At 64.3% G+C, this 41,069-nt stretch carries 33 protein-coding genes and 1 pseudogene (1 of these 34 cut by a window edge); 11 read left to right on the forward strand and 23 right to left on the reverse strand.

Going from position 1 to position 41,069, the window contains the following annotated elements; all coding sequences use genetic code 11:
* The 3 genes in view from BUA54_RS07640 to BUA54_RS07650 are tightly spaced (at most 17 nt apart) and all read right to left on the reverse strand, a layout consistent with a single transcriptional unit that may run on beyond the window.
* Positions 1–957, reverse strand: partial view of a glycosyltransferase family 2 protein gene (locus BUA54_RS07640; protein WP_072856621.1) — the 5' portion only. 24 nt of this gene lie to the left of the window's left edge; 957 of the gene's 981 nt are visible here — the first part of the coding sequence; it begins with the start codon at positions 955–957; its stop codon lies off the left edge, out of view.
* Between the two features lie 17 nt (positions 958–974).
* Positions 975–1,895, reverse strand: a complete 921-nt coding sequence (locus tag BUA54_RS07645) for a glycosyltransferase family 2 protein (RefSeq protein WP_072856622.1) — start codon at positions 1,893–1,895, stop codon at positions 975–977.
* 3 nt (positions 1,896–1,898) lie between these two features.
* Positions 1,899–3,134, reverse strand: a complete 1,236-nt coding sequence (locus tag BUA54_RS07650; RefSeq protein WP_072856623.1) for an oligosaccharide flippase family protein — start codon at positions 3,132–3,134, stop codon at positions 1,899–1,901.
* A 240-nt stretch (positions 3,135–3,374) separates the two neighbouring features.
* Here BUA54_RS07650 and BUA54_RS07655 point away from each other — a divergent pair, with 240 nt between their 5' ends.
* On the forward strand, positions 3,375–4,562 hold the full coding sequence (locus BUA54_RS07655; protein WP_072856691.1) for a polysaccharide biosynthesis/export family protein: 1,188 nt from the start codon (positions 3,375–3,377) through the stop codon (positions 4,560–4,562).
* Here the strand turns inward: BUA54_RS07655 and BUA54_RS07660 are convergent.
* The 4 genes from BUA54_RS07660 to BUA54_RS07675 all read right to left on the reverse strand — a co-directional run bounded on the left by BUA54_RS07660 (position 4,555) and on the right by BUA54_RS07675 (position 9,999).
* A complete protein-coding gene (locus BUA54_RS07660; protein WP_245810593.1) occupies positions 4,555–7,077 on the reverse strand; it encodes a hybrid sensor histidine kinase/response regulator in 2,523 nt (840 codons plus the stop codon). The genes BUA54_RS07655 and BUA54_RS07660 overlap by 8 nt on opposite strands.
* Positions 7,078–7,097: 20 nt before the next feature.
* Positions 7,098–7,607: a putative pterin-binding protein gene (locus BUA54_RS07665; RefSeq protein ID WP_072856624.1), complete on the reverse strand. Its 510-nt coding sequence runs from the start codon at positions 7,605–7,607 to the stop codon at positions 7,098–7,100.
* Positions 7,608–7,710: 103 nt separating this feature from the next.
* A complete protein-coding gene (locus tag BUA54_RS07670) occupies positions 7,711–8,598 on the reverse strand; it encodes a UTP--glucose-1-phosphate uridylyltransferase (protein WP_072856625.1) in 888 nt (295 codons plus the stop codon).
* Positions 8,599–8,619: 21 nt separating this feature from the next.
* A complete protein-coding gene (locus tag BUA54_RS07675; protein ID WP_072856626.1) occupies positions 8,620–9,999 on the reverse strand; it encodes a WecB/TagA/CpsF family glycosyltransferase in 1,380 nt (459 codons plus the stop codon).
* 247 nt (positions 10,000–10,246) lie between these two features.
* Between BUA54_RS07675 and BUA54_RS07680 the strand changes: the two genes are divergently transcribed.
* The 3 genes from BUA54_RS07680 to BUA54_RS07690 all read left to right on the forward strand — a co-directional run bounded on the left by BUA54_RS07680 (position 10,247) and on the right by BUA54_RS07690 (position 13,676).
* Positions 10,247–10,861 (forward strand): response regulator transcription factor, encoded by a 615-nt coding sequence (locus BUA54_RS07680; protein WP_072856627.1) that lies wholly within the window; start codon positions 10,247–10,249, stop codon positions 10,859–10,861.
* Positions 10,862–10,971: 110 nt separating this feature from the next.
* Positions 10,972–12,417 carry a GumC domain-containing protein gene (locus BUA54_RS07685; RefSeq protein ID WP_072856628.1) on the forward strand — a complete coding sequence of 482 codons (1,446 nt, stop codon included), beginning with the start codon at positions 10,972–10,974 and terminating at the stop codon, positions 12,415–12,417.
* Positions 12,414–13,676, forward strand: a complete 1,263-nt coding sequence (locus tag BUA54_RS07690; RefSeq protein ID WP_072856629.1) for a capsular biosynthesis protein — start codon at positions 12,414–12,416, stop codon at positions 13,674–13,676. Before BUA54_RS07685 ends, BUA54_RS07690 begins: the two co-directional genes overlap by 4 nt.
* 123 nt (positions 13,677–13,799) lie before the next feature.
* Here the strand turns inward: BUA54_RS07690 and BUA54_RS07695 are convergent, their stop codons facing one another.
* On the reverse strand, positions 13,800–15,446 hold the full coding sequence (locus BUA54_RS07695) for an aromatic amino acid ammonia-lyase (protein ID WP_178352722.1): 1,647 nt from the start codon (positions 15,444–15,446) through the stop codon (positions 13,800–13,802).
* A gap of 120 nt (positions 15,447–15,566) precedes the next feature.
* Between BUA54_RS07695 and BUA54_RS07700 the strand changes: the two genes are divergently transcribed.
* Genes BUA54_RS07700 through BUA54_RS07720 form a run of 5 tightly spaced genes read left to right on the forward strand, consistent with a single transcriptional unit; the run spans position 15,567 to position 20,594 of the window.
* Positions 15,567–16,574 carry a TRAP transporter substrate-binding protein gene (locus tag BUA54_RS07700; protein WP_072856631.1) on the forward strand — a complete coding sequence of 336 codons (1,008 nt, stop codon included), beginning with the start codon at positions 15,567–15,569 and terminating at the stop codon, positions 16,572–16,574.
* 42 nt (positions 16,575–16,616) lie between these two features.
* A complete protein-coding gene (locus BUA54_RS07705; RefSeq protein ID WP_072856632.1) occupies positions 16,617–17,141 on the forward strand; it encodes a TRAP transporter small permease in 525 nt (174 codons plus the stop codon).
* The gene (locus BUA54_RS07710; protein WP_072856633.1) at positions 17,138–18,430 is read left to right on the forward strand and encodes a TRAP transporter large permease; all 1,293 of its coding nucleotides are present in this window, start codon (positions 17,138–17,140) and stop codon (positions 18,428–18,430) included. The genes BUA54_RS07705 and BUA54_RS07710 overlap by 4 nt, the downstream gene beginning before the upstream one ends.
* On the forward strand, positions 18,427–20,124 hold the full coding sequence (locus BUA54_RS07715; protein ID WP_072856634.1) for a dihydroxy-acid dehydratase: 1,698 nt from the start codon (positions 18,427–18,429) through the stop codon (positions 20,122–20,124). Before BUA54_RS07710 ends, BUA54_RS07715 begins: the two co-directional genes overlap by 4 nt.
* A complete protein-coding gene (locus BUA54_RS07720; protein WP_072856635.1) occupies positions 20,124–20,594 on the forward strand; it encodes a nuclear transport factor 2 family protein in 471 nt (156 codons plus the stop codon). The genes BUA54_RS07715 and BUA54_RS07720 overlap by 1 nt, the downstream gene beginning before the upstream one ends.
* Here the strand turns inward: BUA54_RS07720 and BUA54_RS07725 are convergent.
* The 12 genes from BUA54_RS07725 to BUA54_RS07775 form a co-directional block, all read right to left on the reverse strand.
* Positions 20,561–21,028 carry a DUF3237 domain-containing protein gene (locus BUA54_RS07725; protein WP_072856636.1) on the reverse strand — a complete coding sequence of 156 codons (468 nt, stop codon included), beginning with the start codon at positions 21,026–21,028 and terminating at the stop codon, positions 20,561–20,563. The genes BUA54_RS07720 and BUA54_RS07725 overlap by 34 nt on opposite strands.
* A 158-nt stretch (positions 21,029–21,186) precedes the next feature.
* Entirely contained in the window at positions 21,187–22,374 is a 1,188-nt protein-coding gene (locus BUA54_RS07730; protein ID WP_072856637.1) for a hybrid sensor histidine kinase/response regulator, read from the reverse strand.
* Complete coding sequence (locus BUA54_RS07735) at positions 22,371–22,943, reverse strand: chemotaxis protein CheB (protein WP_072856638.1); 573 nt, start codon at positions 22,941–22,943, stop codon at positions 22,371–22,373. Before BUA54_RS07735 ends, BUA54_RS07730 begins: the two co-directional genes overlap by 4 nt.
* Entirely contained in the window at positions 22,940–23,773 is an 834-nt protein-coding gene (locus tag BUA54_RS07740) for a CheR family methyltransferase (RefSeq protein WP_072856639.1), read from the reverse strand. Before BUA54_RS07740 ends, BUA54_RS07735 begins: the two co-directional genes overlap by 4 nt.
* The gene (locus BUA54_RS07745) at positions 23,770–27,216 is read right to left on the reverse strand and encodes a response regulator (protein WP_084114206.1); all 3,447 of its coding nucleotides are present in this window, start codon (positions 27,214–27,216) and stop codon (positions 23,770–23,772) included. The genes BUA54_RS07740 and BUA54_RS07745 overlap by 4 nt, the downstream gene beginning before the upstream one ends.
* A gap of 190 nt (positions 27,217–27,406) precedes the next feature.
* Positions 27,407–28,447 carry a Hint domain-containing protein gene (locus tag BUA54_RS07750; protein WP_072856640.1) on the reverse strand — a complete coding sequence of 347 codons (1,041 nt, stop codon included), beginning with the start codon at positions 28,445–28,447 and terminating at the stop codon, positions 27,407–27,409.
* A gap of 647 nt (positions 28,448–29,094) precedes the next feature.
* The gene (locus tag BUA54_RS07755) at positions 29,095–29,559 is read right to left on the reverse strand and encodes a nuclear transport factor 2 family protein (protein WP_072856641.1); all 465 of its coding nucleotides are present in this window, start codon (positions 29,557–29,559) and stop codon (positions 29,095–29,097) included.
* Positions 29,560–29,583: 24 nt separating this feature from the next.
* Entirely contained in the window at positions 29,584–30,051 is a 468-nt protein-coding gene (gene cynS, locus BUA54_RS07760; RefSeq protein WP_245810594.1) for a cyanase, read from the reverse strand.
* Positions 30,052–30,071: 20 nt separating this feature from the next.
* The gene (locus BUA54_RS07765; RefSeq protein WP_281250635.1) at positions 30,072–30,728 is read right to left on the reverse strand and encodes an ABC transporter ATP-binding protein; all 657 of its coding nucleotides are present in this window, start codon (positions 30,726–30,728) and stop codon (positions 30,072–30,074) included.
* Positions 30,686–30,973, reverse strand: coding sequence for an ATP-binding cassette domain-containing protein (locus BUA54_RS21745; RefSeq protein ID WP_281250636.1), 288 nt, complete (start codon positions 30,971–30,973; stop codon positions 30,686–30,688). Before BUA54_RS21745 ends, BUA54_RS07765 begins: the two co-directional genes overlap by 43 nt.
* A gap of 11 nt (positions 30,974–30,984) precedes the next feature.
* A complete protein-coding gene (ntrB, locus tag BUA54_RS07770) occupies positions 30,985–31,818 on the reverse strand; it encodes a nitrate ABC transporter permease (RefSeq protein ID WP_143155368.1) in 834 nt (277 codons plus the stop codon).
* A 3-nt stretch (positions 31,819–31,821) separates the two neighbouring features.
* A complete protein-coding gene (locus BUA54_RS07775; RefSeq protein WP_072856695.1) occupies positions 31,822–33,204 on the reverse strand; it encodes a CmpA/NrtA family ABC transporter substrate-binding protein in 1,383 nt (460 codons plus the stop codon).
* 204 nt (positions 33,205–33,408) lie between these two features.
* On the opposite strand from BUA54_RS07775, the gene BUA54_RS07780 reads away from it, so the two are divergent.
* Positions 33,409–35,262: a sigma-54 interaction domain-containing protein gene (locus tag BUA54_RS07780; protein WP_072856642.1), complete on the forward strand. Its 1,854-nt coding sequence runs from the start codon at positions 33,409–33,411 to the stop codon at positions 35,260–35,262.
* A 237-nt stretch (positions 35,263–35,499) separates the two neighbouring features.
* On the opposite strand, the gene BUA54_RS07785 is transcribed toward BUA54_RS07780, so the two are convergent.
* The 3 genes and pseudogenes from BUA54_RS07785 to BUA54_RS07790 form a co-directional block, all read right to left on the reverse strand.
* Entirely contained in the window at positions 35,500–36,513 is a 1,014-nt protein-coding gene (locus BUA54_RS07785; RefSeq protein ID WP_072856643.1) for a zinc-binding alcohol dehydrogenase family protein, read from the reverse strand.
* 282 nt (positions 36,514–36,795) lie between these two features.
* Positions 36,796–37,028, reverse strand: a pseudogene (locus BUA54_RS20540) (Mu transposase domain-containing protein); the annotation flags it as partial.
* Between the two features lie 504 nt (positions 37,029–37,532).
* Positions 37,533–38,423: a hydrogen peroxide-inducible genes activator gene (locus BUA54_RS07790; protein WP_072856644.1), complete on the reverse strand. Its 891-nt coding sequence runs from the start codon at positions 38,421–38,423 to the stop codon at positions 37,533–37,535.
* 96 nt (positions 38,424–38,519) lie between these two features.
* Here BUA54_RS07790 and katG point away from each other — a divergent pair, with 96 nt between their 5' ends.
* Positions 38,520–40,697: a catalase/peroxidase HPI gene (katG, locus tag BUA54_RS07795; protein WP_072856645.1), complete on the forward strand. Its 2,178-nt coding sequence runs from the start codon at positions 38,520–38,522 to the stop codon at positions 40,695–40,697.
* The last annotated feature ends 372 nt before the right edge of the window (positions 40,698–41,069 follow it).

The raw sequence follows: 41,069 nt of genomic DNA on the forward strand, positions 1-41,069 counted from the left end.
CAAAAAGGTCGCCATGACCGCCCGGCCGCCCAGCCGCAGCACAAGGGCGGCGATGACCGTGGTGACGGTCCTGACCGGCTCTTCGATCAGCGGCAGGCGGGACTGGCCCAGCGCCCGGACAGTCAACCGCCACGCGCGGTCGCCGTCGCAATCGCTGACCGCGCGGCGGGACAGGTAGCGCAACTGATAGGCACGGGCGACCGGGGTCAGGCGGGTCATCATCGCCGGGTCGAGGGGCGTCAGCTTGGCGATCATCGCCTCCCACGCGGCCAGCTGCCGGTCGGTTGCGGCGGACAGGCCACCGGCGCTAATGCGGTAGCGCGTCAGCAGGCCGGGCACGCCTTCGAACTGCCAGTTGGTCGTCAGGGCGATCCGCATCCAGCACTCGATGTCCTCCGACTGGCGGAAGGTCTCGTCGAAATACCAGTCGCGCACGGTCTCGAACGCCGGGCGATAGGCGATGGCGTCAAGCACCGCGCGGCGGATCACCGCCGCCGACCCGTTGCCGATCGGGTTGCGCTTGAGGATATGCGCGGCGTCGATGCCGGTCAGGCGCGGGCACTGCGCCTGCTTCAGCAGGGTGCCGGTATCGTCGATCAAGGCCGACCCGGCGTAGCTGATGCCCACGTGCGGCGCCGCATCCAGATGGCGGACATGAGCCTGCAGCTTCCATGGCTCCCACAGGTCGTCGGCATCGCAGAATCCGATCAGCTCCCCCGCGGCGGCGGCGATGCCGCTGTTGCGCGCCCCGGCAAGGCCCCTGTTGCGTTGCCGGACAAGGCGCACACGCGGGTCGCTCTGGAACGAGGCCGCGATGGCGGCGGTGGTGTCGCTGGACCCGTCGTCGACGACGACGATCTCGAAATCTTTGAAGGTCTGGGCAAGCAGGCTGGACAGGGTCTCTGCCAGGGTCCGGGCGCAATTGAAGGCGGGGACGACGATGGTGGCGCGGGGCATGGATGGTTTCCTTTTTGTCAGCGAGAGAAGAGGCGGCCCGTCAGGGCGGGTGGCATCAACAGCGCCGTGCAGGCCCCGATCAACGTCAGCAGCCCCCGGCGAGGGGTGGAAAAGAAGGCGGCCGGGCAAAAGATCAGGCCACGGGCCGCATAGCGAAGGGGATCGATCCGGCTTTGCCCAAGGCGCAGGGACCGGCGGGCGAGGTAGCGCTGATGCACCGCCTCTGCCGCCCGGTCCGGCGCATGGCCGAAACGCGCAGCGGTCTGCAGCGCGGTCCGGCGCCCCTGCGCCATGGCCTGCAGATCGGATGACAACCCGCCGGCGCTGGTGCGATACCACGTCTGGCACAGGTCGATGCCGACGATCCGGGCACCCCCGCCGACAAGGCGGATCAGCCATTCCAGATCCTCGTTGTGCACGATCCGGGCGTCGAACCCGCCGGAGGCGACGAAAAGCTCCCGCCGGACGGCGATGTTCGACATGGTGCAGACCGGGTTCTCTCCCAGCAGCCGGGGGATGGTCAGGGCTCCCTCCGGCACGGTGGAAAACGTGACCGCGTCCTCCGGCACATCGCGGAAGAAGGCGATCTGACCATAGACGGCATCCACCCCGGAATCGGTGAAGATCGTCGTCAGCTCGGCCAGCTTCGTCGGCGACCAGAGGTCGTCGGCATCGCAGAACGCGATGATCGTGCCGTGCGCAACAGTGGCGCCGTGATTGCGCGCGTCCGACGGCCCCTTGCCCGGATTGCGCACCAGCCGGATACGCGGATCGCACGCGGCATGTGCGCGGACGATGGCCACGGTGTCATCCGTCGACCCGTCGTCGACGCAGATCACCTCCCACGCCGGATGGGTCTGGCAGGTGATGCTGGCCAGCGTATCCCGGATGGTCGCGGCGGCATTGTAGCAGGGGATGACGACAGAGTATTGCGGCATGGATCAAACCTCGGCCAGACGGGGAAAGAAGGCGGTACGGATCGCGGGAAGCGAAGCGACGACGAAGATGATCGTCGTGACAATGGCATAGCCGGTGGCGACGGCGGTCAGGCCAAGGGGGGCCAGCAGCACCGTGTTCGCGACGACCCCCGCGGCGAGGGCCACTGTCACGGCCAGTTCCACCTGCGGCCGGTCGTTGGCCCGCAGCCAGCCGGCGGCGGCGGTCCACAGCGTGGTGGGAATCGCCACGAGGCAGAGGATCGAGACGATATCGCCGATCCCCGCCCAGTCGTCGCCCAGCAGGACGGGCACGTAATAGGGTGCGGCCAGCGCCTGCAGGATCACCACCGGACCGATCAGGCCGATCCCGGTCAGGATGCTGCCGCGCAGGGCCGCGCTGCGGTCGGCGGTCTGGGTCAGGTGCGGAAACAGCACCGTGGCGAAGGCGACGGTAAAGGCGTTCGACAGGCTCAACCCCGCATTGAAGGCCATGAAATAAAGGCCCAGCGCCTGCGACCCCATCAGCAGACCGACGATCAGCTTGTCCGCCTGCAGGCGCAGCGCCTTGACCAGCTCCACACCCAGCACCGCCCAGCCGTAGCTGACGAAGGGGCGCAGTGGGGCGAAGCCCGCGGCGGGCTGTCGAACCCACGGATGCAGGCGACGCACGGCGACCAGCCAGATCGGCGCGGACAACAGGCGCGGCAGGATTAGCGCCAGCGCCGAAGGCCAGAAGAGGACCAGCAGCACCGACATCAGGTTTGCGCCGACGACCTGCGCCCCGGCAATCGACGCGGTGCGGCGCAGCTTGCCCGCACGCATCGCCAGCGCGACCTGCACCAGTCCCGCCGGCATGAAAAGATACTCGGCCCCCAGCAGCAGGATCAGCAGGGACAGCGTAACGCTGCCGCCCGTCAGCCAGAACCCGGCAGCGACAAGGGTCTGGATCGCGAACAGCCCGATACTCCACCCCCAAAAGATGCGGTGCGCCGTGGCGCAAACGGCCTCCAGCGTCTCGTCGGTGGCGGCGATGATGCGCTGACCGACGCCGGTTTCCGTCAGCGACTTCAGGATGTCACCGGCGGCGATCGCTGTCGCAGCGACGCCGATCTGGTGCAGGTCCAGCGTTCGCGCCACCGCCATCACGACGATCAGGCGCGACGCCTTGGACGCCACTTCGGACGCACCGTAGGCCATGAGGTTGCCGATCAGGGCCTTCGATCGTGATGTCGTCTGCATGGCTGGGCCGTCCCCTTCGTTAAGGTCAACGAACCATTAAGGCGCCGCCCGCCACCTGTCGCGGGCGCCTCCGGTCACCGGGATCGCACAAATGCGCAACAACCTACCCGTCAGGATAGACCGGTATCCCGCTGGCCCTTGGACCGCGTCGCGGGATTCGCATAAGGTCGCTGCAACGACAGGTAGGCGAGGTGAGCGTTGGCCCATTCAATTCCATTGTGCTGCGCGTTGTCGCTCCTGATGCTGACGCCCGCCTGCACGGCCTACGACACGCCCGACAACATCGAGCCCGTGGCCACAGGAGACGCCTATCAGGCGCAGTACCGCGACCCCAGTGTGACCCGCGCGAATGCGATGTTCCTCCGGTCAGAGGCGCTGAACGCGCAGAAATGCCTTCCCTACGGCGGGCTGGACGCGAATGGCGCCGGGCTCGGCAAGGGCAGCGCGATGGCCGATGCGATCCTGCAGGGCGAGCGGCTGACCCGGAACGACCTCCTTGACGTGCGCGTCGGCGACGACCCGACCTTCAGCGGGTCCTATGTCGTGTCGCGCGACGGCACGCTCAAGCTGCCCTTTCTCGACCCGATCCAGGCCCAGGGCCGGTCCACGACAGAGGTCGAGGCCGACATATTGCGCGGCCTGCAGGCCAAGGATTTTTACGCGGATGCGCCGCAGCTGTCGGTGCGCGTCACGGATTTCGCCTCCGTCACCGTCGGCGTATCCGGCGCCGTCTTCGAACCCCATGCGGTCGAAATCGGCGGCGTGCCGGGCGATGGCCTCGACGTGCTGCGTCAGGCGGCGCTGGGCGCCTCGACCGAAGGGCGCAACCTCTCGGCAGCCCTGCGCGCGGTCGGCGGCGTGCGGCCCGACGCCGACATCTCGGCGGTCGAGGTGCGGCGCGGCGGCGTGCTCTACCGCCTCGACATGCGCGGCGTGTTCGAGGGGCAGAATGCCGTCGACATCATGCTGCTGACCGGGGACGAGGTCCGCGTCCCCAGCCGCCAGTGCTTTCAGGAAGACCTGATGCGCCCCAGCCCCATCAGCCCGCCGGGTGTCAGCCTGTTCCTGTCCAATCTGACGCAGCCCGCCAGCAACAACGCCGCGGCGGCCATCGGCCAGACGGTGCGAGAGGTGCCGTATGGCACGCGCTACCTGCAGGCGGTGATCGACGCGAACTGCGTCGGCGGGCCGCGCAGCACCAGCGCCGACCGGTCGTCTGTGCTCTTCACCCGCAACCCGGTGACCGGCGTGTCCGCCGTGATCGAACGGGATATCGAAGATCTTCTGCGGCGTGCCGACCGTGACGACTACGATCCCTACCTGCTGCCGGGCGATGCGCTGGCCTGCTACGACAGCACGGTCACGAACATTGCCGAAGTCGGGCGCATCTTCGGCATCCTCGGGGCCGCGACGCTCATCGCTAGATAAGGGCGTCGCGGGTGCGGTCCCAGACGGCGGCAAGGTCCGCGATCGCCGCTGTCACGGTCGCCGGGTCGCCCGCCTTGGCCGCCGTCTCGATCCGCTTCAGCTGATCCCGAAAGGCGGTGGCGCCGAAGACCCCGGCGCTGCCGGCGATCTTGTGCGACCGGGCCGCGACCTCTGCCAGATCGGTGTCGGCCACGTCCTGCAGCCAGACCAGCAGATCATCCGCTTCCTGTACGAAACGCCCCGCAAGCCGGGCGTAGCCCGCGGGCCCGAGCACCTCTCGCGTTTCGGCGGCGTGATCGCGGTCGATCACGCCGGCAGCAACGCCGGGCGCCGGTCCTTGATGGGCAGCCAGCACCTCGGCCAGCGCCGCCTTCGACAGCGGCTTCATCAGGATGCCGTCCATGCCGTCCGTCATGAAGGCATCCTGTTCGTCGCGCATCGCGTTGGCCGTCAGCGCGACAATGGGCGATTGCGCCGACGGGCCGTCGCCCTTCCGGATGGCACGGGTCGCGGTGCGCCCGTCCATCACGGGCATGCTGATATCCATCAGGATCAGGTCGAACCGTCGTGCCTGCGCCGCGGCGACGCCCAACTGCCCATCCGCGGCCTCGGTCACCCGATGCCCGCCAGCTTCAAGCATGTCGCGCACCACGGTCCGGTTGATCTCGTTATCCTCGACCACCAGCACATGCAGCGGGCGCTGCGGCGCCTGCGCCGGCGCGGCGACCTCGACGATCTCTGCCGGTTCGGCGACGGCGACCGGCAGCCTGACCCAAAAGGTGCTGCCCCGCCCCGGCGCACTGTCGACGCCGATGTCCCCGTCAAGCGCCTGCACGAACCGCCGCGCGATGCTAAGGCCAAGGCCGGTCCCGCCGACCTCTCGGTCATAGGCGGAATTGCCGGTCACGAAGTCGTCGAAGACGCGCGCCGCCAGATCGGCATCCAGCCCGGGGCCGGTATCCGTCACGGCAAAGGTCAGCCCGATCCTGTCGCCGTCGGGCTCTGCGGCGACCGTCACCGTGATCTTTCCGGCCTTCGTGAACTTCACCGCATTGCCGACGAGGTTCATCAGAATGTGCTGCAGGCGGTCGTGATCGGACATGATCCAGTTGTGCGGTGCCCCGTTCCAGCCCCATTCCAGCGCCGTGCCGTTCGCCGCGGCCATGCTGGTCTGGCTGTCGACGATGTCCTGCAGCAGGACGGACAGATTCATCGGCTCCGCCCGCACGCTCATCTTGCCGGCGTCATAGCGCGTGATGTCCAGCACGTCAGAGATGTGCCGCATCAGCAGCCGGCCAGAGGTTTCCATGTTGCGCACGAAGCGGGCCTGCTGCGGGTTCAGCTGTGTATCCTGCAACAGGTCCATGTTGCCAAGCAGACCGTTCAGCGGCGTCCGGATCTCGTGGCTCATCGTGGCCAGGAATTCCGTCTTCAGCTTTTCGTTGGCGAGGGCCGTGTCGCGCGCGGCCATCAGCTCTGCCTCGTCCGCCACCCGGCGCGAGATGTCGCGCACGAAGGCGATGAAGATCTCGCCGGCCTCCGTCACCGACGACTGGATCGACAGCTCGATCGGAAAGACCTCTCCGCTGGCGCGCATCCCCTCCAGCCGGACGCGGCCTTGGCCCACGACCCGCTTGGGTCCGCCGTTCCGCATCCGTTCCATCCCCGCGTCATGGGCGGCACGCAGATGCGGCGGCACGATGACGCCGCCCAGATCGCGCCCAACGACATCCTCGGCGAAATGACCGAAGATCGCCTCGGCCGCGGGGCTGAAGGTCATGATCCGGCCCGCAGCATCGCTGACGATGACGCCGTCGAGCGATGTCGCGATGATCGCGTTCATCCGGGTGACGGTCTGGGCCTGCAGGTCCGCCCGCCGCGTATTCGCGGCAATCAGCCGGTTCAGGTAAAGCACGGCGACCGCCAGCGTGCCGATCAGGATCGCAAGGGCGATCGCCAGTTCCGTCAGGGTCCGGGCAACGGCGCGGCGCTGCACGTCGGATGCGACGGCGAAAAGGTCCAGCCCCGCGGTGGACAGATCGCGCACGACGGGGCGGACGGCGTCTGCTCGGTCGCGCAGGGCCGGAAGGCTGGCCCTCAAAGCCAGATCGTCAGAATCAATGACGGGGATGCTGTCTTCAAGGAAGGTCTGAATCTGGGCAAGCTCCGTGCGGAACCCAGCATCCGCGCGCAGGTCAGCAAAGACCCTCGCCTCGCGGATGGTGCCGATCCGGCTGTAGAAGATGTCGAACTTGCGACGCACGTCACCCAGATCGACCGGGGTCATCGTCATCCGTTTGGTGAACTCAAGAAACTCCACCTCGGTCTGGGACAGCGACCACTGGACGTTGTCCGAACTGGCGGACCCCAGCAGGCGGATTTCTCGCGAGACATTGAGGGTCAGGAACAGGATCGCCGCAAACGCGACAAGGCCGGACACCACCGCCATGGTGCGCCCGGCCCGCTTGCGTCTGTGCGGCATCATCGCCAGATCCGTCACTCCCCCGTCGGACATGGGCTGTCCGCCCGACCGGGTTAGCGGTCCACCTCGATCCTGTCGAGTTGCCAGATGCTCCGCGAATAGACGACCTCCGACCGGAAGGCGGCGCTGCTGTCGTAGGGGTAGATGATCCAGAGCGGGCCCTTGTCGCGCACCGGCATCTCTGCGTCGTCCATCAGATAGGCGATGATCGGTCCGCCCGCGACGGCGTCAGAGACAGGGATCTCGACCGTGTAATCATTGATTGCCGTGGCCAGCAGCGTGCCGTCCTCCACCCCCAGCTGATCCATCAGATCGGCCAGCGACACGCCGGTGAAGGTATGCGTGCCTTCCGTCCAGATCGTGCTGGTCTCGATCGTGGTGACAGGCAGGGCCATCAGTGCCGCACGATCAAAGGTCAGCGCCGCCTCGGGCGCATCGACCTCGCCGGATATGGTCAGCAGCACCTCCGGCGTGGCAGTGGGCGCATCCTGCGCCGCGACGCCCGTGGCACAGGTCATCGTCATCAGCGCCAGACCGGCGGTCTTTTGGATTCGTGCAAACATGACAGGCTCCCTTGTCGATTTCCCTCTTGTCGCGCAAATCGCGGCAGAATGCATGCGGCCTTCGGGATAGCGACCTATCCGGACGGATAGGTCGCGCGCCGCGTCACGCGGCGATACGGCCTGCCGGACGGTCCCCGTCGACGATGCACCGCACGCCCGCCGCCAGATCTCCCCGCGCCAGGGCAAAGGCGACGGTGGCCTGCACGAAGCCCGCCACCGACCCGCAGTCGAAGCGTTCGCCGGCAAAGCGATAGCCGGTCACGCCGGTGTCGACGACATCCGCGTTGATCGCGTCGGTCAGTTGCAGCTCTCCGCCGGCACCCGGTGTCAGATCGGCCAGCCTATCAAAGATCGAGGGCTGCAGGATATAGCGCCCGACGACCGCCAGTGTGGACGGCGCCCGCGCCGGATCCGGCTTCTCGACCAGACCGCGTGCCTGGGCCAGCCTGCCGTCCTGTCGGGCGACGTCCAGCACGCCGTAGGACGCCGTCTCGGCCCGCGCGACGTCCATCGTCGCCACCATGTGGCCGCCGGTCAGGCGATGCGCCGCCACCATCTGCGACAAGGCACCTGTTTCTCCCGCGATCACGTCGTCGGGCAGCAGGACGGCAAAGGGTTCGTCACCGATCAGCCGCCGGGCCTGCCGCACCGCGTGGCCCAGACCCAGCGGCTGCGCCTGCCGCAGGATCGTCAGCGCGCCCTCGGGCATCCGCGTCCGGTCCAGCGCCGCCAGCGCATCCGTCTTGCCCTTCGCGCGCAGGCGCTCTTCCAGCAGGGCGGCTGTGTCGAAGTAATCCTCCAGCGCGCACTTTCCGGCGGCAGAGACGAAGATGAACTCCTCGATCCCCGCCGCGCGCGCCTCGTCCACGGCATACTGGATCAGCGGGCGGTCGATCAGCGTCAGCATCTCTTTCGGGATGGACTTGGTGGCGGGCAGGAAACGGGTGCCCATGCCGGCGACGGGAAAGACGGCCTTGCGGATATGGGTCATGGTCTTAATCCTTTCTGGGTGTCAGTGGGCGCCGCGACCGGACACGACGGCGCGGAATGTCAGGGCGATCAACATCAGGTCAAGCAGGATGGTCCGCGACCGGGCATAGGTCAGGTCCATGTCGATCATCTGGTCGAAGGCGATGTCGGCACGGCCCGACACCTGCCAGAGGCCGGTGATCCCCGGCTTTACCGCCAGACGCCCCATGGCGCGGGCCGGATAGGCCGCGACTTCATCCGGCAGCGCCGGGCGCGGACCGACGATCGCCATCTCGCCGCGCAGCACGTTCAGGATCTGCGGCAGCTCGTCGATGGACAGACGACGGATCACCTTGCCGACCTTCGTGATGCGCGGATCGGATTTCGACTTGAAGCAGACGCCTTCCCGATCCGACGTCGCCAGCAACGCCGCCCGCCGCGCCTCGGCATCCTGCGCCATGGACCGGAACTTGTAGATCGTGAAGGGCCGGCCGTTCTGGCCGATCCGGGTCTGCCGGAACAGCACCGGCCCCTGCGAATCCGCCTTGATCGCCAGCGCCGTCAGCGCAAGGACCGGTGCCAGTGCCACGCAGGCAAAGCCCGCCACCGTGATATCGAGCGCCCGGCGCGCCACGCTGGCACCAGAAACGCGACGCAGCACCGTCGCCCCCGCGCGCGCCATGAAGGTGAAGTTACCGGCCAGATAGCGACGTGCCAGACGGCGCGGCTCCTGGGCCAGACGCCAGATCCACTCGGACCGCGCCCGCCGCAGCCAGAGGGGGGCGCGGCTGACGTTGCCAGCCAGAAAATCCAGCGCCGCCCCGACACCGGTGACCAGCTGCGCGTCGATCCTGTGGGCGTTGCGGTGGATCCAGATCTCCTGCAGCGGCACACCAAGGGCGACCAGCACGATATCGGCGCCGCTGGCGTTGATATCGGCGATGACGGCATCCGTATCCTGCGCGCCGTCGAACCCGTCGCGGGTGCCGACGACCCGCAGGTGCGGAATGCGCCGGATCAGCGTGGCGGCCGCCGCATCCGCTGTGCCGGGCGTGCCGCCGAACAGATAGACCGCCTTGCCGGTCTTCGCCGCCCGCGCCAGAAGCGCCGGGATCAGGTCCGTACCATTGAGGTTGCCCGCAAGGCGCTGGCCCGTCATCCGGCCCGCCAGGGCGATACCGATCCCGTCTGGCAGCAGCACGTCGGCGCAGCGCACCGCCGTCATGTAGGTGCGGTCCCGATGCATCACGTTGCAGCAATGGGCATTGATGAAGAAGGCAGTGCGCTTTCCGGGTGACAGAAGCAGGTCGACAGCCCTTTCGGCCGTGCTGTCCAACAGCGTCAGGTCGAGTGCGGGCAAGTAGCTCTGTGCGTCCTCAAAGGCATCCGGAGTGGTCAGGAAATCGAAGGTTGCGTGTTTCATCTGGGGTGTCCCGTTTGCAGATCATCTGCATTCAGATCAATGAAAACAGGGGTTTGGCGCAACGAAGCGACGGGACAGGTGCAGGGGTCAGACGGGCCGCGGGACAGCCGGGCGGTGACCCGCCCCCCTGCCGTGGGTTGGTGAACATATCCTTAATGGTTAAGAGACTCGCCGAATGTGCATCACATTCAGCCTTTGATTGGCCACACTCCCGGATTAAGAACATCGTAACCATGAGGGACACGTCATGAGAGTATTGATCGCAGACGACCATGATCTTCTGAGGGACACGCTGGTCATGTATCTGGAGGGTCAGGGCGGGATCGAGACCGCCTCGGTCGGCAACTTCGCCGATGCCTGTGCCCGGATCGCGGCGGACGATCCCTACGACCTCGTCCTGCTGGACTACAACATGCCCGGCATGAACGGCCTTGCCGGCCTGCGTACGGCCATCGCCATGGGCACCGGCCAGCGCGTCGCCCTTATCTCCGGCGAGGCGACGCGCCGGATCGCAGAGGATGCGCTGGAAGCCGGTGCAGCCGGTTTCGTGCCGAAGTCGCTGCCCGCCAAGTCGCTGATCAATGCCGTCCGCTTCATGGCCATGGGCGAGCAATACGCGCCGATCGACTTCATGACGGCGGTCGAGGAAAAGGTGACGAACCCGCTGGCCGACAAGCTGACCGCGCGCGAACTACAGGTCCTGCAGGGCCTGACCGAAGGCAAGTCCAACAAGGAAATCGCCCGCGATCTGGATATCCAGGAGCCGACGGTCAAGCTGCACGTCAAGACGCTCTACCGCAAGGTCGGTGCCGCGAACCGCACGCAGGCCGCGATGATCGCCCGAGAGGCCGGACTTTACTGACCTATCCGGGCGGATAGGTCGCCGCCTCCGATGCGACCGCCGCATCCCCGTCCGCGCGCGTGCTGCCCTTGCTTCAAATTGTTAGGACATTGGTTAAGGAGACTTGAACCATGTCCTACGCCCCAGCCGACACCACGCTGATCGCCCCGCGTCCCAAACCCGCCAAAGGCCGTATCAGGCGCGCCATCGTCGGTGGCCGCCTCGGCGATCTGGGACGTCTGCCACGCTACGCGGCCTTCGCGCTGCTGGGCGGTGCGATGATCTGGGCCCCGATCACCGGCTACCTGCGCACCGCGCCGCTGAAATACAAATCCTCCACCTCGCTGATCTTGCCCGGCTCCGGCGCCTCCGCCTCCTTGAACCTGAACGGCATCGGGCAGGCTTCGTCCTCCGCGAACTCCGCTTTTTCCAGCAATGCGGTCAGCCCGACCGAGACCTACAAGCGCCTGCTGGCCGCCGACCGGATTCTCGCCGCCGCGGCACGATCGCTCGACATCAGCCAGGGAGAGCTTGGCCAGCCCCGCGTCGAACTGGTCGACCAGACCAGCCTGATCCATTTCGAGATGACCGGCGGCAGCCCCGAGGATGCGCAGGCCCGCGGCGAGGCAATTCTGACCGCCTTCTTCCGCGAACTCGACGCGCTCCGCGCCGACGAGGTGAACACCCGCGAGGACAGCAGCCTGCAGGCGATCGCCGACTACCGCGACTCCGTCGGCGGCACACGGGCCGAGATCTCGCGTCTGCAGGATGAAACCGGCCTGCTGTCGGTGAAGCAATACGACGTGCTGCTCGACCGCAACCTGGCGCTCGAAACCGAAATCCGCAGCCGTGCCGCGGCACTTGCGGACGCCGATGCAGCGGTCGCGGCGATGTCGCGGCAGCTGGGCCTCGATCCCCTGACCGCGGCAAGGACGCTGAAGCTTTACGCAGACGGGTCCTACCTCGCCCTGCTGGACGACATCGCCCGGTTCGAGGCGGCCCATGCCGAAGCCTCCGCCCATTATGGCCCCGCGCATCCCAAGGTAGTCGCCGCCCGGGACGGACGCGACAAGGCCCGCACCGCCGCACTGCAACTGGCCTCTGCCACGACAGGACTGGACATCGCCACGCTTGCGACCCTCGACCTCGCCCCGCAGGGCGCGCGCGCAGAGCTGCTGTCGGACCTCGTCCGCAAGGATGTCGACCGGGCCGGCCTGAAGCAGGAACTGACGACGCTCAAGGCGCAGCACGCCGAAGGTCAGGCCGACCTGAACCGCAAGGCCGCCGCAGCCGCGCAACTTCAGGATCTGGAACGGGACTTTTCCGTTGCCGAGGCGGTCTTCGCCTCCGCCATCGCCCGCGCGCAGTCCAGCAAGTCCGACGTCTATGCTTCCTACCCGCTGGTGCAGGTGCTGGAAAACCCCTCGCTGGCCGACCGCCCCTCGTCGCCCAACCGCAAGCTTGCCATCGCCGCTGGCATCGCGGCCACGCTGATGATGCTGATGGCCCTCGCAATGGGCTGGGTCCGGCTGGCCCTGATCAGCCGCCTGCTTTCCAAGACACCGGTCGCCGCATGACCGACCTCAACCCGGTCGAGCGTATGGTCTATCGCACGCTGGTCTGGACATGGCCCTTCTATGCCATCGGCGCCCTTTACGTCGTGGGGCCTGTGCTGGCGTGGTCGCTGGGTGGCCTTGCCGTTCTGATCCTCTACCTCGGCGACGCCGTGCGCGACGACCTGCGGGCCACGGGGCCGGTGCCCGTCGTGGTCTGGCTCTGGATCATCGGCATGGCCGTCATGCTGATTGCCTTGTGGGTGGGTCACCTGAACTGGTCGCTCGGCCTCAAGCAGACCATCAAGTCCTCCATCGGCTGGGCCAAGGGCTGGGCGCTGCTGGCGCTCTTTCCCTTCGCCGGTGCGGTGCTGCCGATCCGGCGCGGCGTTCTGGTCCGCGGTCAGTGCGTCGTGGGCCTTGGGACCCTGATCCTTGCCCCCCTGATGCTGGCCGCACCGCACATCGGCCTGCCGGAACGGATCTTCACCTCGCCGCTCAAGGCGATCGGTGGACCGGGGCCTGAATATTTCTCGGTCTTCATGTTCACCTGGGACCCGGCCAGCTGGACGCCGCGCTGGCAGTTCTACGCCCCGTGGTCGCCCTTCGCAGCTCTTCTGGGCGTGGTTCAGGTGCTCTTCGCGCTGGAAGACCCGGACCGCCGCTGGCGTCGCATCGGGATCGCCGCGGGTCTTCTGATGATCTTCGCCTCCAAGTCGCGCATGGGCCTCGTCGGCCTCGCCGCCTGCACCGTCGCCCCGCGGATGATGCCCCTGATCCTGCGGGGCTGGGCGTGGCGCGTCCTGTCGGGCCTCACCGCCTCCCTCGCCATCTCCGGCGCGGCGCTGGCCGCGGCGGCCAAGGATGCGGTCTCCGCCTTCAAGGGGGCCCGCGCCGACAGCACCCGCGTCCGCGAGACGTTGCAACGCATCGCCACCGAACGCTGGCGGGCCGAGGCGGTCTGGTTCGGCCACGGCACCGTGCAGCCGGGGTCCCACGCGGTCGAATACATGCCCATCGGCAGCCATCACACGTGGTATGGCCTGCTCTTCGTCAAGGGTCTGGTGGGTTTCGGCGCCCTGCTGGTGCCGCTCGTCTGGCAGACCCTCCTGACCCTGCGCGACGCCACCTGCAGCCCCCGCGGTCGCCTGCCCATGGGCCTGATGATGACCATCATCCTGCTGACCTTCGGCGAGAACCTCGAGATCGAAGCCTACCTCCTGTGGCCCGCCCTCCTCCTGCTGGGCATTCATGCGCAAGAGATGCAGAGCAGCGAGATCTGAGGCCTGCGGGGCTTGGACATCGGCCAATCCATGACGGTTGCCGGAGAAGCGTTTGCAGGGCCCCGACGGCCACTACCGCATGGCTCTCGCGGCTGCCGACAACCGAACCCGACTGCCAGACGATCAGGCGCGGAAGGTGTCGAGCGAACTCCGAAGCGCTTGCAACGCTGCGTGAACATTGCCGCGCGACCCGATATCGGCCAGCAGCCCCTCGACCTTGGGCTGCAGGAATCCGTCCATGTCGTCCCACACGATGGTCCGCGCCTTGTCCGGTCGCCCCGCGGCGGCCACACGCGCTGCCTCGTACAGGGGCACCGTCGCCGGCGACAGGATGTCGCGCGCATCGCAGGACCCCGTCTCGACCCGTGACCGCACCTCGACCGCCTGCACGCCGGTCAGAAGGGCGGCGGCAAGGAAATGCTCGGTCACGTCCATCTGGTCGCGGGCAAGGTTGGCCGCATTCATCGCCTGGCTGTTGATGTTCTGATTGTACATCTCGGCATGGGTCGGAAAGCGGTCGGCCACGCTCTGCCCCAGATAGGAAATCTGCGTGGACATCTGGTTCATCCCGATATGCAGCGATTTCAGCCCCACGTTCACGCCGGTGTCCATGTTGCCGACCAGCGCAGGCGTCAGGCCGTTCGAGAAGGCTGGCGTGATCATCAGCGCGATCTGGCTGTCGATATGCTTGCACATCAGGCCGATCAGATAGCGCGTGCTGTCCATCGCGATCGCCGTGTATTGCGCGAGGAAGTTGCCGGTATGAAAGGTCTCGCCCGTCGCGGGGTTGATCAGCGGGTTGTCGTTGGCGGTATTGGCCTCTGTCTCGATCTGCCGGGCGGCCGTCGACAGGCCATCCACGATGGGGCCAAAGAACTGCGGCAGACAGCGGATGCCGTAGCGATCTTGGATCAGGTCGCCCTTGCGCCGCGCCCGATCACCGCCGGCTTCCGAGCGGATGGTCCTGCCGCCCGTCAGAAGCTCTGCCATGCGGGCGGCGGACCAGACCTGGCCGGGGTGCGGCTTCTGGGCGTGGATATAGGGATCGAAGCTCTGGTCGGTCGCAAGAAGGGCCTGCGCAAAGAGGGCGTGGACGCCCAGCGCCATCGTCGCGGCATCCAGCGCCCGGGCCATCACGTTGGCGGCGACCCCCGTGCAGGCCCCGGTGCCGTTGTTCAGCGCCAGCCCCTCCTTCGGATCGGGGTCCATGGGCGTAAAGCCGAGCTTGGCCAGCACGGTATGGCAGTCGAGCGTCTCTCCATCCAGATCGACGAGGAATTCGGGCGAGAGGCCGAGGATCGACGCGCCGATGTACGTCAGCGGCACCAGATCGCCGGAGGCCCCGATGGACCCGCGCTGGTACACCTGCGGCGATGCGCCAGCGTTGAGGAACGCGACCAGGCGTTCGATCAGCGCGATCCGCACGCCCGAGGCGCCCCGCATCAACGAATTTGCCCGCAGCAGCATCGCGGCGCGCACATCCGCATCCGGCAGCCTTGGCCCGGTGGTCGACTTGTGCTGCCACAGCGCAATCTTCTGCACGTCGATCAGCTGATCGCGCGTGACGTGCACATCCGCCATGCCACCGAAAAGCGTGGTCACGCCATAGATCTCCTCACCGCGTTCGACGGCGCGGGCGATCACGTCGCGCGACCCGTGCACCCGTGCAAGAACGTCGGCATCGCCGGTGATGGCGACCTTCGCCCCTCCGCGCGCAACCGCATCGATATCGGCAAGCGTCAGGCTTGCGCCATCCAGCGTGATCGTCATGGCATCCCCTCCCAAATTGTCCGACTCGTGCGGCGGACTTGCTGAATGAAAATGCATAAGCCATTGTCAAACTGCAATCCGACCGGTTCGAGTCGGGCGCGCAAAACCGGGAGGAAGACCATGAAGATCATCAGGATGATGGCCTGCGCTACGCTTGCCGCCATCACGACAGGAGCGGTCACAGCGCAGGAGGTGACGCTGAGGCTTTCCCATTGGGTGCCGCCGACGCACCCGATCCAGACCATGGGCATCGAGCCTTGGGTCAAGTCGCTGTCAGAGGCATCGGACGGCCGCATCGCCGTGACGATCTTTCCGGCCCAGCAGCTGGGCGCCGCGCCCGACCACTACGACATGGCCCGCGACGGCATCGCCGACATCACCTATACCAACCCGGGCTATCAGGCCGGGCGCTTTCCGATCTACAGCCTGATCGAAATTCCGTTTCTGGCCGACGATGCCATCGGCGGCGCGCAGGCGATGCACGAATGGTACGCCCCGATTGCGGAAACCGAGATGCCGGACGTCAAGTTCTGCCTTGCCAACCCCCACGATCCGGGAACCTTCCATTCCAAGAACCCGATCAAGGTCCCGGCCGACATCGACGGCCTGAACGTCCGCCCCGCACATGCGACCATGTCGCGCTTCATCAGCTCTCTCGGCGGCGGCCCGGTTCAGGTGCCGGCCCCCGAAGCCCGCGAAGCCATCGCCAACGGCACGGCGGACGCCATCACTTTTCCCTGGAACTCCGTCTACATCTTCGGCGTCGACAGCGAGACGAAGTACCATCTCGACATGCCGTTCTACATCTCGGCGCAGCTTCTGCTGATCAACAAGGATACCTACAATGGGATGCCCGAGGATCTGAGGCAGATCCTCGACGATCACTGCACGCCGGAATGGTCCCGGAAATTCTCGGAAGGCTGGGCCAAGGACGAAGCCTCCGGTCGCCAGAAGATGATCGACAGCGGCGAACACACGCTCTACGCGCCCACCGACGAAGAGGTGCAGTTGTGGCGTGACGCCGCCGCACCCCTGATCGAGGAGTGGAAGACCGAGGTGGGGGCCGACGCACAGGGCTACTACGACGGCTACATCGAGGCGCTCGAGCGCCACGACGCCCGCTACTGATCACGTGAACGGGCGGCCCCGGTGCCGCCCGCCGCATCACACATGAAAAATCTGGAAAAATCACTCGCGCGGATGTCGCACGGCATCGAGGTCGTGGCCGGCCTGATCATGGGTCTGGTCACCCTGCTGGTCGTGGCCTCCGCGGTGGGGCGGTATCTCTTCGCATACCCGCTTCCCGACGCCTTCGACATGTCGCGCCTCCTGCTCGGGGCGGCGATCATGTGGGGCTTTGCCAGCGTCGGCTACCGCGGGTCCCACATCAAGGTCGATATCCTCGCCGAACGCTTGCCGCCGGGCCCGCGCCGCTGGATCGATACCTTCGCCTGGACCGTGCTGCTGATCTTTGCCGTCCTTCTGGCGTGGAAGCTGTTCGGCCGCGTCTCGAGCGCCGCCGCCAGCAACGAATCCACCATGGACCTGCGCCTGCCCGCCTGGCCGATGATGGGACTGATCTGGCTGGGCGTGCTGGTCAGCGTGCCCGCGATCCTCGCACGGCTGATCCTGATCGTGACGGGCCGGGGCACGCTGGATCCCTATGAAAGCATCGACGTGAAGGACGAGGCATGAGCGGCGACCTGATCGCGATCTCGGGGTTCGTCGCGCTGTTCGCCATGATGATCCTGCGGGTGCCCATCGGCGTGGCGATGGGTCTCGTCGGCGTCGGCGGATTTGCCGCCGTGGCGGGCTGGAAGCCCGCGCTGAACCTTCTGGCGCAATCGCCGATCCGCACGGTCACCGACTTCAACCTCACCCTCATTCCCTTCTTCGTCCTCATGGGTGTGCTGGCAACCAATTCCGGCATGTCGCGCGAGTTGTTCCGGACCGGTCGCCACTGGTTCGGCTTCATGCGGGGCGGCATGGCCATGTCGACCATCGGCGCATGTGCCGGGTTCGCCGCGATCTGCGGGTCGTCCGTCGCGACCGCGGCGACCATGACGAAGATCGCTCTGCCCGAAATGAAGCAGGCCGGCTACCCGGACGAGGTCTCGACCGGGGTCATCGCGGCGGGCGGCACGCTCGGCATCCTGATCCCGCCCTCCGTGGTGCTGGCGGTCTATGGCTACATCACCGAACAGGACGTGGGCGTGCTGTTCATCGCGGGCATCGTGCCCGGCATCATCGCCATCGGCATGTACATGCTCGCCGTCCGCCTCGCCTACGGCAGCCGTCTGCCGGCAGGAGAGACGTTCGACCTGCGGCAGGCCGTCGCGTCGCTGGCAGGCGTCTGGGCGGTCATGCTGCTCTTCATCCTCATCATCGGCTCGATATACTTCGGCTTCACCACGGCGACGGAGGCGGCCGCCGTGGGATCGTTCCTGACTGCGCTGATCGGCATCCTGCGGCGGCGGCTCTCGGCCCGCCTCCTCCTCGACAGCCTTGTCGAGGCGCTGCGGACCTCGGTCGCGATCTACACGATCCTGATCGGCGCGATCCTCTTCGGATACTTCCTCGCCGTCACGCAGAGCCCGCAGAAGATCACCGCCTGGCTCGTGGCGCTGGATCTGGGGGCCTACGGCACGCTCGCGCTGATCCTGCTTTTCTTCGTCATCATGGGCTGCATCCTCGATGCGATGGCGATGATCATCCTGCTGGTGCCCATCGTGTTTCCGATCGTCACCAAGCTCGGGTTCGACCCGATCTGGTTCGGCGTCATCATCGTGATGACCGTGGAACTGGGCCTGATCACGCCGCCGGTGGGGATGAACGTCTTCGTCATCAATTCCATCGCACGGGACGTCTCCCTGACGCAGATCTTCCGGGGTGTGCTGCCCTTCGTCGCCGCCGACATCATCCGCCTCGTCCTGCTGGTGGCGTTCCCGGTCCTCGTCCTCTGGCTGCCGACGACCATGCAATGAGGCGGTTCCCCACCATCTACTCCACCCTGATGCGCGAGAACGCGAAGGCGTTCCTCTACGGCATGGGCATGACCGACGCGGACATCGCCAAGCCCCAGATCGCCATCGCCCACACGGGCGGCGGCATGAGCCCCTGCAACATGAACCTCGGCGCGCAGGCGGCCATGGCCGCCGAAGGGGTGCGCCGCGCGGCGGGCTATCCGCACGAGACGCCCGTCGTGTCGGTCTCGGACGGTCTGACCATGGCGCATGCGGGCATGCGCTTCTCGCTCATCTCGCGCGAACTGATCGCCGACAGTATCGAGGCGACGATGCGCGCCCATTGCTGGGACGGCCTGATCGCCATCGGGGCCTGCGACAAGAACCTGCCGGGCATGATGATGGCTATAGTGCGGGTCAATGCCCCCGGCGTGTTCCTGCACGGCGGCGCGACCCTCCCCGGCATCGTGCGCGGGCGCGAGGTCTCTGCCCTCGATGCCTTCGAGACTGTGGGGCGGATGATCGCCGGTGACGCGGATCGCGCGGAGCTCGACGACTACCAGCGCCACGCCATCCCCGGCCCGGGGGCCTGCGCCGGGCAGTTCACCGCAAACACGATGGGCATGGTGTCGGAGGCGCTGGGCCTGTCGCCCGTGGGCGTATCGATGGTGCCCGCCGCGGACCCGACGCGGGAAGCGCTGCTGCATCGGGCCGCCCGTGCCCTTGTCGCGGCCATCGACGGCGACGGGCCGCTGCCCCGCGACATCGTCACCCGCGCCGCCATTGAAAACGCCTGCGCCATCGTCGCGGCGACCGGTGGCTCGACCAATGCTGCGCTGCACATCCCGGCCATCGCGCACGAGGCCGGCATCGACTTCGGCATCGCCGATGCCGCCCGCATCTTCCAGCGCACGCCGCTGATCGGAAACCTCAGCCCCGGGGGCCAATACCTCGCCACCCACGTCAACGCCATCGGCGGCACACCCGTCATCCTGAAAGAACTGATCGCCGGCGGCTATGTCGACGGCACGACACTGACCGTCACCGGTCAGACGCTGGCCGAGGCCGTCGCGGATGCCCTGCCACCGGACGGCGAGGTGATCCGCCCCCTGTCGAACCCCATCGCGCCGACCGGCGGCGTCGTGGTCCTGACCGGCAACCTCTGCCCGAAGGGTGCGCTTCTGAAGGTCGCGGGCCTGCCCTCCCTGACCTTTCGCGGCCCTGCCCGCGTCTTCGACGGCGAAGCCGCCGCGCAGAAGGCGGTCGAGACCCGCGCCTATGGTGAAGGCGAGGTCCTGGTGGTGCGCGGCGAAGGCCCGAAGGGCGCGCCGGGCATGAAGGAGATGCTGGGGATCACCGCGCTGCTTTACGGGCAGGGCATGGGTGCCAGAACGGCGCTGCTGACCGACGGCCGCTTCTCCGGCGCCTCGCGGGGCATGTGCATCGGCTACGCCTCGCCCGAGGCGGCGGTGGGCGGCCCGATCGCGCTGGTCGAGGACGGCGACATCATCGCCATCGATGCCCGCTCCGATGTCTCCAGCATCACGCTGGAGGTCGACGAGGCCACGCTGGAACGGCGCCGCGCCGCCCGGGGCACACCCGCCCTGCCCCGTCACGGCGGTTTGCTGGAGAAATATGCCGCCTCGGTGCAGGGGGCCGAGCGCGGCGCGGTCACCCATTCCGGGGCCGTGGACACGCGTGGAGATCTCGACTGATGGAACCCAATCCCTATGACCCGCGCCTGCGGGACGATCTGACCGACAACGAGAAGACCATCCTGCGCTTCATGGACGAGGTGATGCACGGCAACGACCTCTCGCTCCTCGATGAGCTGGTGGCGGAGGATTACATCCAGCACACCCCCGGCATCGGACAGGGCCGCAAGGGCGTGCGCAAATATATCGAGGAGGTCGGCCACCGGCGGCCGGGACGGCACGACTGGCGACCGGTGCAGATCTTCTCGCAAGGCGACATGGTGATCCTGCACAAGATCAGCGGCACCCATGTCTTCGCCGACTTCGTCCGCTTCAACGACAGGGGCCAGATGGTCGAACATTGGGACGTCGTGCAGCCGCACCCAGAACCCGGCTACGACCCGATGCGACCCTCGACGGAAAACCTCGACCGCTTCAGGACATTGTTCGATCTGGATCAGTCCAGTGCGAACAGCGACACGATCACCTGACCCTTCAGCCGCGCGCCGCTGCCGACGAACAGCGTCCGGTTGACCCAGGCATAGCGCGGATCGCCGGTTTCCAGCCGCGCGTGGGTGCGCATGTAGTAGGTGGCCGGATCGACGTCCTCCCCCCGGGCAACGGCGGCGATCACATCGGCGGGGCCGTGGCGAAAGCCGTAGTTCCTGATCTCGATCGTCGCTCCGTCCTCGGTCTCGAACCCGTAGCGTGTGTCAAGTTCCGCTAAGCCATCGGCAAAGATGGTCTGCCAGTCGGCGCCGAGGTTCAGGATCGTGCCATTGAGGCGCGGCCCCGAAACCCGCCCCCCCACGATGGGAACGATCCGTCGTCGCCCTGCACGCCCCGCCCCCATCTCGCGCAGCGGCCCAAGCGAGACCTCCAGATCGCAGACATGAGTGAGACCGGGAGGTGCAATTCTAGACATAGGTTCGTCCGCCGTCAGGTTCTGGTGACCCGATCCTACCCTGCCGGTCCATCGCAGACCAGCCGACCTAACAGGATGCCGCTTTGCCTAGACCGGCGCTTTGGCGTCTCCGGTTACGGCCCATAATGCTTGAATATAGTGCCGGTGGCTCATCTGGATCAGAAGACTCGGTCCGGTCCAGCCTGATCCAATCTCACCGAACTGGCAGCCCCGAGAAGCGCCGTGCGGGGAATTTCGAGGGTAAACGCACTCCCCAGTCCGGTTCCTGCGCTCGTGGCGAAGACCCTGCCACCGTGGAGTTGCATGAGTTGTTTGACCAGCGCCAGACCGATCCCCAGCCCTCCCTGCGCACTGTCGCGGTAACCGTCCACCTGCTCGAACAGATCGAAGATCGACTTCAGGGCATGCGCGGGCAACCCGAAACCGTTGTCGGTGACCGTAACGCGATACACCGCCGGTTCCTCGACCACCGACAGACCGATGCGACCGCTGTTGTCGGTATACTTGGCAGCGTTGATCAGCAGATTGATGATGCACTGTGTGATCCGCACCTGATCGGCCGTGACCGGCAGCGGCGTGTCGGGCAGGTCCAGCGTCAACACATGGCTCTTTTCTGCGATGGCCCCGTCCGCCATCGCAACCGCCATCCTGACCGCATCGCCCAGGTCGAAAGGTGCCAGTCGCAGTTCGATCTTGCCCTGACTGATGCGCGACACGTCCAGAAGATCGTCGACCAGCCGCAACAGGTGACTGCTCTGGTTCTGCATCAGACGGCCGATCTCCTCGGCCTTGTCCGGATCGCTGGCGCGTTGCAACAGCCGCAGCCCACCCTGCAGCGCCGCGATCGGGTTGCGCAGCTCGTGCACCAGGGTCGCGAGGAACTCGTTCTTGCGGCGATCGGCCGCCTCCAGCGCCAGCGCCTGCGCCTGCAGCTGGTCGCGCTGAAGTGAGATCGTGCGGCGCTGCTCATAGATCTGGGCAAAGACCTCTGCCTTGCTGCGCAGGATGTCCGGTTCGATCGGCTTCTGGATGAAGTCGACCGCCCCGGCATCGTAACCGCGAAAGCGACGCTCGGCGCTGTGGCTTCCGGCGGTGACAAAGATGATCGGCACGCGTCGGGTGCGCTCGCTGCCGCGCATCAGCTCGGCCAGTTCGAAACCGTCAAGGCCGGGCATCTGCACGTCGATCAGCGCCAGCGCCACATCGTGGTCAAGCAGCAGTTCCAGCGCCTCGTCGCCGGACCGCGCCTTCAGCAGGACCAGATCGTCGCGACGCAGCAGGGCTTCCAGCGACAGCAGATTTTCGGACAGGTCGTCGACGAGCAGGAATTTGACCGGGTCCGTCATGCGCAGGCCCCCTTCAGGTAGGACGTGATCTCGGCCAGCGACATGACCCGCGCCTGCGGACAGGAGGCGATGGCGGCTTCCGGCATCGCGCTGGCGTAGGCCGTCGCAGGGTCCTGGACGATGGCGACACCGCCGCCTGCCACGACTGCCTGCAATCCCTGCGCGCCGTCGTGGTTCGCGCCGGTCAGAATGATCCCGGTCAGCCCCTCGCCCCAGACATCCGCCGCGCTCTCGAAGGCCACGTCGATCGAAGGGCGCGAGAACAGCACCTCCGCGTCGCTCGACAGGGCGACGTGCCCCTCGTCCTCGATCAGCATGTGATAGTTGGGCGGCGCGAAGTAGATCCGGCCCGCCGCCACCGGCTCCTTGTCGGAAACCTCTACGGCAGGCAGCTGGCATTTCGCAGAAAATATCTGGGCCAGCACGCTGCGGCTGTGCGGCGGCACGTGGACGACGACATAGACCGGACAGGCGAAATCGGCGGGCAGGTCGGGCAGGATCGCCGACAGCGCCTCGAGCGCACCGGCCGAGGCACCGATGATGACGGCCTTCTGTGGCGTCCCGGTCATGACCCGATCCTCTGGTAGATCCGGTCGTCGGGGACGAAGTCGCGGAACGCGGCCGCGTGATGTGAGAAACGCAAAGTCTCCTTCGCGCCGAGGCCCAGGAAACCGCTGCGCGGCAGCGCGTCGCGGAACAGGCCGACGGCCCGGTCCTGCAGATCGCGGTCGAAATAGATCATGACATTACGGCAGGACACCAGATGCATTTCACCGAAAACCTGGTCGGTGACAAGGCTGTGATCCGAAAAGACGACGTTGCGACGCAAGGTCTTGTCCAGCACGCAGCGGTTATAGCCGGTCTGGTAGTAGTCCGAAAGTGACGTCGAGCCTCCGGACAGGCGGTGGTTCTCGGTGAACTGCCGCATCCTGTCGATGTCATAGACGCCCGCCTCTGCCTGCGCCAGCGCGTCGCGGTTGATGTCCGTGGCATAGAACAGCGTCCGTTCCTCCAGCCCTTCCTCGCGGAACAGGATGACGAGGGAATAGAGCTCTTCTCCCGTGCTGCATCCGGCGATCCAGACCTTGAGAGACGGGTAGGTCGCCAGATGCGGCACGACCTTCTTGCGGATCGCCAGAAAGTAGGACGGATCGCGGAACATCTCGCTGACCTGCACGGTCAGATAGCCCAGCATGCGCGGCATCATGTCCGGGTCATGCAACACCTTTTCCTGCAGCGCCGAAATGGTGGCGCAATCGAAGTCCGTCCGCGCCTGCCGCAGGCGGCGGCGCACCGACGACATGGCATAGCTGCGAAAGTCGTAGTGATAGCGCCGGTAGATCGCATCCAGCAGCAGCCGGATCTCGATGTCTTCAACCTTCTCTACCTTCGCGGTCATCGCGGCATCCAGACCCGCACCAGCGACAGCAGCTTGTCCACGTCCAGCGGCTTGGCCATGTAGTCGTTCGCCCCCGCCTCGATGCAGCGGCGCTGGTCGTCGGGCATCGCCTTGGCCGTCAGCATGATGATCGGCAGCTTCTTCCAGTCCCCATTGGCGCGGATCTGGCGGGTGGCGGTCAGGCCGTCCATCACCGGCATCATCACGTCCATCAGAACAAGGTCGATGGCCGTGTCGGATCCGCCGCCGGCCCGGCGCAGCTTCTCAAGGGCCTCCTCGCCATTGCGCGCGATCTCGACAACGGCACCGCGCGGTTCAAGGATGTTGGTCAGCGCGTAGATGTTGCGCACGTCGTCCTCCACCACAAGGATGCGGCGACCTTCCAACAGCGCATCGCGGTTGTGGGCCTTGCGGATCATCTTCTGCTGCTCGTCCGGCAGATCGGACACGACTTGATGTAGGAATAGCGTCACCTCGTCCAGCAGCCGCTCCGGCGACTTGGCGCCCTTGATGATGATGGACCGGGAATAGCGGCGCAGCTCCTGCTCCTCCTCCGCGCTCAGCACGCGCCCGGTGTAGACGATGACCGGCGGGAAGGAATGGCTGTCGTCGCGGCTGATCGTGTCCAGCAGCGCCAGCCCCGACGAGTCCGGCAGCGACAGGTCCAATACCATGCAGTCGAAGGTCTGCTCCTTCAGCAGCGCAAGGCATTCGGCCCCGGTCGCGGCCCCCACCGTTTCCACGTCATGAGAGGCGATGAGCGCGGCGACGGCGTCGCGCTGCACGGCGTTGTCCTCGACGATCAGGACGCGCCGGGTTGCCTGCGACACCTTCGCGTCCAGCGACTGCAACACAGAGATCAGCTCGTCGCGCAGCACCGGTTTCATCGCATAGCCGATGGCACCCAGCGACATCGCCCGGTCCGCCGCATCCTCGCCCGAAACGATGTGAATCGGGATGTGACGGGTGCGCACGTCGCGCTTCAGCCGGTCAAGCACCGACAGGCCCGACTGGTCCGGCAGACCGACGTCCAGCACGATGGCGCTCGGCATCTGCTGGCGCGCGAGGTCAAGCGCGTCCTGCGCCGTGTTGGCGACGATGGTGCGGAATTCCAGCTCTCGCGCCAGATCGCGCAGGATCGTGGCAAAGGCGGGATCGTCCTCGATGATCAGCAGCGTCCGCGCCTGATCGGCGGCCGCCTGACGGTCGTCCTGCACGATCTGCGGCGTCGCGGGCCGGGGCTTTGCCGGCACCGGCGGCTCCTCCGCCGGATCGTCCTGCGCCGCGACGGCCGGCTCTGCCATGGCGGCGAGCGCGGGCTTCACGGCTTCGGGGTCGAAGGCGGCCGGGATGGTTACGGTAAAGGTGCTGCCCTCGCCGGGCTTGCTGGTCAGCTGCAACGTGCCCCCCAGCAGGCGAACAAGCTCGCGCGAGATCGACAGGCCAAGACCCGTGCCGCCGAACCGGCGGCTGATCGTGCTGTCGGCCTGGTGGAACGCCTCGAATATCCGGCGCTGCTGATCGTCGGGAATGCCGATGCCCGTATCCGTGACGGCCAGCGCGATCCGGTCGTCCTCCGTCTGGCGCACCTTCAGCGTGACGCGCCCACCTTGCGTGAACTTGATGGCGTTCGACAGCAGGTTCTTGAGAACCTGCTCCACACGCTGCGGATCGGTCCGGATCTCGGCGGGGACGTCGTCGGCCACATTCACCACAAAGTCCAAGCCCTTGTCCTTGGCCAGCGGGTCGAACAGGCGCCGCACCCCGTCGACCATCCGCTGGACAGAGACCGGCTCGGGATTGATCTCGACGTGGCCCGCCTCGATCTTGGACAGATCGAGTATGTCGTTGATCAGATCCAGCAGGTCATTGCCCGCGGAATGGATCGTCTGGGCGAACTTGACCTGTTCGGGCGTCAGGTTGTCATCCGCATTGTCGGCCAGCAGCTTCGACAGGATCAGCGAGGAGTTCAGCGGCGTGCGCAACTCATGCGACATGTTGGCAAGGAAATCGGACTTGTAGCGGCTGGCCTGCTCGACCTCCCGCGCTTTGGCCTGGATATCCGCGTTCGCCTTTTCCAGATGATTGCGCTGCCGCTCCAGCTCCTCCGCCTGCTCCTCCAGCTGGCTGTTCGTCTGTTCCAGCTCGACCTGCTGCACCTCCAGCCGCGCGGCGGATTCCTTCAGGGCCCGCCCCTGCTCCTCCAGTTCCTCGTTCGAGACGCGCAACTCCTCCCCCTGCAGCTGCAGCGTCTCGGATTGCTGCTGCATCTCCAGCACCAGCTCGCGCAGGCGGGTCCGGTAGGCCGCGGACCGGATCGCCACGGCCACGGTCGACGACGCCCTTTCCAGCAGGGTCAGCACCTGCTCCGGGATCGGGTTGAGGAAGCCAAGCTCGACGAGGCCCGCGACCTCTCCGTCGACGATGGCCGGCGCCAGAGCCAGATAGCGCGGCCGCGCCTGCCCCAGGCCCGAACCGAAGGCCATGTAGCCTTCGGGGACCTCGCCAACGGCGATAGGCCGGTGATCCTGCAGGACGTGACTGAAAAGGCTGTCGCTCTTGCCCAGCCGTGCGGCAATGGCGGACTTGTCCGGCACCCCCTGCACCGCAGCAAGATCGAAATTGTCATCCTTCTCGACGTAAAGCGTCCCCGCGACTGCGCCCAGGGAATTGGTCAGGGCCTGCAACGTGCGCTGCGCCACCTGCTCGATCGACAATTCGCCTGCGACATGCTCACCCAGACCCAGTTGCGTGGTCTGGACCCATTGCTGCCTGCGCGCGGCCAGCGCCGCGCGTCGCATGATCAGGCCGATGATGACGGTCAGCGCGGCACCCAGCAGTCCGGTTGCGATGCTGACGAAGTCGGCGAACCTGAAATCGCGCGCCATGCGGTCGAGGCGCTGCGTCCGCACGTCGGTTTCCGCCGACCGCAGATCGGCGATCAGGCTGCGGATGGTGTCCATCACCGCAATGCCTTCGTCGGCATTCATCTCGGCAATCGCGGCCGCCTGCCCGGCGGTGCGATAGGTCGTGATGCTTTGCTCCATGATATCGAACTTGTCCTGGATGGTGATCTCCAGCTCGTCGAACTGGGCGCGCTGCGCACCATCGTCGACCACTAGGGCGCGCGCCTGCGACAAACGGCTTGCCAGACGCCCGACCGCCGCAAGATAGGGTGCCAGATACTGCTCGTCGCCCGTCAGCAGAAAGCCCCGGTGACCCGTTTCCGCATTCTGCACGTCCAGCAAAAGCTGATCGACGGCGACGATGGTCTGATGGGTCTGGACAACGCGATCGTTGCTGCCCTGAAGACGTGCGGTCACATAGATGGAAATGGCGCCGCTCAGGACGAAGAACGACAACGCCGCGACCAGACCCAGCGTCGTCATGGGACCGAATCCCAGCCAACCGAACTTGCCGGCTATGTCCTGTTTTCTGTGCATGCCGACGCCAATCCTTCAAAACGTGTCACCCCAGCGACAAAGTTCAGAAATTGAAGTCATGGTCAACGCGCAGCATAGCCCAAAGACCAAACCCGCCTAAGATAAGGGGGGCCGAGGACCGCGACAGCGTCGTCGGGCCCTCCCGAAGGGATTTCGCAAAGGGCCGGTCAGGCGGGACATGTTCCGCCGGTCAGTGTGCAGTTCGCGCGTGGCTGCGGCGGGCCGTCTGCGGGACGTCCGCGATCGTGTGGGCCAGAACCTGTGTCTCGTAGGATTTCAGCTCCGGGTGCGCGATCATCATGCGGCGCTGATTGTCCGGGTCGCAAAGCTCTGGAAACAACAGTTCGAATTCCTTCCGGATCTCGGGGCGAATGCTCCGGAGGGTCAGGTCGCCGAGAAAGAGGCTCTCGGCTTCGACGCCGTTCGCCAGAAGGGTCACATGCTCACCGCACAGAATGTGATGGTATGTCACCGACTCCATCTCGTAGGCGTAATGCGCCAAGGTGCCGACCAGACACTTCGCGGCGGCAAAGCCACCGTCCAGACCAAAGAGATATTCGGCCGCAGGATGGCGAAGAAGGATGCGGTGCTGCTGCGAGACGACAAGATCTTCTCTGGGCGCCAAACCAGACGACATGCATCCTTGGATGCGGACGGGCACCAGACGTGCGTAGGCATCGGAACCCAATTCAGCGAGATTGATCCTTTTTTCGCCCCGCCACAGCACCTGATGATGGCAACCGTCCGTCCCGATCACGTAGTCGCCAACCCGAATATTCTCGATGGCGATGTTACCCTTCGAAGTCATGATGCGGGTGCCCGATGCAAAGCAGGGAACGAAGTCCGGCAGGCCAATGCCCGTGTTTGCACTGATATCGATCCTGAACGTAATTGCTGATAATGGCGGCAATCCATTCGGCAGGTAGAAATAGAGCTGCCCCCCGGCTTCGAAGATCGCGATCGGGTTTGAAAACAAGGTAATTCCGCTAAAGCCCAAGGTCGAAATCGTTCCTCCGCCGATATAGGTCAGCGTTTGGGGATCGGATGATCCGGCCAATGTAAACCGGGACGATCCCGTATCGCTCGCATCGAGGGTTCCATCATTGCCAGTGATGGTGCCTGTCACCGCCGGGTCCAGGTCGTTAAGCACATTCTGATTGATCAGACCTCCCAGATTCAGGGACGCCAGGGTTCCGTCGTAGGGTCTGACGGAAATCGTGGATTCACCCATTCTCTTCATCCTCCCAAACGCCACCGTCGAGATATTGACGGAAGATGAAAGATTTTGAGGAGGCGCCTATTGCGTTGTCAAAGACAAAAAAGTTAATAAGAATCGTTGATGTATTTTACAAAATCATGAAAATTTAATTAATGTCGAGATTTAGCACTCAGATCGATGCGAAAGGCCTCACATTCATTTAATTGCGTTTCGCGTTAACTATTTTTTAACCAATCACAATATGATCCAAAAATCCTACCGGATTCCGGTTCTTTCGCGAATTTCCTGAAGATTGCAGTTAAAAGATTCGCCGAAGCACCCAAACGCATCGATAGTCAACTTGAGGGTGATTCGCATTAACGCGGCAGTTGACTCGGATTTCCAGTCTTGTCTTTAAAATCCAACGGCCGGAATTGAAGGTAACGATCGGGATAACGTCCCGGGATGTGTTGCAGCTGTCGGCGAACATCGTGTGTCCCGGTATGGGTAAGTTGCGACACCAATTCGAACCAGGGTCGACCTCCTCTCACCTGCTGCGCAAAATGCTCGGCCTGCGACAGACTATCTCCTTCAGAAGATCGCCGGGGCTGGCCGCCGAGATCTGCGCCGGTGCTGCCCTCCGCCGGGAGAGAACCTCGACGCGTCAGATGCGGCACAGATCACAGTCCAAGATGGCTGAGACTCGGATGGTCTTCGGGCCTCGGCCCCTGCGGCCAATGAAATAACCGATCGGCGGGCGCGATGGGAACGTCGTTGATAGAGGCATGACGTTCGGCCATGTAACCTTGCGCGTCAAAGGCCCAATTCTCGTTGCCGTGAGCACGGAACCATTGCCCCGCCGCGTCGTGGTATTCGTAGCAGAACCGCACTGCGATGCGGTCGTCGCCGTGAGACCATATCTCCTTGATCAGCCGGTAATCGCGTTCGGCCTCCCACTTGCGCGTCAGGAAGGCCACCACGGCGGCGCGCCCGGTGAGGAACGTCGATCGGTTGCGCCACCGCGTGTCGGGCGTATAGGCCAGCGAGACCGCCTTTGGATCCTGCCCATTCCAGGCGTTCTCGGCTATCCGCACCTTCAGCACCGCGTCGGCGTGGCTGAAGGGAGGAACGGGCATACGGGTCATCGCGGGTTCCTCATGGCGTGGATCCTACCAGCTGTTGTAGCCCAGATACTTGCCCGACATCTCGACCTTCACCCGGTCACCCTTGGGGTTTTCCTCGCGGGTGACGGACATGTGGAAGTCGATGGCCGACATGATGCCGTCGCCGAATTTTTCCTGAATCAGCGCCTTCAGCGTCGGGCCATAGACCCCCACGATCTCGTAAAAGCGATAGATGCAGGGATCGGTCGGCACGGACTGGGTCCAGATCTTGGTCGGGCTTTCCGACAGCAGGCTTTCCGCCTCTTGCGGCAGGCCCATGGCGCTGACCATCAGCTTGGCCTTCTCGGCCGGAAACGCGTTCATGCCCATCGCGGCGGAATGGGTCCAGACCGGGGACATGCCGATCTTGTCGGCGATCTGTTCCCAGGTCATCCCGGTCTGCTTCTTGGCCGACAGGATCATGGCGGTCACGTCTTCACGGGTCATCGTTTCGGTCATCGCAAGGTCTTTCACTGGTTGCTCCTCTCTCGGTCTTAGCTGTTGACGGCGCGAAGGGCCGGTCGCAGGTCCTCCGGGTCGTCGGTGGGGTCCGTCCGGTCGATGCGCACGGTTTCGGGGCGGTTGGTGTCGGTGCCGGTCTGCTGACCCGCCAGTTCCTTCGACCGGCGGCCGAGGAACTGCACCAGATGATTGCGGATCGCGTAGTAGTTCGGATGCTCCACGATCTCGGTCCGACTACGGGGCCTTGGAATCGTGATTTCGACGCTTTCGGCGACGCGGGCGAAGGGGCCGTTGGTCATCAGCAGGATGCGGTCGGCCAGCAGGATCGCCTCGTCGATGTCGTGGGTGATCATGAAGACGGTCTGTTCGGTGCCACCCCAGATCTTGAGCAGTTCGTCCTGGATCGTGCCCCGCGTCAGCGCATCCAGCGCGCCGAAGGGTTCATCCAGAAGCAAGAGCTTGGGGTGGTTGGCAAAGGCCCGCGCGATCGACACGCGCTGGCGCATGCCACCCGACAGCTGGCTGGGCTTGCGATGGATCACGTCGCCCTCCAGCCCGACCATGGCGAGGTATTTGGTCGAATGTTCGACGACCTGCGCCCTCGACCATTCCGGGTGGCGGGCGGCGACGCCGAAGGTCACGTTCTTCAGCGTCGACAGCCAGGGCAGCAGGGAATAGTTCTGGAACACGACCCCCGGTCGAGGCTGGGGCCGCGCACCTCCTGACCGTCCATGACGACGGCACCGCTGGTGGGATCGGCAAGGCCCGCGAGGATATTCATGATCGTGGACTTGCCGCAGCCGGAATGGCCGAGGATGACGACGAACTCGCCCTTTTCGACGCCGAAGGTGGCATCCTCGAAGACCGTAAGCGTGCCGCCCTGCCCGTCCGGAAAGCGCTGGGTCAGTTTCTCGATGCTCAGGAATGGTTTCATCGGATGGCTCCTTATTCGACGTAGGTGACGCGGGTCGCCAGCAGGCCGAACATCGCGTCCAGCAGCATGCCCACGACGCCGATCATGAGGATCGAGAAGATGACGGAGGTGAGGTCGAGGTTGTTCCACTCGTTCCAGACGTAGTAGCCGATGCCGGTGCCACCGACGAGCATCTCGGCCGCGACGATGACCAGCCAGGCGATCCCGATGGAAATCCGCATCCCCGTCACGATGGTCGGCGCGGCGGCAGGCAGGATCACGGTGAAGGCGGTCCTGAGCGAGCCCAGTTCGTGGGTGCGGGCCACGTTGACCCAGTCCTTGCGCACGCCCGCCACGCCGAAGGCGGTGTTCAGCAGCATCGGCCAGATCGAGCAGATGAAGATGACAAAGATTGCCGAGGCTTCGCTGTCCTGAATGATGAACAGCGCCAGCGGCATCCACGCGAGCGGCGAAATCGGGCGCAGCACCTGGATGAATGGGTTGAGCGCCTTGTAGGCCACCGGCGACATGCCGATCAGGAACCCCAGCGGGATCGCGATCAGCGCGGCCAGCGCATAGCCCGTCAGCACGCGCGAGATCGAATAGCCGATCTGGATGCCGATGCCCTTGTCGTTGGGGCCCGCGTCGTAGAACGGATTGCTCAGCTCTTCCCAGGCCTTGGCGATGACCTGGCTGGGCGGCGGCACGCCGGCCCGCGGCGCGCCCCCGCCGGTCAGGCGTTCGTATTCCGTCAACTCACCGGCAGCCTGCTGCGCGGGGATCGCAAGTTCCCAGATCGTCAGGCCGACGACCAGCAGCAGGACCGACATGATCGCCGCGCGGGCATTGAGTGAAAGGCCCTGCACCGCTCAGCCCTTCTTGATCGCGAAGCTGTCGACGTAGGCGGCAGGTTCCGCCGGATCGAAAGTCTTGCCCATGATCGTGTGGGATTTGTAGTTCTCCGCCGGGGCCTCGTAGCCCAGATCGGTCATCACCTTGCGGCAGTCGGCCGCCAGATAGACCTGCTCGGCCACGCCTTTGTAGTCGACGTCGCCCTCGATATAGCCCCACCGCTTCATCTGGGTCAGGATCCAGACGCCCATCGACTGCCAGGGGAACGGGTCGAAGTCGATGCGATCGGGGACCTGCTTCACCTCGCCCAGGCCGTCGGCATAGGTGCCGGTCAGCACCTGTTCAATCACCGTCACTGGCTGGTTGAGGTAGTTCGTCGGCGCGATGGCCTCCGAGATTTCCTTTCGGTTTTCAGCCTTCTGCGCGTATTGCGTCGCGTCCACGATGGACTTCAGCAAAGCGCCATAAGTGTTGGGCAGCTCGGTCGCAAAGGACAGCGGTGCGGCGAAAGCGCAGCACGGGTGCCCCTCCCAGATCTCCTTTGTCAGGATGTGGATGAAGCCGATGCCTTCGTAGACGGCGCGCTGGTTGAACGGATCGGGCGAGAGGTAGCCGTCGATGTTGCCGGCCCGCAGGTTCGCCACCATCTCGGGCGGCGGGACGACGCGGATCTGGATGTCGACGTCCGGGTCCAGCCCGAATTCGGCCACATAGTAGCGCAGCAGGAAGTTGTGCATCGAATATTCGAACGGCACGCCAAAGGTCATGCCCTTCCACATCTTGGGGTCGCGCTTGTCCAGGTGCTCGTTCGACAGCACGATCGCCTGACCGTTGATGTTCTCGACCGCGGGCATGATGTAGGGTTCGGCCACGGACCCCGCCCCCAGCGTCATGGCCAGCGGCATCGGCGTCAGCATGTGGCTGGCATCGTATTCCCCCGCCAGCGACTTGTCGCGCGCCACTGCCCAGCCGGCGGTCTTGATGACCGAGGCGTTCAGCCCGTAGCGGCTATAGAAGCCCAGCGGTTCTGCCATGATGATCGGCGTCGCACAGGTGATCGGCACGAACCCGATGTTGAGATCGGTCTTTTCGGGCGTGCCGAGATTGTCGAGGATCGCGGCCTTTGCCTCGTTGATCGGAAAGACCGAGGCCAGCGCCGCCGCGACCGTGGTGCCGCCCATCATCCCCATGAAGGACCGCCGCCCGATGTCGCTCTGCCCGAAGACGGACCGGACGATGGCGCTTTCGACCGCGCGTTCGAGAATGCCGTCGGTGGTGGTCACGTCGATGCGGTCGTTTTGCGCCACAGCCGCGCTGACGCAGCCCCCGCAGCCGCAATCGGCCCCATGTCGCAGATCGGTGCTGGCGGAAAACGGGTTACCGAGGCTCTTGAAGGTCATCTGTCGCTCCATCTGGCTGAGTTGAACCGATCATGTGGCAGGGCCAGACGGATCAGAAGCGTGGCGCCACAAATTTGCGCTTTCCAAAATTCACATTCAAAACAGCTTGTTAACACAGATATAGCTGTGACGTGCATTACGATATTTCGTAAATTACGATTTCTCGTATTGCGTGCCTCAGTGCAGAGGGGCTCACATGACATCATGCAGGACCGCCCGCCATCCTTCGATTCCCACCTCGCCGGTGCCTTTGGCCCGACCCTTCTGATCGACCTCGACACCGACCGCATCCTGGCCGCATCGCCTGACGCGGTCCGGCTCTTTTCCGACGAAACCCTCGTGGGCAGCCGCCTTTCCACACGGATCGCGCAAGATTTCACGCAGCTCGTCGTCTTCATCGACGAGGTCTTTCACCGGGCAGAGGCCTGGACCCGTCTGGTCGCCTTCCGGACCGCGCAGGTCCAGATGCTGCGCTGCGAATTGCGGGGACGCGCCATGACCCATGTCGGCCCGCATGTCGTGCTGCTGAACATCATCGACCTTGACGCTCTCGATCACCGCACGGAACGCGCCGAGGCCGCCCGCATGCATGGTGGCGGCCTGCTGGAATGGCAGCGGGCGCAGGCGTTCTTTTCCGAACTGGAACGTCAGAACCAGTTGATCCTGAACGCCGCCGGCGAAGGCATCTACGGCGTCAACGCCGACGGCAAGACCACCTTCGTCAATCGCGCTGCGCAGGAAATGCTGGGCTGGACGACCGAGGACCTGCTGGGCCGTGACATCCACAACATGATCCACCACCACCACCTGAGTGGAGAGGTCTATCCCTCGCAGCACTGCCCGATCTACCGGTCCTTCCGGTTCGAGCAGGTCAACCGGATCGAGGACGAGGTATTCTGGCGCAAGGACGGCAAGCCGATCCGCGTCGAATACGTTTCGACCCCGATCTACGAAGGGCAGGTGCTGGTCGGCGCCGTCGTGATCTTTCGCGACATCACCGAGCGGTGGGAAAATGAACGCAAGCTGCGCGACGCGATGGAAGAGGTCGGTGCCCTCCGCGACCGGCTGATGCAGGAAAACGCTTACCTGCAGGAAGCGATCAATCTGGAGCGCGCGCACCACGACATCATCGGTCATTCCTCGTCGGTGCGGCAGGTCATCGGCCAGATTGATCTTGTCGCGCGCACCGACACCAACGTGCTGATCACCGGAGAAAACGGGACCGGCAAGTCGCTCGTCGCGTCGGCGGTGCACAACGAAAGCCCGCGCAGCCGACGGCCGATGATCCATTTCAAGGGCGGCGCCGTGCCCCCCGACGCGATCGAGAGCGAGCTGTTCGGTCATATCCGCGGCGCCTTTACCGGTGCCCTGCGCGATCGCCCCGGAAAGCTGGAACTGGCCCACGGCGGAACGCTCTTCATCGACGAGCTTTGCGACATCCCGCTCGACCAGCAGGGCAAGCTACTGGCGGTGCTGCAACGGCGGTCCGTCGCGCGACTGGGCGAGGATCGCGAACGCGCGCTCGACCTGCGGATCATCGCCGCAACTGCACGCAACTTGGATCGCGAAGTGCAGGCGGGCCGGCTGCGGCAGGACCTCGTGCTGTTCCTGAACGTTTTTCCGATCCACTGCACGCCGCTGCGCGACCGGCCAGAGGACATCCCGCCCCTTGTCGCTCACCTGCTGAAGCTGGCTTGCAAACGTCTGGGCCGCCGCGTGCCGGTGGTCACCGAAGGGATCATGGCCCAGTTGCAGCGCTACGACTGGCCCGGCAACGTGCGCGAACTGGCCAACGTGATCGAACGCAGCGCCATCGTGTCCCACGGCGACAAGCTGGTCGTGGACATCCGCACGCCTACGCAGCCCAGCATCCGCGGCACCACGGCCCTGCTGACAGATGCCGAAATCGACCAGATCCGAATCGCGAACACGATTGCCTGCCTGAAGGAAACAGGGGGCCGTGTGTCCGGCCCGGACGGCGCCGCGGCCATGCTTGGACTGCAGCCGACGACGCTCTATTCGCGAATCCGGTCTTTGGGCCTCACAGCACTTGATTGAATGTCTCAAGGTCTGGTGCCGCGTCGTTCGCGCCGAAGAAAATTTTGTACTGTGCCCGCAAGCCGCGTTTGTCCGCTAAGCGGGACGAAGCTGCCATTTTGCCTGCAAACTCAATGTCCGCTTTGCTACCCATAACTCCCGACACCTTCTGACGAAGGCGAAGAATTAGGACGAACCAGACGGAACCGAATGTGCCGGCCCCGTCTGGTTTGAGTTATCCTTCGCTCGACTCAGCACTTAGAACTCCGCAAGCACAGTCTTTCCGATGGCACTGCCGCTTTCCTGGTGCGCGTGGGCGCTGCGAAGGTTCTTTGCGGTGATGTTTCCGCCATCGCGGTTCGCGGATGTTTGGATGCGGCCTTCATTGACCAGACCGGCGACGCGATCCAGCAGGCGATGCTGCTCGGTCATATCTTCGGTATGATGCTGCGAGCGGGTGAACATGAATTCGAAGTGCAGGGTCAGCGCCTTTGGTTTGAGCGCCAAAGCGTCGAGTGTCTTGGGATCATCGATCAGAGCGATGGTGCCGCGTGGAGCGATTAAATCGATGATAGCGGCCCAGTTCTGTTCGGTGCCGGTCAGCGAAGCGACGTATCGCGGCGCTATGCCAAGGGCCTTCAACTGTGCCGTCATATCCTTGTGGTGATTGACGACATGATCGGCGCCCATCTTGCGGACCCAATTCTGCGTATCGGCGCGAGAGGCCGTGGCAATGACCGTCAGTTTGGTCAGTGCCTTGGCAATCTGGATCAGGATCGAGCCGACTCCGCCTGCGCCACCCAAGATCAGTATCGCATCGCCGGCGCCACCGCCTTCGGGTATTTTCATGCCGTCGAACAGCAGCTCCCACGCGGTGATCGAGGTCAGTGGTAAAGCGGCTGCCTCTGCGTCGGTCAGCGACGATGGCTTGTGCCCGACGATGCGCTCGTCAACGACGTGCAGCTGTGCGTTCGTGCCGGGCCGATCTATGGCACCAGCGTAGAACACCGCGTCGCCGGGGGAAAAGATGGTGACGTTCGTTCCGACCGCCTTGACTGTGCCGCTGGCATCCCAGCCGAGCACCTTCCAGCCCTCGTCGGGGGCCATTGCCTTGCGAATCTTGGTGTCAACCGGGTTAACCGAGATCGCGGCGACCTCGACCAGGAGGTCGTGCGGGCCCAGGTCGGACTCGGTCGGATCGGGCAGCTCGATGTCCTGCAGGGACTTGGGGTCGTCGATAGGCAGGCTTTGCTGGTATCCGATGGCTTTCATGGGATCGTCCTTTTAGATATTTTTTTGGTAATAGTGTCGATTGGTTGCAACAGAATGGTCGTCTTCACAGCGTCCATTGCCTCTGGATAAGGCGTGCAAAGTAACCTGCTTCATAGTAGGCCGTTACCGCATATGAAACCGGCATGGTATGATCGATCAAGCGCGTAACATTCGCCGCAGCCATTCGCACAGCATGCAACACAGGTCCGGTGAGCGGATAAAGGCACCCTCAGTTTCTGCCAGCTTGATTGTAAAACGATCGTTTTGCATCGGTGTCTATGGCCAGAACTCGACACGCTCGGCATAGGCACGGATCTCAACGGGGCGACCGACGGCGCGACCGTCCACCGAGTAGCGGTTCTTGTCGAACCGAACGAGGCAGGGTGAAGGGCGTCCCGGGATTGGTCCAGCGGACCAATTCAGCCCTGAACGGGCGGAGCCCCTGACTTGGACACCAACGCAGGCAGCGCGTGAAAGCCATTGAACGGGCCGACATAGGTGGGCATCTTGTCCCGCAAAGCCCAACGTCGAACGATGCTCAAAAATCCCATGTCGATCACGCTAATATCCCTGACAAATCCCGTCAGGGGCAAGGTTCCACATGGGTCAAATCTCAGTGACAATTTCGACTGCTGCTGGGTCAGTTCTCAGTGACATCCAACACACGGCGTAGCGAATGAGAGACAAGTTCATTGTCCGGGTCTGGGTGCCGCCATGATGCGTCCCCGATCGCCCCTTTTGTCCGCAAACCCGTCCGAAAATCAAGTTGCCCGACTACCCATCGCGAAGGCAATCTGGGACAGCCTTCGCATTTGTCCACCAAACCCATGTTTAAAGGATCGCCTCTTGCGCCGGTCAGCCGGTTGCGGGTTTAAGTCCGAATGTATTGCCGCCCGTCCCGCTATTCTTCGGCCAAGTGCAGCATCGCGGCCTTTATGGCCGTCAGTCGTGCCGGGGCGCTACGGCTCAACGGATCCAGCATATTGCCGCAGATCCGCCTCAGCGCGTCTGTTTTGCGATCAACTGGTCAAAACGCTTTTGATGATTCTGCCAAAGTCTTCCAGTTTCGCCGCGAGCGGATTTGTTCTGCGCCAGACGATGCCGATCGTCCGTGACGGTCGGGGTTCGGGAAATCGCGCGACAGCCACAGGAGCCGACTTCGTTTCCAGCGGGACGGCGATCTCCGGAATGAGCGTCAGCCCCATGCCGGCTCCGACCATTTGCACAAGCGTCGAAAGCGAACTGCCTTCCATCAGGTATCGCGGTTCGTCGGCACCCATCTTGCAGAAACTCAGTGCCTGATCGCGAAAGCAATGACCTTCGGCCAGCAGCAGCAGCCCCCGCTTGCGAAGGACGTCGGGACTGGGCACTGGCTTGCCGTCTTCGCTCAGCGGCCGCAGCAGCAGAAATTCCTCCTTAAAAAGCGCAACCTCCTGCAGCGTCGGCTCTGATATCGGCAACGCGACGATCGCTGCATCAAGAGTGGAATTTGCAAGGTCCGCAATGAGTGAACGTGTGATATTCTCTTTGGGCTGCAGTTCGAGCGCAGGCATTTCGGTTGTCATCGCCTTCATGATTTGCGGCAGAAGATACGGCGCGACTGTAGGAATGACACCAAGCCGCAACCGTCCCGCAAGGGGACCGGGCGCCGAACGCACCAGATCCTCGAGCTCGCGCACCTCCGACAGGATGCTGCGGGATCGTGTTAGAAAATCCTCACCCAAGGCGGTCAGCCTGATCTCTCTCGCCAAGCGCTCTACCAAAGGGCCGCCAAGCATCCTTTCAAGCTCCTTCATCTGCACCGAAAGGGCCGGCTGGGATATGCCGACGGAGTCGGCAGCACGGCCGAAGTGGGAATGACGGGCAAGGGCGTCGAAATATCTGAGATGCTTGAGTGTAAGGCCTATCATTAGCTTAAACTATCGGCTGGGTCATGAAAATCAATTGGAAGTTATCCATGGCAATGGCTAAGTTGCGAAAACTGGAAATATCCGACGGAGAATACGATGGACGGGAACAAGGTTACGACAGGCGGGTGCCCCGTGATGCACGGCAGCAATACAGCCCTGAACAACCACCCCACCAAGTGGTGGCCAAAGATGCTGAACTTGGACATCCTGCATCAGCATGGGGCCCGCGCAAACCCCATGGACGCCGACTACAATCACCGCGAAGCCGTCAAGACGCTCGACTTTCAGGGCGTGTGGGATGATGTCGATGCACTGCTGACCGACAGCCAGGTCTGGTGGCCCGCCGACTGGGGACACTACGGCGGTCTCTTCATTCGCATGTCATGGCACTCGGCCGGGTCGTACCGTCTGGCCGACGGTCGCGGTGGTGCCGGCACCGGTAACTTGCGTTTCGAACCCCTGAACTCCTGGCCGGACAATGCCAGTCTGGACAAGGCGCGGCGCATCCTTTGGCCCGTCAAGAAGAAATACGGGAATGCCTTGTCCTGGGCCGACCTGATGGTTCTGGCGGGGACTGTGGCCTATGCCAACATGGGGCTGAAGGTCTATGGTTTCGCTTTCGGCCGAGAGGACATCTGGGCACCGGAAATCGACATCAACTGGGGGAACGACAGCGAAATCCTCGCTCCCACTGACGAGCGTGTAGCTGATATCGACGACCCGGATTCGATGTACGACCCACTTGCGGCGTCGCACATGGGATTGATCTATGTGAATCCCGAGGGCGTCAACGGCAACCCCGATCCGGCCAAGACAGCCCGCTACGTTCGCACGACCTTTGCCAGAATGGCCATGAACGATCTGGAAACAGCGGCTTTGACGGTGGGTGGCCATACCGTCGGCAAGTGTCACGGCGGCCTTGCCGCGAGTGAAATCGGCGCCGGCCCCTCAGATGGCGACATCATCAATGCAGGCTTCGGCTGGAGCAACTCTGGCTTCGATGGCAACGCGAACACCGTTCATACATCCGGACTCGAAGGGGCGTGGACCAGCAATCCGACCAAGTGGGACAACGGCTACCTCGACCTGCTCTTCAAGTACGACTGGCAACCGGTGAAATCCCGCTCTGGCGCGTGGCAATGGGAGCCGATCAATATCGCAGAAGAGGACAAGGTACCGGATTCAACAGATCCGGCAATCAAGCACAATCCGATCATGACCGACGCAGACATGGCGATGAAGGTTGATCCTGTCTACCGCGAGATTTGCGAAAGGTTTTATGCGAACCCGGACTACCTGTCGGAGACCTTTGCCAAGGCTTGGTTCAAGCTGACCCATCGGGATATGGGGCCAAAGGCCATTTATCAGGGCCCATATGTCCCGCAGGAAGACCTGGTATGGCAGGATCCGGTGCCCGCAGGCTCCACGGACTATGACGTTGACGCGGTAAAGGCGAAGATTTCCGAAAGTGGACTGAGCATCGCAGAATTGATGGCCACCGCTTGGGACAGCGCGCGAACCTATCGTGGCTCCGACCGGCGAGGTGGCGCGAACGGTGCGCGGATACGCTTGGCCCCGCAGAAGGACTGGATTGGTAACGAACCCGATCGTCTGGCCAAAGTTCTGAGCGTTCTGGAACCCATCGCCAGCCAAACAGGTGCATCCATTGCGGATGTGATCGTTCTGGCCGGCAACGTGGGACTGGAACGGGCAATCACTGCGGCCGGTCACGACGTCGTCGTACCTTTCACAGGCGGACGTGGTGACGCGACCGACGAGATGACGGACGTCGACAGTTTCTCGGTTCTGGAACCCCTCGCTGATGGTTTCCGTAACTGGAGAAAGCAAGCTTACGATACCGCCCCCGAAGAACTGTTGCTTGACCGAGCGCAGCTGATGGGCCTCACGGGAGCCGAAATGACGGTGCTGGTCGGTGGACTTCGTGTGCTTGGCGTCAATTACGGAAACGCCAAGCTCGGAGTTTTCACGCAGCGAGAAGGTCAGTTAACCACCGACTTCTTTCAGACAATCACCGATATGGATTTGAAGTGGGTTCCGACCGAAGATCAAGGAACTTACCAGTTGCAGGACCGCGCCACCGGCCAGGTCAAATACACGGCAACAAGCGCCGATCTCGTCTTCGGATCGAACTCCATCCTGCGTGCCTACTCAGAGGTCTATGCGCAGGACGACAACGAGGCAAAGTTCGTTCGCGATTTCGTGGCGGCCTGGACGAAAGTGATGAATGCCGATCGCTTCGATCTGGCGGCCTGAGAATGAAGTGTTCGGGCAGGGTAAAACCTGCCCGAACATCATGGGTCTTAATTCAAGACGATAGCGCTTCACCCTACCTTTCATGGCCCGGTGCTTCTGATCGTCCGCTTGCGCGCTATGCTGAAATTCATGAAACGCCTGTGAGAGACTTGGTTACTCGCGCGAAACAGGTGCAGAGAGTGCGGTAAGAGATAATGTCCACAAAGCGCACATTTTTAGAAACCCTTCCTGCGCTGATCGACTGGTTGCGGGATCAGGCCCGGATGTACTGCCACTGACCTGCCACGGGAATTTTCCTCCACCGTCGATTATAGTCCGGCCCAACCTGAGGAGGGACAATGAAACGAACGAGATTCACAGACGAACGGATCA

The sequence above is a fragment of the Loktanella atrilutea genome (assembly GCF_900128995.1).
Taxonomy (GTDB): domain Bacteria; phylum Pseudomonadota; class Alphaproteobacteria; order Rhodobacterales; family Rhodobacteraceae; genus Loktanella; species Loktanella atrilutea.

Excerpts from the sequence above, each read along its gene's own strand:
- BUA54_RS07675 (WP_072856626.1), bottom strand. The coding sequence starts at position 9,999 with ATGAAACACGCAACCTTCGATTTCCTGACCACTCCGGATGCCTTTGAG.
- BUA54_RS07730 (WP_072856637.1), bottom strand. The coding sequence starts at position 22,374 with ATGACGGACCCGGTCAAATTCCTGCTCGTCGACGACCTGTCCGAAAAT.
- BUA54_RS07725 (WP_072856636.1), bottom strand. The coding sequence starts at position 21,028 with ATGTCTAGAATTGCACCTCCCGGTCTCACTCATGTCTGCGATCTGGAG.
- BUA54_RS07735 (WP_072856638.1), bottom strand. The coding sequence starts at position 22,943 with ATGACCGGGACGCCACAGAAGGCCGTCATCATCGGTGCCTCGGCCGGT.
- BUA54_RS07700 (WP_072856631.1), top strand. The coding sequence starts at position 15,567 with ATGAAGATCATCAGGATGATGGCCTGCGCTACGCTTGCCGCCATCACG.
- BUA54_RS07685 (WP_072856628.1), top strand. The coding sequence starts at position 10,972 with ATGTCCTACGCCCCAGCCGACACCACGCTGATCGCCCCGCGTCCCAAA.
- BUA54_RS07750 (WP_072856640.1), bottom strand. The coding sequence starts at position 28,447 with ATGGGTGAATCCACGATTTCCGTCAGACCCTACGACGGAACCCTGGCG.
- BUA54_RS21745 (WP_281250636.1), bottom strand. The coding sequence starts at position 30,973 with ATGAAACCATTCCTGAGCATCGAGAAACTGACCCAGCGCTTTCCGGAC.
- BUA54_RS07655 (WP_072856691.1), top strand. The coding sequence starts at position 3,375 with ATGCTGACGCCCGCCTGCACGGCCTACGACACGCCCGACAACATCGAG.
- BUA54_RS07645 (WP_072856622.1), bottom strand. The coding sequence starts at position 1,895 with ATGCCGCAATACTCTGTCGTCATCCCCTGCTACAATGCCGCCGCGACC.
- BUA54_RS07695 (WP_178352722.1), bottom strand. The coding sequence starts at position 15,446 with ATGACGATCACGCTGGATGGCGCAAGCCTGACGCTTGCCGATATCGAT.
- BUA54_RS07650 (WP_072856623.1), bottom strand. The coding sequence starts at position 3,134 with ATGCAGACGACATCACGATCGAAGGCCCTGATCGGCAACCTCATGGCC.
- BUA54_RS07775 (WP_072856695.1), bottom strand. The coding sequence starts at position 33,204 with ATGACCTTCAAGAGCCTCGGTAACCCGTTTTCCGCCAGCACCGATCTG.
- BUA54_RS07715 (WP_072856634.1), top strand. The coding sequence starts at position 18,427 with ATGAGGCGGTTCCCCACCATCTACTCCACCCTGATGCGCGAGAACGCG.
- BUA54_RS07705 (WP_072856632.1), top strand. The coding sequence starts at position 16,617 with ATGAAAAATCTGGAAAAATCACTCGCGCGGATGTCGCACGGCATCGAG.
- BUA54_RS07790 (WP_072856644.1), bottom strand. The coding sequence starts at position 38,423 with ATGATAGGCCTTACACTCAAGCATCTCAGATATTTCGACGCCCTTGCC.
- BUA54_RS07755 (WP_072856641.1), bottom strand. The coding sequence starts at position 29,559 with ATGACCCGTATGCCCGTTCCTCCCTTCAGCCACGCCGACGCGGTGCTG.
- BUA54_RS07785 (WP_072856643.1), bottom strand. The coding sequence starts at position 36,513 with ATGAAAGCCATCGGATACCAGCAAAGCCTGCCTATCGACGACCCCAAG.
- BUA54_RS07660 (WP_245810593.1), bottom strand. The coding sequence starts at position 7,077 with ATGTCCGACGGGGGAGTGACGGATCTGGCGATGATGCCGCACAGACGC.
- BUA54_RS07780 (WP_072856642.1), top strand. The coding sequence starts at position 33,409 with ATGCAGGACCGCCCGCCATCCTTCGATTCCCACCTCGCCGGTGCCTTT.
- BUA54_RS07745 (WP_084114206.1), bottom strand. The coding sequence starts at position 27,216 with ATGCACAGAAAACAGGACATAGCCGGCAAGTTCGGTTGGCTGGGATTC.
- BUA54_RS07740 (WP_072856639.1), bottom strand. The coding sequence starts at position 23,773 with ATGACCGCGAAGGTAGAGAAGGTTGAAGACATCGAGATCCGGCTGCTG.
- BUA54_RS07690 (WP_072856629.1), top strand. The coding sequence starts at position 12,414 with ATGACCGACCTCAACCCGGTCGAGCGTATGGTCTATCGCACGCTGGTC.
- BUA54_RS07680 (WP_072856627.1), top strand. The coding sequence starts at position 10,247 with ATGAGAGTATTGATCGCAGACGACCATGATCTTCTGAGGGACACGCTG.
- katG (WP_072856645.1), top strand. The coding sequence starts at position 38,520 with ATGGACGGGAACAAGGTTACGACAGGCGGGTGCCCCGTGATGCACGGC.
- BUA54_RS07670 (WP_072856625.1), bottom strand. The coding sequence starts at position 8,598 with ATGACCCATATCCGCAAGGCCGTCTTTCCCGTCGCCGGCATGGGCACC.
- BUA54_RS07665 (WP_072856624.1), bottom strand. The coding sequence starts at position 7,607 with ATGTTTGCACGAATCCAAAAGACCGCCGGTCTGGCGCTGATGACGATG.
- BUA54_RS07720 (WP_072856635.1), top strand. The coding sequence starts at position 20,124 with ATGGAACCCAATCCCTATGACCCGCGCCTGCGGGACGATCTGACCGAC.
- BUA54_RS07710 (WP_072856633.1), top strand. The coding sequence starts at position 17,138 with ATGAGCGGCGACCTGATCGCGATCTCGGGGTTCGTCGCGCTGTTCGCC.